Here is a 57,671-nt window from a genome sequence, read left to right as displayed (position 1 = left end):
GCGACCGCTTGCCGCTGGCCCCCGAGGCCCGCGCGATTTCGCTCGGCGAGGGCCGCACGCCGCTGATCAAGCTGGAGAATCTGACCAAGCAGGTCGGTTTCGACGGCGAGCTGTACGTCAAGTTTGAAGGTCTGAATCCGACCGGTTCGTTCAAGGACCGCGGCATGACGGTGGCGGTCACGCAGGCGGTGTATGAGGGCGCCAAGGCCATCATCTGCGCGTCGACCGGCAATACCTCGGCGGCCGCCGCGGCGTATGCGGTGCGTGCCGGCGTCACGGCTTTCGTGCTGATCCCGGACGGCAAGATCGCGCTCGGCAAGCTGGCGCAGGCGGTCGTGCACGGCGCGGTCGTCATCCAGATCCAGGGCAACTTCGACGACGGCATGCGCCTCGTCAAAGAGATCGGCGAAACCACGCCGGTGGCGATCGTCAATTCGATCAATCCGTACCGCCTGCAGGGTCAGAAGACCGCGTCGTTCGAGATCGTCGAAGAACTCGGCCGTGCGCCGGACTTTCACTGTCTGCCGGTCGGCAATGCCGGCAACATCAGCGCACACTGGATCGGTTATTCGGAAATGGCTGGCGTCGCCACCGCGATCAGCCCGCATCACGGCGACGGCCGCTTCCTCGACCGTCCGCTGACGACCACGCGGCCGCGCATGGTCGGCTATCAGGCTGCCGGCAGCGCGCCGTTCATGCGCGGTGGTCCGGTCAAGGATCCGGAAACGGTCGCCACCGCGATCCGCATCGGCGACCCGCAGTCGTGGAAGCTCGCCTGGGCGCTGCAGGAGGAGTCCAAGGGCTGGTTCGACGAGTGCACGGACGATGACATTCTCGCGACGCAGAAGCTGCTGGCCGCCAGCGAAGGTGTGTTCTGCGAGCCGGCATCGGCGGCGTCGCTGTGCGGTGCGTTGCGTGACATCAAGGCCGGCAAGATCGCCCCGGGTTCGACGGTGGTCTGCACGCTGACCGGCAACGGCCTCAAGGATCCGGACATCGTCATGAAGGACGGTCTGAAGTCGCTGATCCAGGTGCCAGCCGAGCGCGGTGCGGTCGAAAAGGCACTGCTCGCGCATTTGAAGTAACGCTCGCTGCAACCGCAGAAAAGCGGGAACCGCAGATTGCGCAGATTAACGCAGACGAAAAGCGGACATGCTCACGTTTTTAATCTGCGTCATCTGCGTCATCTGCGTCATCTGCGGTTGAAAAGCTTTTTGTTGAGGTCCGGTTTCGCTTCGACGCTGTGCCTGCGGCTTGTACCGTGGTCCGAATGATCGCCCCTCGTATCGAACGTCGCCCCGACGGGCAACTGGACGCACTGCCGGATTCGCTGCATCCGGTGCTGCGTCGCGTCTATGCGGCGCGCGGCCTGAGCACCGGCGAACTCGAACTCGAACTGACGCGGCTGTTGCCGCCGGCCGGCCTACGCGGCATCGATGCGGCCGCGGCGCGCGTCGCCGATGCGATCGCGGCCGGCGAGGGCATCGTCGTTGCCGGCGACTACGATGCCGACGGCGCGACCGGTGTCGCCGTGGCCGTCAGCGGCCTGCGCGCACTGGGCGCGACGCAGGTTGACTATGTGGTGCCCGACCGCTTCCGCATGGGCTATGGCCTGTCGCCGGCGCTGGCCGAATTGGCGGCGCAGAGTGACGCGCGGCTGCTGATCACCGTCGACAGCGGCATCGCCAGCAATGCCGGCGTCGCGCACGCCAAATCGCTGGGCTTGTCGGTCATCGTCACCGACCATCACCTGGCCGGTGACGAACTGCCCGACGCCGAAGCCATCGTCGATCCGAACCAGCCGGGCTGCACGTTCGTGTCCAAGCATCTGGCCGGCGTCGGCGTGATGTTCTATCTGCTGCTGGCGGTGCGCGCGCAGTTGCGCGCGCGCGGCGCCTTTGCGCCCGGTCCCGAGCCACGTCTGGTCGAACTGCTCGATCTGGTCGCGATCGGTACGGTCGCCGACGTCGTGCGCCTCGACTACAACAATCGCATCCTCGTCCAGCAGGGCCTGGCGCGGATTCGCGCCGGCCGCGCGCGGCCCGGCGTGCAGGCGCTGTTGCAGGTCGCCGGCCGCGACGCGTCGCGAATCGGTTCCACCGACCTGGGCTTCGTGGTCGGGCCGCGCATCAATGCCGCCGGCCGGCTCGACGACATCCGCACCGGCATCGAATGTCTGCTGGCGCCCGATATGGCGCAGGCGCTGCCGCTGGCGCAGCAGCTCGACCGCTTCAATCGCGAGCGGCGCGAGATCGAGGCGCAGATGCGCGAAACGGCGCTGCTGATGATCGAGGACAGCGACGCCACCGGCGTCTGCGTGTTCCAGGATGATTGGCACGAAGGCGTCGTCGGCCTGGTCGCCTCCAAGCTCAAGGAGCGCTTGCACCGGCCGACCATCGCGTTCGCGCGCGCGCAGGAGGGCGGTGTGCTCAAGGGCTCGGGGCGCTCGATTCCGGGCCTGCACCTGCGTGACGCGCTGGTCGCACTCGATACGCGTTTCCCGGGGCTGCTGCAGCGCTACGGCGGCCACGCGATGGCCGCCGGCATGACCATCGCCGAGGCCGATTACGAACGCTTCGAGCAGGCCTTCGATGTGGTCTGTCAGAGCCTGCTCGATGACGATGCGCTGGCGCGTGTCGTGCACACCGACGGCGAGCTGGCCGACGACGAGCTGGTGCTCGAAACCGCACATGCGCTTGAAAGCGCCGGCCCCTGGGGTCAGGGCTTTGCCGAGCCGTTGTTCGAAGGTTGCTTCGAGGTGCTCGGCCATCGCGTGCTCAAGGACGTGCACGTCAAATACCGGCTCGCGCATGGCGCGGATTCGTTGTCGGCGATCCATTTCAGCGGCATCGAGCAGTTGCGCAGCAGCGGCACCTTGCACGCGACCTATCGGCTGTCGATCAACCGCTGGCAAGACCGCGAGAACCTCGAGCTGTTCATCGTCGACGTCTGCGACTGAGTGGATGGCGGGCGCTGTCGCTCGCGATCCGGCGCGACGGCTGTTACGGTTCGGCCTTTGCTGGTTCGCTGCGGGGGCGTGGATGCGTGTTCGAATTTGCGTGGCAGTCGGGTTGTTGTCCTGGCTGGCGGCCTGTCACGGCCCGTCGGGCGCCGATGCCGATGTGCAGGTGCCCGCCAATGGCAGCACCTTGTCGATGGCCTTGCTGGAGACCACCGACCTGCATTCGAACGTCCTCAGTTACGACTACTACCGCGCCAAGCCGGACCCGACGCTGGGCTTCGAGCGTACCGCGACGCTGATCGACAGTGCACGACACCAGTATCCGAACAATGTGCTGCTCGACGCCGGCGACACCATTCAAGGCACGGTCTTGGCCGACTATGAGGCGCGCGTCGAGAACCTGCCGTGCAAGCGCGAGCTGGCGGTGTATCGGGCGATGGATGCGCTCGGTTACGACGGCGGCACCATCGGCAATCACGAGTTCAACTACGGCCTCGACTACCTGGGTCAGGTCACCGGCGCCGCGTTCAATGTCGAGAACGTGAAGACGCAGCATTGTGCCGGGCCGCACTATCCGCTGGTGCTGTCAAACGTCTATTCCGATCTCGACGGCAAGCCCCTGTATCCGCCGTACGCGATTGTGCAGAAGACCTTCGAGGCGAAGGCACCGGACGGCCACATGCAAAAGGTGACACTGCGCATTGGCCTGCTCGGCTTCACGCCGCCGCAGATCACCGACTGGGATCGCCTGAACCTGCAGCGCAAGATCAACGCGACCAGCGCCGTCGACGCGGCCAAGCGCTGGCTGCCGGAACTGCAGGGCAAGCATCCGGATCTCATCGTCGCCCTCGTCCACGGTGGTCCGGATGCCAGCGCCTACACGCCGAAGATGGAAAACCCGGCCTGGTATCTGGCCGGCGTGCCGGGCATCGATGCCATTCTCATGGGCCATATGCACAAGCCGTTTCCGGGCGCGTTCGCCGATCTGCCCGGCGTCGACGAGAAGCGCGGCCTGATTCGCGGCGTGCCGGCGGTGATGGCCGGCATGTGGGGCAAATACCTCGGTGTCATTCATCTCGACCTGAAGCGCGAGAACGGCAAGTGGAAGGTCGACACACAAACGTCGAACGCGGAGCTGCAGCCGATCTGTCCAGCGTCCGGCGACTGCGTGGCGCCTGATCCGCGGATACGGCCGCTGGTCCAGGAGGTGCACGAAGCGGCTGTCGAATACCTGCAAAAGCCGATCGGCAGCACCGGCTTCCGGCTCAGCTCGTACTTTTCCGACGTCGGCGACGAGTCGACGCTGGCACTGGTCAATGCCGTGCAGCTCAATTACGTACGCCGCTGGATTGCCGAGAACCGACCGTCGTGGCGCCAGGAGCCGCTGCTGTCGGCGTCGGCCTCGTTCAAGACCGGCTATGCTGGCCCCGACGACTACACCGACATCGCGCCCGGTGCGGTCAGTCGCCGCAGCGCCGCCGATCTCTACCAGTTCAGCAATACCATGGCCGCGGTGCGCATCGACGGCAATACGCTGCGCCGCTGGCTGGAGCTGAGCGCCGAACGCTACCAGCGACTCGACCCGGCCACACGCGAGCCTCAGGATCTGATCAACAACAAGGTGGCCGGGTTCAACGTCGATCACTTCGCCGGCGCCGGGCTGCACTACGTCATCGACCCGAGCCAGCCGGAAGGGCAACGCATCACCGAGCTGAGCATCGACGGCAAGCCGATCGCGCCGACGCAGATGGTGATCGTCGCGACGAACAACTACCGCGCCAGCAGCAGTCCGGTGCTCAAGGGGCGGCAGACCATCCTGTCGTCTCAGGACGACATTCGCGGGCAGATCGTCGAGTGGCTGAAACAGCATCCGCACCTGAAGCGCAGCCAGCTGCCGTCGCGCGCCTGGTCGTTCGCGCCGTTGCATCTGCACGGGCCATTGCGTTTCGACACGGCGGCCGGAAAGGCCGCGGTCGCCCGCGCTGCGGGGTTGCCCGGCATTCGCGAGCGTGAGGCGCTGAGCGATGGCCGCGCGCGCTACACGGTCGACCTGCGCGCTCTGCACTGAAGGTTTTGCGTTGCGGAACTCAGCCGGCAGCTCCGAGTCGAAAACCGTGGATGCGATCAGGGGTTGGCGATGGGTGCAGCGGATTGTGGCCGCCGCGTCGGCGGGCTGGCAGCCGGCCTGACGCTGCTGTGCGTGGGCGTGGCGGCCGCGCAGGGGCCAAAGGCCAAGGACGACGATGATGATCTGCCGACGGTGATCGTGCGGCCGAACGAGGATCCGTTCGCCAAGTCCGATCGCAAGCTGCACGACATCATCAAGGGCTTGCCGGGCGCCGACGACCAGGTGGCAGCGAAGAAAAGCGTGACGCAGCGCGTCGGCGAGTGGTATCGCGCCAACGAAGACCCCAACACGATGTCGGCCGATTCGAAACGGACGATCCTCGAGGCGCTGGGCCGCGAGCCTGCGCTGGCGCCTGATCCCGACCCGCCACAACCCGATTTCACACCGAGCCGCTGACGCGATGCGTCGGCGCGCGCGGCGATGTGATCGCGGCAGCTTGTGAGCCGGCTCTAATCTCGGCGCCGAAGTGATGGCGATCAGTGCGTTTCGAACGCCGGTGCTCGTCGGTAGCGCACGCACTCGCGCGGACGCCGTCGTACTACCGTGGTTGCGGATGACAAAAGATTAACCACATCGTGCTCATGGCCTGCGTCACTATGGAATGCGCGCGATGGTGAGTCGGTGTGGTGTTTGGGGCGCCGCGATGGCATCGACAGGAATCTCGCGTCCAAGTCCGGCGGCGATGGCCGGGCGTCGAACATTCGAGAGCACCACATGCAAATCAAGGGACGTATCGCCGGCGCCGCACTGGCCCTGGCATTTCTCAGCCTATTGTCGGCGCTGACGCCGGCTCAAGCCGCGACGTTGACCGCGAGCCAATGGGCCAAGGTTTCGACCGGCTACCAGCAAAAGCCCGGGCTGTTTCCGCTCTATATCGACCGCGCCGACAATCGGGTGCTGGCGCAGTTGCCGCCGCCGGACGCGTCCGGCGTGATGATGCGCGTGATTCACCACAGCATGATGTCGCAGGGTACCGGGGCGCCCTCGACGCACATGGAGCGCAGCAAATTCGGTCCGAGCCGCCTGCTGCGATTTCGCCGCGTCGGCCAGCGGGTCGTCGCAGAGTACGAAAACACCGCCTTCAAGGCGTCCGCTTCGCCGCTCGAACAGTTGGGCGCCGAGCAGTCGTTTCCGACATCGGCGGTCTGGGCGGGCGATGTCATCGCGACCCTGGCCGACGGGTCGACCATCGTCGACCTGTCGAGCTTTTTCACGCGGGATGCCTGGGGCATGCTCGACAACCTCAACCACGCCGGTCAGGGCCACTTTCGGCAAGACGCCGCGTTGTCGATGGTCGACGCGACGTCCGCGCGTGCGTATCCGGACAACCTCGAAGTGGACGCCACGTTCACATTTCGCACCGACGATCCAGGCAAGGAAATCCAAGACGTCACGCCGGATTCGAATGTAGTGACGGTCAAGCTGCACCACAGCCTCATTCGCCTGCCTGACGATGGCTATCAGCCTCGTGTCTACGACCCGCGCATCGGTGGTTTCGACAACGTCGTGACGGACTTTTCGGCGCCGCTCGACAAGCCATTGGTGACGCGCTTGGCGCACCGCTTCAGGCTGCAGAAGACCGATCCCTCGGCGGCGCGTTCGACCGTCAAGAAGCCTATCGTGTTCTACGTCGACAACACCGCGCCGCCGAGGATTCAGCAGGCCTTGATCGACGGCGCGAGTTGGTGGAAACAAGCCTTCGATGCGATGGGCTACATCGACGCTTTCCAGGTCAAGGTATTGCCGAAGGGCGCCGATCCCTACGATGCGCGCTACAACATGATTTTCTGGAGCCACCGCGTGACGCGCGGCTGGTCTTACGGTCATCTGGTCCTTGATCCGCGCACCGGTGAAATTGTGCATGGTGACGTGCTGCTCGGTTCGCAGCGCACGCGCCAGGACATCATCATGTTTGAGGGGCTGCTCGGCACGGCCAACAGCGGCAAGGGCGGGCCGAACGACCCGGTCGAGCTGGCCTTGGCGCGCCTGCGGCAATTGACTGCGCACGAGGCCGGGCACGTGCTCGGCTTCGAGCACAACTTTGCGTCCAATACCCAGGGCCGCAGTTCGGTCCTCGACTATCCTGCGCCGCTGATCAAGATCGTCGGCGATCACCTGGACTTCAGCGATGCCTATGGCGTGGGGATAGGCGAGTGGGACAAGATTTCCGCGTACGCCTTGTACTCGGAAGATCCGCCGGCCGTGCGGTCGCGCAAGGTCGATGAGGCGTTGCGGCATTACATCTACCGTGGTCAGCCCGAAGGCCGCTCTGACGAAATCCTCGCGCCACTGGCGGCGCCGTGGGTCAACGGCACCGATCCCGTCGAGGAAATGAAACATGTGATGCGCATTCGCCGAATTGCGCTCGATCACTTCGGGTTGAACAACCTGCCCAAGGGTTCGGCGGTGTTCGAGTTGCGGCGCCGGATCGTGCCGATCTATCTCTATCATCGCTATCAGGCCGAGGCCACCGCCAAGCTGATCGCTGGTGCGGACTATGGCTATCCGCTCAACGGACACGGCGACGAAGACTTGCTGGCGCCAGTGCCGCGCGCTACGCAGAAGGCGGCGGTCGAGGTGCTGCTCGATGCACTGGCGCCATCCGAGCTGACCTTCAGCCCCGAGCAGCTTAAGCTGCTGGCCGCGCAGACGTCGGGGGTCCCCGACCCGCAGAACGACATCGAGATTTTCACTAGCCGTATGTCGCGCTCGTTCGATTCCGGGATGGCCGCGGAGGTGGCGGCCGACATTGTGCTGGACGCGATGTTCAAGCCCGAGCGGATCAACGGACTCGTCGAGGCCATGGCACGCGATCCGCAGCCGTTGGGACTCGGCACGATGATCGACATGGTCATACAGCGCGTTTTTTCGGCGCAGCCGAAGAATGCGGCTGAAGCGGAGGTCGCGCGCCGCGTGCAACTGCGTACGGTCATCATGCTGGCGCGCCGGCTGTATGGCGTCTCCGCACCGGCGGTGCCGGGCGCGGTGCCGCTGAAACCGTCGGCCCCGTTGTCGTCCACGGCAGCGGCGATCGTCAGCGAGAAGCTGGCCGCGCTGGGCGTCAGGCTCAGTCACGCCAAGGCCAAGGATCCTGTGCAGCAGGCGCACGACCTGTGGCTCGCGAGCTTGCTCGAGCATCCCGCCGAGATGAAGGACGCGTTGCGCAGCGGTCGCTACGACATTCGCATTCCACCCGGCTCGCCGATCTGAGCGGTGTTTTGCGTGCCCGGACGTCGCGCGACGCGGCGTCCGGGCGGTCGCGGTGCATGCATCAGCGGCGGTTCAGACCGGCGCAGGTCCAATAGGCGCTCCACTCCGCAGCCAATGCCGCCATGGCCGTCGACGCCCCCGACGCGTTCTCTGCTTCGACGCCGTTGTTCATCGTCGCCAACGCCGGCTCTGGCCATGACGCCGCCGATGACACGCGTGCAGCGATGACGAAGGTTTTCACGGCCGCCGGGCGCTCGCACGAGTTCGTGCTGATCGAAAAAGGCGGCGACGTGGTGGCGGCAGCGCAGGATGCTGTCGAGCGGGCACGCGCGGTGCGCGGCGCCGTGATCGCCGCCGGTGGCGACGGCACGATCAGCGCCGTCGCCCAGCAAGCCGCCGACAGTGGCGTGTTGTTTGGCATCGTGCCACTCGGCACTTTCAACTACTTTGCGCGTGTGCACGGCGTGCCGCAGGATGCGGCGGCCGCGGCGCGCGCCTTATTGACGGCGACGCCGCAGCCCACGCAGGTCGGCTGCGTCAACAATCGCAGCTTTCTCGTCAATGCCAGTCTTGGTCTCTATCCGGAGCTGCTTGAAGATCGCGAAGCGTACAAGCAGCGTTATGGCCGCAGCCGGCTCGTTGCGCTGGTGTCGGGTTTGCGCAGCCTGTTGCGCGAACAGCGGCAATTGCATCTGGAATTCGGCATCGACGGCGAAATCCGGCGCATCAAAACGCCGACCTTGTTCGTCGGCAACAACCGTCTGCAGCTCGAGCGCGTCGGGCTGGACGACGCGGCCGCCCTCGACGACGGACATCTGGTCGCCGTGCACCCGCGGCCGATCGGCGCGCTGGCGATGCTGGGGCTGACCTTGCGTGGTGCGCTCGGCCGTCTGGGCGATGCCGATCAGGTGCAGAGCCTGGTGTTCCGCGAGCTGGAGGTCCGGCCGCGGCGCTGGGCGCGGCGCCGGATCAAGGTCGGCATCGACGGCGAGATCGTCTGGATGCGGCTGCCGTTGCGGTTTCGTGCCAAGCCTGGTGCGCTGCAATTCCTGATGCCGGCGCCAGCGGCGAGGGCGGCGGTCGAATGACGGTATTGCTGCAGGTCTCGGATCCCCACTTCGGCACCGAGCGGCGCCCGGTGGCGGCGGCGTTGCAGGTGCTGGTCCGACATCAGCGACCGGACCTGTTGGTGGTGTCGGGCGATATCACGCAGCGCGCCCGGCGCGCGCAGTTCGCCGCTGCGCGACGCTATTTCGACGCGCTCGGCATTGCGACGCGCTTCATGGTGCCCGGCAATCACGACATCCCGCTGCTTGGTCTGTGGACGCGCTGTGTCGATCCCTATCGGCACTATCGGCAAGCTTTGGGGCCGGCTGGCGATCGCACGATGGCGCGCGACGATCTGCTGTTGATCGGCCTCAATACGACGCGGCCGTGGCGGCATACCGATGGCGAGGTGTCGTCGCAGCAAGTCGAGTGGGCGGCCGCGCAGCTGCGGCAGGCGCGCCCCGGCCAGCTGCGTGTTCTGGTGACGCACCAGCCCGTGCATGTGGTCCGCGAACGCGACGCACACAATCGCCTGCACGGGCATGCTGCAGCCATTTCGGCATGGTCGGCAGCGGGTGCCGACCTGATCCTCGGTGGGCATATCCACCTGCCTTACGTGGCCGAGCTGCAGGCAGCTTTCCCGCAGTTGCCGCGGCGCCTGTGGGCCTTGCAGGCCGGTACCGCGCTGTCGTCGCGGATCCGCTTCGAGGCCAACAACTCCGTGAATCTGTTGCGCATCGCTGCCGGTCGCCGCTGCATCGCCGAGCGCTGGGACTATCACGACGCGCGCGCCGCGTTCGAGTGCACGCTGCAAACGGAGATCGACGCCGATCACACGGCCTGAGCGCGGCGGCGGTCCTCGGCGGCTTGTCGTGGGCGGAGTCTGCGGTCAGCATGCGCGCCGTCCCCCGTGCTCTGATCGCCGATGTTCAATCTCGTCTTCGCGGTTGTTTGCAGTGTCCTGGTTTCGGTGCTGCTGAAATTGGCGCCGCGCGCGCGGCTTGATGTGGCGCAGATGGTCGCGGTCAATTACCTGGTGGCGGCGGTCTGCAGTGCGATCCTGCTGCGTCCGGTGGCGACCGCGCCGCTGCCGCTGCCGTTGCCATGGCTGCCGCTGCTGGCACTCGGCGTGTTGTTGCCGACCATTTTCATCGTGCTCGGCGCTTCGGTGCGGCACGCCGGCATCGTGCGCTCCGACGTCGCGCAGCGACTGTCGCTGCTGGTGTCGCTGATCGCTGCGTTCACGGTGTTCGGGCAGACGCCGACACCGCGGCTATTGGCGGGCATCGCGATCGGCCTGCTCGCCCTGATCGCCCTGGTCTGGCGTCGCGATGCGAACACCACGATGTCACCGGCGGCCTGGGCCTTGCCGTTGCTGGTGTTTGTCGGCTTCGGCGCGATTGATGTGCTGCTCAAACAGCTCGCCGCCGGCGGTCTGCCGTTTGGTGATCTGCTGCTGTGCGTGTTCGCGACGTCGTGGCTCGTGGCGCTGCTGATCGTCGTCGTGCGCCGCGCGCGCGGAATCCCGCTGGCTGCGCGCAGCTTGGCGGCGGGTGTGCTGCTCGGTGTGCTGAATTTCGGCAACATCCTGTTCTATCTGCGCGCACATCGTGCGCTCGCCGACGATCCGGCGCGGGTGTTCACGGCGACCAATCTCGGCGTTGTCGCGCTCGGTGCGGTGGTCGGCATCGTCCTGTTCGGTGAACGGCTGCCGCGCTTCAACCTCGTCGGCCTGGCGCTGACGGTGCCGGCGATTTTGCTGCTGGCAAGCGCCTGAGGCGACGGCGGGCCGACGCCTCAGGCGCCCGATCAGAACGACTGCGTCAGCTGCAGGTAGACGTTGCGGCCGTAACCGGGCAGCCGTTCGCCGACCGCCAGATCGCTGTTCTGCACGCGGTTGTAGCCGTTCAATGCATCGGCATAATCGCGATCGAAGACGTTGCTGACACCGGCTTGTACGCGCGTGCCGCTGGCGACGAAGCGATAGTGCGCGGCGACGTTGACGATGGCCCAGCCGGCGGTTTCGGCGTCGGCGGTGGCGGGATCGTGGTTGGCGGCCGACACGTGGTGCTGGGCGGCGGCGAACACCGTTTCCAGGTCGGCACCCCAGTCGGCATGCGCGTAGCGCAACGCAGCATCGCCGTGCAGCGGCGCGACGCGGTAGAGGTTGTCGTGCGTGTCGGTGCGCTTGCCGCGCGTATAGCCGACGGCGCCGCCGAGCTGCCAGGCCGTCGCCAGTTGCAGTTGCCAGCCCAGGTCGGCGCCGTACATCTTCGCGCCGACGTTCTCGTAGCGCAGCGGCGTCGAGTCGCCGTTGAGCGTGCTGACCATCACCGTCGCCTGGTCGAGATCGCTGGCCGAGCCGTCGACCGCGACGCCCTGGATGTAGTCGTGAATGCGGCTGTAGAACACGCGCGGCGTCAGGCTCAGCGGACCTTGTTGCCAGGCCAGGCCGAGATCGGCCTCGTAGGCGACTTCCGGCTTCAGGCCGAGATTGCCGACGTAGTTGTTGCCGTCCGACGCGCCGCCGGTGGTTTCCAGCGGGATGTAGGCGTCGCGTTCGAGATATGACGGTGAGCGCGTCTTGCGTGCCAGCGTCAGTTCGACGCGGGTCGTCGGCTGCAACGCGTATTGCAGCTGCGTCATCACGTCGACGTTGTTGTCGCTGCTGCTGCGATCGGCGGCGGCGAAGTTCTGCGCCAGCATCTGCGCGGCGGCCGGCAGGCTGGCGGCGACGCCGCCGGCTCCGACGTTCTGGTGGGTGTGCGTGTAGCGCGTGCCGAACGCGAAGGTGGTGGCCGGCGCGATCGTGCCCTGCCACTGGCCGTAAGCGCTGTACAGATTGCGCACCGCATCGTCGAAGGCGTCGACGCGGAACATCGCCATCTGCGGATCGGTGACGACGGCGCTGTTGCGTGCCAGGTAGGCATTGACGCCGCCCTGGAGCTGGCCACCCCACAGGCGCAGGCTGCGTGCCAGATCGAAACCCCAGTCGTAGGCCTTGGCCGGCACGCGGCGCTGATCCGGTCCGTCCATCATCGAATTGAAATCCGGCGTTTCACGTAGCGAATAATTGTTCATCGCGTGATGAACATGGATGTAGTACAGCCGAGCGCTGACGTCGCCGTTGTCGAGATCGTGACGGTAGCCGAGCCGGGCGATGGCGGTGTGCAGGAACTCGGTGTCCATCGGGAAGGTCGGGTTGCCGGCATCGCGCGTGTCGTCGTAGACCAGGTGCGCGCTGTACTCGCTGGCGCCGTGACGCAGGCCGTAGTTGCCGGCGGCGTAGCGGCGCTCGTAACCGCTGTCGGCGATGCGGCCGTCGCCGTAACGCGCATCCTGTCCGTGCTCGTAAACGGCGCCGAGATCGGCGCGCTGCGTGTCGTTGGCGGCGCCGAGCTGTACGCCGGTCGACAGGCCGTCGTCGACGGACGCGCCGGTGATACTGCCGCTGCCGCCGTACTGCCACTGCCGGCTGTCGCCGTAGGCTTGCTGTCGCGAGCGCGCGACGACCACGCCGCCGAGCGTCTCGATGCCGGCCGCGACCGGCGCGATGCCGCGAATCATCGTCACACTGTCGGCATAGGGGCGCGGCAGGTAGTGCAGCGGCGGGTCCATCCAGTTGGGGCCGCCGGGATTGATGTGCATGCCGTCGATGCTGACGGTGTTGCGTGGGCCGAACAGCCCACGGTACTGGACCTGGCCGGCGAGCGGGCCGTTGAAGTTCAGTGCCGCGCCCGGCACGTCGCGGACCAGACTGGCGGTGTCGACGGTGGTCTGCGGCGTGATGTCATCGCCGGCCCGCGTGGCGGACGAAAAATCCGGGGTGAGGTGTTGTCCTTCGACGAGCACACTGGCCAGCGGGGTGGTCGGCTCGCTTTCGGCGGCCGAGGCGCCGAGCGGAACGAGGGCGAGCAGCAACAGCGCGCGACGCGCGCGAGGGTGCGAATTGGGGTACGACATCGACAATCTCCTGAAGCAGGCGGGACGCAACAGCGTCCGGCGCGGGCCATGCGTGCCCGCGGCGATAAGGCGTCTGGGTTCAGGCGAGCGTTGGTGGTCCGCGGTTGCGGGTCAGGCTGGCGCCGCCGCGCGCGGCCGTGATGGTGGCGCTGGCGACGGCGTAGGGCATCTGCCTCGGCGCAGGCGCGGCGTTGATGAGACCGGCAGGCAGCGCGGCCGCTGCGGCGGCTGCGAACGGGCAGGGCACATGATGGTCGCTAGCGTCGGGGCCGGATCCGTGTCCGTGGTCCAGTCCGGGGTCCTGCATCGACGGCATCGCGTCTGATGCCATGCCTGGACAGAACGCCATTTCCAGCTGGCCGTGCGAGACGACCGGCATGAAGTTCGGCGGGATCAGCGCGTGCAGCAACGCGGCACTGAGTGCCAGCAACAGCATCCGCTGCCAAACGCGGCCGCCGCGCTTCATGCGGGCGCCGACCCGCTCGCGTCCGCCGGCATCACGCCACCATGGGCGTACTGCCGGCGGGCCGGAAGCTCGCCGCGGGCAAGGCGGCGCCGTGATGTGAAGAGCGTGCGCATGGCAGATTTCGAGCGCTTTCGATTCTGTCAGATGCCCCGTGCGGTCACGATGAAAGATGCGTCATCGCGACGGTGTCCGCCCTCACTCGTCGGCGACGCGGACGATCAACTTGCCGAAGTTCTTGCCGCGCAGCAGGCCGATGAAGGCTTCCGGTGCATGGTCGAGGCCGTCGACGATGTCTTCGCGATAGCGGATGCGGCCGGCTTGCAGCCACACGCTCATCTCGCGCTCGAAGTCGCGCTGCAGGTGTGCGAAGTCGCTTTGAATGAAGCCGCGCAGGGTCAGGTGCCGCGACAGGATTTCGCGCATCAGGCCCGGCATGCGGTCTGGACCGGCCGGGACGTCGGTGGCGTTGTACTGCGCGACGAGGCCGCAAACCGGGATGCGGGCGAAGTCGTTGAGCAATGGCAGCACCGCGCTCCAGACCGCGCCGCCGACGTTCTCGAAGTAGACGTCGATGCCGCGCGGGCAGGCATCCTCGAGCTGTGCGGCGAAGTCCGCCGCGCGGTGATCGATTGCCTCGTCGAAGTTCAGTTCGTCGACCAGGTAGCGGCATTTCTCGGCGCCGCCGGCGATGCCGACGATGCGCGCGTGGCGAATCTTGGCGAGCTGGCCGACGGTGGCGCCGACCGGCCCACTGGCAGCGGCGACGACCAGCGTCTCGCCGGCCAGCGGCTTGCCGATTTCCTTGAGGCCGACGTAGGCGGTGAAACCGGGCATGCCGAGCACGCCGAGTGCCGTCGACAGCGGCGCGAGCCTGGGGTCGAGCTTGCGCAGCAGCCGTGCCGGCGCCACCGCATGCGTCTGCCAGCCGCTGTATGACAGCACGTAATCGCCGACGGCGAGGCTTCTGGCGCGCGACTCGACGACCTGCGCCACCGTGCCGCCGACCATGGTGTCGCCGATTTCCATCGGCTGCGCGTAAGAGCGCGCCGTGCTCATGCGTCCGCGCATGTATGGATCGAGCGACAAATAGACGATGCGCAGCAGTACATCGCCGTCGCGCAGGGCGGGCAGCTCGGTCTGCTCGGTGCGGAAGTCGCTGGCGCGGGGTTCGCCGACGGGACGCGCGGCGAGGGCGATGCGGCGGGTGGTGGTGGTGGCCATCGCGTTTCTCCTGTACTGACGGGGCGTGGCCGTAGCCGCGCCCGCTGTTGGCCCCAGCATACGCCGGCGCTCAGCGGGTGGGTCAATTCTACTGTCGCCCCCGGTCGGCAAGGCTTTTACGATTACATTGGGGAATTATTAAAAATACAGGGGGAATGCCGTGCAGATCGTCATTCGCGGCTTGCTGGCCGCCGTTGCATTGTTGGTGCTGGCGTCGTGCAGCAGCAGTTCGTCATCAAAGGCACCCGGCACATCGGCCGTGCCGAAGACTCGCTACGACATGGCCAACGGCTGCTATGCGATGCAGTCGGTTGCGACCGGCGCTTTCGTCACGCGCAGCGGCGACGGCTACAGCGCCAGCGCCGGCTCACTTGAAGAGGCCGAACCGTTTTCGATGAAGCCGACCGCGCTCGGCCGCTATCTGTTCAATTGCCCGGACTCGAATCTGCTGGTGGCCGGCAGCAGCAGCGCGGCGCGCGCGGCCAAGCCGTCCGATGCCGCCGACTGGGTGGTCGACGATGCTGACGGCGGTGGCTACACCGTCGTGCAGCAGGTCGATGGTCGTGGCCTCAGTGCCGACGCCGACGGCACGCTGCTGGTTGGCGAGGCCGCCGATGCGTTCCGCTTCGTGCCGACCACGGGCTGCACGTCGTATCCGGAAATCAGCGACGACGTCGACGGCGATACCTACCAGGGCAACGGCGTCGATCAACCGGTGGTCGGCTTTGCCGAAGTGCATACGCACATGGCAATGGGCAACGAGATGTCGGACGGCACGAATCCGGTCGGCCCGTCGGCCGGCGGCGTGCTCTACGGGCAGATGTTCAACCGCTTCGGCGCGCCGGTGGCGCTCGACAACTGCGCGGCGATGCACGGCCCGAACGGCACGCTCGATCCGGAAGCGCTGATTCTCGACATGACGCCGTTGAAGACCCACGACACGCAGGGCTGGCCGACGTTCGCTGACTGGCCGGCCTACGACTCGCAGCTGCACCAGGCGATGTACTACAAGTGGGTCGAACGCGCGTGGAAGGCGGGGCTGCGCATCATGGTCTCCGAAGGCACCAACATCGCCGCGCTGTGTCAGGTGGCGAAGACCTTCGAGACCGCGACCAATCCGCAGGCGCTGGGCTACGACTGCAACGACATGAACCTGGGCATCGCGCAGATCAAGTATCTGTACCAGCTACAGGACTATGTCGATGCGCAGGAAGGCGGACCGGGCAAGGGCTGGTTCCGCATCGTCAAGAGCCCGGCCGAGGCGCGCAAGGTCATCAACGACGGCAAGCTGGCCGTCGTGCCGGGTCTGGAGTTTTCCAATCTGTTCGATTGCACCACCAAGTCGGTGGCCGGCGTCACCGGTGAGATTTCCGGCTGCACCAAGGAAGACATCGACAAGCAGGTCGACGAGATCTGGGATCTCGGCGTGCGCGAGATCTTCCCGTACCACGACGTCAACAGTGCGCTCGGCGGTACCGGCATCTTCGATGGCCTGGCGCTGAATCTGGTCGGCTTCGTCGGCACCGGTTCGTTCTGGAAGACCTACGACTGCCCGGACGGCGGCGAGGGCGACAGCTATTTCTACTCGGCCGGCGCCTACATGACGACGGCGATTCCGGGCACCGGCAACGACCCGCTGACGCAGACCGTGCTGGCGCTGACCAACGGCGTGCTGCCGATCTATCCGGCCGACCGCCGCCAGTGCAATGCGCGCGGCATGACCGAGCTGGGCCACTACGTCGTACAGAAGCTGATGGAGAAGCACTTCATCATCGACATCGACCACGCCGAACTATCGATCAAGCAGAACATGCTCGACATGGCCAAGGCGCAGACGCCGAACTACCCGCTGATTTCCGCGCACGGCGGCCACGGCGGCATCACCAACGAGCAGGCCAGGGAAATCCTCGAAGTCGGCGGCCTGATCTACCCGTTCAAGCCGAACGGCAAGGGCGACGTCGAATTCCTCAACAAGCTCAAGCCGATCTGGGCAGCGGCCGGCCGCACCGATCCGATCGCCGTCGGCTACGGCATGGATGCCAACGGCATTGCCGACCGCGCCGGTCCGCGTGGCGCCGGCAGCGAGCCGGTGGTCTATCCGTTCACGCTGTTCAAGGGGCCGGACTGGGGGCCGCAGTTCAAGGGCATCAAGCCGGTCACGTTCGAACTGGAGACGATTCCGGAGAGCGGCAAGACCTGGAACATCGACGAGGTCGGCACCGCGCACTACGGGCTGGTCGCCGACTATGTCGAGGAAGTGCGACTCGAAGGCGGCAAGGAAGCGCTGGACGCGCTCTACCAGTCCGCCGAGGCCTATCTGCAGATGTGGGAGCGGACCGTCAACCGCTGACGTACGCCCGTCCGTCATGCGTTTCACGATCCTGATCGCGCTGGCCGGCGGGCTGTTGGCGGGCTTGTGGCTGGGCTTGCGTCCGCCGCCCGCCGCAGCGCCGGCCGCCTTGGCTGGTGCCGAGATGCCGCCGGCCACGGCCGACTCCGACCAAGCTGCGACGGCGCCGGCTGCCGAATCGGTGCGGCATTTCACGTTGCAGCCACGGCCGGTCGGCGCGACGCTGCCGGTGTTGTCGGTGCAGCTTGGCGACAGCGTCGAGTTGCAGGTCACCGCGCCACACGACGACGAGCTGCACGTACACGGCTACGACCTGTCGTTGACGCTGCGCGCCGGGGTGCCGGCGACGCTGCGCTTCGAGGCCGCGCACGCCGGCCGCTTCGACCTGGAACTGCATCACGCCGCGCATGGCGAGCTGGCCGTCCTCGAAGTCCATCCGCGCTGAGTGGCGCGGCGCGGCGGCGCTGGCGCTGCTGCTGACGCCGTTGCCGGCGGCGGCACACTCGTTCGGCCGCATCTACAACCTGCCGGTGCCGTTCTGGCTTTACGCCTACGGCGCCGCCGCGGCGCTGCTGCTGTCGTTTCTGATTGCCGGGTATTTCGCGACAGCGCCGCGTGCGGCGGCGATGGCCGCCGCGCCGTCGCATTCGTGCGACGGCTTGCGCGCCGCGCTGCGGCGCTGGCAGTTACCGATGGGGCTGCGCGGTCTGGCGCTGTTGTGTCTGCTGCTGTGCATGCTCAGCGGCTACATCGGCGTCCGCGATTCGTATCGCAACTTCAACATGACCTGCTTCTGGATCGTCTTCGTCCTGGGGTTTGCCTACCTCACGGCGCTGATCGGCGATCTCTACGCGTTGGTCAACCCGTGGCAGACGCTGGCGGCGCTGATCGGCCGCGTCTGGCCTCGCTATTGGCGCGGCCGCCATGCCTATCCGGCGCCCGCCGCGTACTGGCCGGCGGTCGTTCTCTACATGGGCTTCATCTGGGTCGAGCTGTTCGGCAATACACGGCCGTGGTCGCTGGCCGCGTGGCTGAGTCTCTACACCGCGATCAATCTGATCGCGGTGGGCCTGGTCGGTGCGCGCGACTGGTTTCGTTATGGCGAACTGTTCAGCGTGTTCATGCGCCTGATCGCGAAGATGGCACCGATCGACTATGTTCCCGGTCGCCACCTGCGCCTGCGCAAGCCGTTCTCGGGCTTGCTGGAGACACCGGCGTCGCACTGGAGCCTGCTGGTCTTCGTGCTGTTCATGCTGTCGTCGACGGCTTTCGACGGCCTGCGCGCGACGGTAGCCTGGTATCGCGTGTTCTGGGGCGATGCCAGCGGCTGGTTCACGCAGTGGTTCGGCCAGTCGCCGATTTATCTGTATGTGCAACTGCGACCCTGGTATCTCGCCTACGAGAGCCTGTGCATGCTGTTGTCGCCGTTCTTGTATCTGGCGGTTTATCTGCTGTTCATTGTGCTGACGCGCTGGCTGGGCGGGCGTCGCCACAGCGTCCGCGAGTTGGCGTTTTCATTCGCGTACTCGCTGCTGCCGATCGCGCTGGTCTATCACGTCACGCACTACTACACGCTGCTGCTGACGCAGGGCGTGAAGATCGTCAGCCTGCTGTCGGACCCGTTCGGCTACGGCTGGAATCTGTTCGGCACGGCCGGCCGCTTTCGCGCGCCGTTCCTGCCGGACCTCGGCACGGTCTGGCATACGCAGGTCGGCCTGATTCTGTTCGGCCATATCGTCAGCGTCTGGATCGCCCACACCGAAGCGCTACGCCTCTACCCATCGCGCGGCCGCGCGCTGCTCAGTCAACTGCCGATGCTGGTGCTGATGGTCTTGTTCACGACCGCCGGCCTGTGGATCCTCGCGCAGCCGATCCAGGGGCGCTGAACGGCGAGAAACGAAAAGCGGATAACCACAGATTTCACAGATTCCACAGAATGAAAAGGTTTTACCTTGGTCCCGTGTCATCTGTGTTTTCGCTTTTGCTCTGGTGGCACGTACAGCCGACTGGATCGCCCACGTCAAGGCACTTGCGCCTGAGCCGTCACCCGGCTCGGTCTGCTACCGATGCTGGTGCCGACGGTGCTGCTCACGGCGGTCGGTGTGTGAATCCTCGCGCAGCCGATCCAGGGGCGCTGAGCGGTGAAAAAGCGGAAGCCGGTGAACCGCGGATTACGCAGATTTCACAGAATGAAAAGCTTTGCCTTTAAATCTGTGTCATCTGCGTAATCTGCGGTTTCGCTTTTTGTTGTTACGCCGCGAACAACCGATGCACTTTCATCAGGCCGTTGACGAGCTGGTCGATGTCGTCCTGGCCGTTGTAGATCGCCAGCGATGCGCGCGCGGTGGCGGGCACGCCGAAGCGTTCCATCAGCGGCATCGTGCAGTGGTGGCCGGTGCGGATCGCGACACCTTCCATGTCGAGAATCGAGCCGATGTCCTGCGGGTGCGCATCGTCCATCACGAACGACAGAATGCCGGCCTTGCGCGGCGAGGTGCCGATGATGCGCAGGCCCGGCACTTCGGCGAGCCGCTGCGTGCCGTATTCGAGCAGGGCGTGTTCGTGCGCGGCGACGGCCTCGAGGCCGATGGCGTCGAGCCAGTCGATGGCCGCAGCGCAGCCGATCGCACCGGCCATGTCCGGGGTGCCGGCCTCGAACTTGTATGGCACTTCATTCCAGGTGCTGCCGGAAAACGCGACGGTGCGAATCATGTCGCCGCCGCCCTGCCACGGCTGCATCGCTTCGAGGTGTTCGCGCTTGGCGTACAGCGCGCCGAAGCCGGTCGGGCCGTAGAGCTTGTGCGCCGAGAACGCGTAGAAATCGACGTCGAGCGCCTGCATGTCGACCGGCATATGGGCGATGCCCTGTGCGCCGTCGACCAGGACCGGAATGCCACGCGCATGCGCCTCGCGGATGATGTCTTCGATCGGGTTGATCGTGCCCAGCGAATTCGACACTTGCGCGACAGCGACCAGCTTGGTGCGCGGACCAAGCAGTTTCAGCCACTCGTCGAAGATCAGTGTGCCGTCGTCGTCGAGCGGCGCGGCGACGGTCTTGGCGCCGGCCAACTGCCACGAGACGATGTCCGAGTGATGCTCCATCGTCGTCAGCAGCACTTCGTCGCCGGGCTCGATGCGCGGTTGCAGGAAGCTGCGCGCGACGAGGTTGATGCTTTCCGTGGTGCCGCGCGTGAACACGATCTGCTCGCGCGGCGCCTTGATGAAGGCGGCGATACGGTCGCGCGCGCCTTCGTAGGCGGTGGTTGCGCGCTCGGCGAGTTCGTGCACGGCGCGGTGCACGTTGGAATTCTGCTTGCGGTAGTAGTGGTCGAGCGCCTGCAGCATCGCCTCGGGTTTTTGCGTGGTCGCCGCATTGTCGAGATAGGCGAGCCGCTTGCCGCGCACGCGCTCCGAGAGTATCGGGAACTGCGCGCGGATCGCGGTGAGGTCGAGCGCCGGCGTGGTCGGGGTGGCGACGGTCACAGCGCGTCTCCGGTGGCGTCGACGGTTTCGTCTTCGAAGCTCAACGCGTCGAGGTCGAGTTCGGCGCCGAGCGCCGCGGTGATGCGGCGCGCGATGCGCTCGCGCAGGCCGGCATGCGCGATGCGCGCGATCACGTCGTTGGCGAAGCTGTAGGTCAGCAGCGCGCGGGCCGTCGCTTCCGGTACGCCGCGCGTGCGCAGATAAAACACTGCCGTGTCGTCGAGCTGGCCGCAGGTCGCGCCGTGCGCGCACTTGACGTCATCGGCGTAGATCTCGAGTTCCGGCTTGGCGTCGATCTCGGCGCCCTTGGCCAGCATCAGATTGGCGATGCTCTGCTCGGAATCGGTCTTCTGTGCGCCGCGCTGTACGACCACGCGGCCGTTGAGCACGGTCTTGCTGTTGCCGAAGCCGAGGCCGCGGAAGAACTGGCGGCTGGTACCGTGCGCGGCGACATGGTCGATCTCGTACTGGTTGTCGAGATGCGCGCGCGCATCGGAACCGAACAGGCCAGCCAGCTCGGTCTGTGCGCCCGGTGCGAGCAGCTTCACGCGCCAGTCGTTGCGGATCAGCTTGCCGCCGAAGTCGACGTTGATCAGCTCGAAGCGCGCATCGCGGCCGACGTTGACGTCGGTCTGCAGCCATTGCGTCGTCGCGCGGCTTTCGTCCTGCAGGCGAATCAGCGTCAACTGCGCGCCGTCGGCGAGGTCGGCCGCCAGACTCTGGGTGATGAAGCGCGCGGCGCCGTCGGTGCCGACGTTCTGCAGGATCACGGTCACTTTGGCGCCGCGGGCGAGGCTGATGCGATGCGCCAGATGCGTCATCTCGCCGGCTTCGGCGGCGGTCGAGATGGTCAGCGCATGCACCGGCCGCTCACGCTGTTCGCCGGCGCCGAGCGCGAGCTGCAGACCAGGCCGCGCGAACGCGCGATGCAGACCGGCGAGGCCGGCGTGTGCATCCGGTGCCGGCAGGCCGGCGGCGTCGGTCGCCGCGCCCTGCGGCTCACCGTTGATCCAGATGAACTCGTCGCAGTCGCCGAGCTGCCACGGCGCGGTGTCGAGCGCCGCAGCGGCGGCCAGGCGCACGGCCTGCTTCGGTAGCGTGCTCAGATTCGTGTAGTGCCAGCGCTCGATCGCGTCGTCCGGAAAGCCGTGCTGGATGAATTCGTCGAACGCCGCGGCGCGTGCCGCGTGTTCGGCCGCCGGCAGCGAGCCGGCGAACGCGGCGAAGGCTTCCCCGTAGGACGCGTGGATGCCGTCGCCCGCATGCATGATCTTCTGCGTCATCACGCCGCCTGCTGCAGCCAGCCGTAACCCTTTTCTTCAAGCTCGCGCGCGAGCTCCGGGCCGCCGCTCTTGACGATGCGGCCGCCGGCCAGCACATGCACGAAGTCCGGCTGCACGTAGTCGAGCAGGCGCTGGTAGTGGGTGACGAGGATCGTCGCGCGCTCCGGCGAGCGCATGGTGTTGATGCCGTCGGAGACGATCTTCAGCGCGTCGATGTCGAGGCCGGAGTCGGTTTCGTCGAGCACCATCAGCTTCGGTTCGAGCACCAGCATCTGCAGGATCTCGTTGCGCTTCTTTTCGCCGCCGGAGAAGCCCTGGTTGACGCCGCGCGACAGCATCGCCGGGTCCATCTTCATCTGCTTGACGCGATGACGGACCCAGGCGAGGAAGTCGGCCGCTTCGAGTTCCTTTTCGCCGCGCTCCTTGCGCTGCGCGTTGACCGCGGCCTTGAGGAACATCATGTTGCTGACGCCCGGAATTTCGACCGGATACTGAAAGCCCATGAAGATGCCGTGCGCGGCGCGTTGCTCGGCCGACAGCTCGGCAATGTCGTTGCCCTGGTAGCGGATCGTACCGCCAGTGACGACATAGTCCTCGGCACCGGCCAGCACTTTCGACAGCGTCGACTTGCCGGCACCGTTCGGCCCCATGATCGCGTGCACCTCGCCAGCCCCGACCGACAGGTCCAGACCCTTGAGGATTTCATTGCCGCCGACTTCGGCGTGCAGGTTTTCGATTTCGAGGATTTTCATAAAAGCGCTTTAACCACAGATTTCACAGATTGCACAGATTCAGAAGACGACGCGACGGAACTCGAAGCTTCGTGGCTTGAAGTTCATCAGCAGACCTTTTCTTAAGCCTGTGGCCTTCAGATAATTGATGAGTTGTGCCGATTCCGTGCTGCCGAGCTGGTCGATGGTCTTGAGCTCGACGATGATGGAGTCGAAACAAACGAGATCGGCGCGGTAACTCGATTTCAGCGAATGATGCTTGTACTGGATCGGGAGCGGAACCTGGCTGCTGAAGGGAATGTTACGTAGCCCCAATTCGTGTTCCAGGGCTTCCTGATAGACCGCTTCCAGAAAACCTGAGCCGAGCTCGCGATGCACTTCCATTCCCGCGCCGATGAGGGCGAAGGTTTCCGCATCGCGTCCGCTTTCTCTTCTTTCTTCCATAACCGTTGCAGCGCTTTCCACAAATTGATTTCTTAGCATCGATTTTGAATCTGAGAAATCTGTGTAATCTGTGGTTAAAACGCCTTTTCTATCCGACGGCCCCTTCCAGCGATACCTGCAGGAGTTTCTGGGCCTCGACGGCGAATTCCATCGGCAGCTCCTTGAAGACGTCCTTGCAGAAGCCGTTGACGATCATCGACACGGCGTCTTCTTCGCCGATGCCGCGCGAGCGGCAGTAGAACAACTGGTCTTCGCTGATCTTCGAGGTCGTCGCTTCGTGCTCGACGATGGCGCTAGGATTGCGGATTTCGGTGTACGGGAAGGTGTGCGCGCCGCACTGGCTGCCGATCAGCAGGCTGTCGCACTGCGTGTGGTTGCGCGCGCCCTCGGCTTTCTCGCCGACGCGGACCAGGCCGCGATAGGCCTGCTGGCCCTTGCCCGCGGAAATGCCCTTGGAGACGATCGTCGACTTGGTGTTGCGGCCGAGGTGGATCATCTTGGTGCCGGTGTCGGCCTGCTGGTGGTGATGCGTCAGCGCCACCGAGTAGAACTCGCCGACCGAATCGTCGCCGCGCAGGATGCAGCTCGGGTACTTCCAGGTCACGGCCGAGCCGGTTTCGACCTGCGTCCACGAAATCTTGCTGGCACGGCCGCGGCAGTCGCCGCGCTTGGTGACGAAGTTGTAGATGCCGCCGCGGCCTTGCTCGTCGCCCGGATACCAGTTCTGTACCGTCGAATACTTGATTTCGGCGCGATCCAGCGCGACCAGCTCGACGACCGCCGCGTGCAGCTGGTTTTCGTCACGCTGCGGCGCGGTGCAGCCTTCGAGATACGAGACATAGGCGTCGTCTTCGCAGATGATCAGCGTGCGTTCGAACTGGCCGGTATTGCGCTCGTTGATGCGGAAGTACGTCGACAGTTCCATCGGGCAGCGCGTGCCCTTGGGCACGAACACGAACGAGCCGTCGGTGAACACCGCCGAATTCAGCGTCGCGTAGAAGTTGTCGGCGAACGGCACGACGGTGCCCAGATACTTGCGCACCAGCTCCGGATATTCGCGGACCGCTTCGGAGATCGAGCAGAAGATCACGCCGGCTTCGGCGAGCTTCTTCTTGAAAGTGGTGCCGACCGAAACCGAGTCGAACACCACGTCGACCGCGACCTGCGGCTTGTCCGGTACCACGCCGGCCAGCATTTCCTGCTCCTTGAGCGGAATGCCGAGCTTGTTGTAGGTCTCGAGCAGCTTGGGGTCGACCTCATCGAGCGATTTCGGCGCATTGGCCATCGACTTCGGCACCGAGTAGTACGAAATCGCCTGGTAGTCGAGCTTGGGGTACTGCACGTGCGCCCAACGCGGCTCGTCCATCGTCAGCCAGCGGCGATAGGCCTTGAGGCGGAATTCCAGCAGCCACTCGGGCTCCTGCTTCTTCGCCGAGATCAGGCGGATCACGTCTTCCGACAGGCCCGGCGGAACGCTTTCGGACTCGATGTCGGTGATGAAGCCGGCCTCGTACTTGCGGTTCTGGACGAGGGCTTCGATTTCGGAGGGATTGGCTGCCATGGGGTCGCTATCCTGTGAGGTCGGCGCGTTCGCTTACGCGCGGACGAGCGGAAATTCCCGGTCGGGTCGTGGCGGCCGGCTGCCGCCGGCTACGGTGCCCTGAACCATTTGCGCCAGCGTCACCGCTTCCAGCGCTTCGCGAATCGCGGTGTTGATCAGCCGCCAGTTGGCGCGCGTCGCGCAGTCGGTTTCGATGGTGCAGGCGTCGGTGCTGTGCGCCGAGCAGGCCGTCACCGCGATCGGGCCTTCGAGCGCCTTGATGATGTCGGCGACCGAGATGCGCTCGGCGCTGCGGCCCAGGCGGTAGCCGCCGTGGGCGCCGCGCAGTGATTCGAGCAGGCCGTCCTTTGCCAGTACTTTCAGCAGTTTGGCGACGGTTGGCGACGGAATGCGGGTGCGTTCCGCCAGCTCCAGACCGCTGTGCGTGCGCGCCGGTTCGCGCGCCACGACCGTCATCAGGACGGTGGCGTAGTCGGCGAGTTTGGAGAGCTTCAGCACAATCAGGACCGGTTCAGTACAGATTGAAAGTGTAGCGCATCGACGTCGGTGATTGAAGGCCAAGTCCTGACAGTACGCGGCGTTTACGCGTCAAGCTCCTGCGGAGCGACGTCAAAAAGCGTCGCAGGAAATTTTTTCGCAAATTTTTTGTCAGTTCAGCTTCGACCCGTTATACAGACCGCGCACTCGATCAAGGAAGCCTGATGCGACTGAATTCGTTGCTGCCGTCACCACGTGCGGTGGCCCCCCTGCTGGCGACGCTGGCTCTGCTGCTGTCGCTGGCGGCGGCGCTGCTGTTGAGCCCGGATTGGTGGATCGCCGTGGCCATGTCCGGCGCGCTGTGTGCGCTCGGCATTTACGATGCCATGCAGACCACGCACGCGATCCGCCGTAATTATCCGATCGTCGGCAACATCCGCTGGCTGGTCGAGGCCGCGCGCCCGGAGCTGCGTCAGTACCTGTTCGAATCGGACACCGAGGCGACGCCGTTCTCGCGCTCGCAGCGTTCGCTGGTCTATCAGCGGGCCAAATCGGTGGAGGACGCCCGGCCGTTCGGCACCGAACAAGATGTCTACAGCGCCGGCTACGAGTGGATCAACCATTCGATACAGCCGCGCAAGCTCACCGATACCGATTTTCGCGTGACCATCGGCGGTGAGCGCTGCACCCAGCCGTACGAGGCCTCGCTGCTGAACATTTCGGCGATGAGCTTCGGCGCGCTGTCGGCCAATGCCATTCGCGCACTCAATCGCGGTGCGCAGAAGGGGCGGTTTGCGCATGACACGGGCGAGGGCTCGATCAGTCGTTACCATCGGCCGGAAGAACAGGGCCAGCCCGGCGGCGATCTGATCTGGGAAATCGGCAGCGGCTACTTTGGTTGCCGTGACGCGCAGGGCCGTTTCGATGCCGACAAGTTCACCAAGCAGGCCCAGGGCACGCAGATCAAGATGATCGAGATCAAGCTGTCGCAGGGCGCCAAGCCCGGCCACGGCGGCATGCTGCCGGCACCGAAGGTGACCGCGGAAATCGCCGAGGCGCGCGACGTGCCGCAGGGCCAGGACTGTATCTCGCCGGCCGGGCACTCGGCGTTCTCGACGCCTGCGGAACTGCTGCAGTTCATTGATCGCCTGCGCACGCTGTCCGGTGGCAAGCCGACCGGCTTCAAGCTCGCGCTTGGCCATGCCTGGGAATTCTTCGGCATCTGCAAGGCGATGCTGGAGACCGGGATCCTGCCGGACTTCATCGTCGTCGACGGCGGCGAGGGGGGCACCGGTGCGGCGCCGGTCGAATTCACCGATCACATCGGTACGCCGCTGCAGGAGGCCTTGCAGTTGGTGCACAACACGCTGGTCGGTCTCAATCTGCGTGACAAGATCCGCATCGGCGCCAGCGGCAAGATCATTTCGGCGTTCGACATGGCGCGGGCGCTGGCTTTCGGCGCCGACTGGTGCAATGCGGCGCGCGGCTTCATGTTTGCTCTCGGCTGCGTGCAGTCGCAGAGCTGCCATACCGACAAGTGTCCGACCGGCGTCGCCACCCAAGACCCGCGTCGTCAGCGCGCGCTGGTGGTGCCGGACAAGGCCGAGCGCGTCTACAGTTTCCACCGTCACACGCTGCATGCGCTTGGCGAGCTGGTCGGCGCTGCCGGTCTCAAGCATCCTAATGACCTGCGACCGCATCACATCGTGCGGCGCGTATCCCACAACGAGATTCGACTGGTGTCCACGCTCTACAAATTCCTCGAACCTGGCCAGTTGCTGCGCAATCCGACCGCGCACTCGGTCTACGAGATGTACTGGCCGATGGCCTCGGCACACAGCTTCGATCCGCAGGGGCTGGCCAGCCCATGAGCGATTTGCCTGGGGTGTCGGCCGGTGATGTGTCCATCGATCCGGCCGGCGAGCCGATCTGGGATGTGCAACGGCCATTCGTTGAAGCGGCGACGATTCGCGACGAGGACACCGATCGCTTCAAGCACACCAACAACGTGGTCTATCTGTCGCTGCTGGAGCGCGTTGCCTGGTCGCATTCGGTGCATTTGGGTATGGACTTCGAGGCCTATGAGCGGCTTGGTGCGGGCTGCGTTGCGCGCCGTCATGAGCTCGATTATCTGGCGCCGACCTTCGCCGGCGACACGCTGTGGCTGGCGACCTGGATTCACGAGAACGATTTCCGGCTGACGATGTGGCGCCACTACCAGATCATTCGCGCATCGGACCGCAAGACGGTGCTGCGCGGTCGCACACAGTGGGTCTGTGTCGACATGGCCAGTGGTCGGCCGCGGCGCATGCCGCCGGAGTTCAAGGTCTATCAGCCGTGGCCGAGGGCTGCGGAGGCGGCGTCGTGAATGGCGAGCCCTTTCATCGCGTCGAGATCGAGTACTGCACGCAGTGTCGGTGGCTGCTCCGCGCGGCCTGGATCGCGCAGGAACTGCTGACGACCTTCCAGGATCAGCTCGGCGAGGTGGCGCTGCGGCCGGGTCAGGGCGGCGCGTTCCGCGTCCGTCTCAACGGCGAACGGCTCAGCGATCGTGCCACCGACGGTGGCTTTCCGGACCTGCCGCTGCTCAAGCAGAAGATTCGTGATCGCGTGGCGCCGGAGCGCGATCTGGGCCACAGCGACCGCAAGCCGACGGCCGGCGCGTAAGCCAGCGCGCTAGCGCCAGGGGCGCGGCGCCAGTCCTTCGTGGACGCGCATCGCCAGGCCGGCAAGATGGCCGTACAGGCGCAGGCTTTCGGCCTTCCAGCGCGCGCTGTCGCGGCGCCGATAGGCGACATTGTCGGCAATGAATTTCGGCCAATTGCTGGCGGTGAGGGCAACACCGCCGTAGGCGATGCACGGGCCGCGAACCACGGTGTAATGCCACCAGCCGGCCGGGAAGAAGATCGTTTCGCCCTCGCGCAACACGGTGCGGTACGGGCGCGCGGCGGCGAACAGCGGGAAGCGGCACCAGTCCGGATCGGCGGGGTCGTCGATGCGCGACAGCTTGGGGTTGTCGCGTGACGGATACATCAATGAGGTCTGCTCGGGCGGGTAGAGGAAGAATTCCTTGTCGCCGCGAATCTGCGTGATGTGGCCGTGCAGGAACAGGGCGTCGTAGTGCAGTCGGCGGAACACCGAGCCGCTGCCGCCGAAGAACAACTCGTGCTGCCGAGTGCCGGCCAATAGCGCGCCGTGCATGAGCGGGTGTCCAAGGCGGTCGATGCGGCCGAAACGCGGTTGCGGCTGAACATCGGCAATGCGCTCGGCAAAGCCGTCGCGCATGTCGAAGCTGAACGGGCAGGGCAGCGGATGGTCGGCGGTTGCCGTTTCCATGCCATCGAGATACTCGGCGAGCGTCCAGCGCCGGCCGTCAATCTCGGTGGTGACATCACCGTGGTGGCGACGAAAGAAATCCGGGGTCCAGCGTTGCCGGGCCGGCCAGTGCGCGGCGGCGTCCGGAATGACGACCGGCAGATCGGCGAGGATGTAGTCCTCGATCAGATGCTGCGTCTCGGTGATCGAGCAGCGGTCTATCGCTTGTGAGCGGCGCGCCGGTGGCTCATAGATTTCTCGGGGCGCATCGTCGTGCAGTGCGGCGCCGGCGTCCGTCTGGATATCCATTTGCTGTTCCCGGTGAAGACCGGGTCACGCTAAGCGCCGCCGCCGGATTCAACGATCTGTCTTTGGTCCGGGCGTCCAGATCAGTTGCGGCGCGTCGCCGAGCTGGCCGTGGACCAGCGCGCTTTGTCCGAAGGCCTGCGCCAGTGCGGCGATATCGTGCAGGTCGGCGTCGAACACGCAGTAGCCGCGTTCGGGCCAGCTGCCATCGTCGGCGTCGGCCAGGCTGTCGGCGTACGCCCACGCGCGCGCGTCCAGTTCGCGTTGCAGTGCGGCGTGGCGGGCGTCGTTGTCGGCTGCCGGTAGCGCGACCGAGCCGGGGTTGCAGGCGCTGATCAGCGTCCAGTGTCTTCGGCAGCCGGCGGCACGCAGCGCATCGTCGTGCGCCGGGTCGACGGCGCCGATGCGGCGCTCGAACGCGCCGCTTGGCAGTTCGATGCGGTAGCGCGCCAGCCGATAGGCCGTTTCCAGGGTGTCGCCGTTCGTCACGACGCGAGGACGTCACGCAGCAGGCGATCGAGCAGCAGGTCGAGCATCTCGAGCTGGTCGTTGAGCGCGTGGTCCGAGTCGAGGATGTGCAGGTTGGCGCTGTGCGTCTGCGCAAAGCGCTGCGCCTGTGCCAGCGGCACGATGCTGTCGTGCCAGCCGTGTACGACGCAAGACGGCTTGGGAATGCCGCGCGGCTCGCCGTCCCAGCCCGGAAACGGGAAGTACACGGCCGGCGCCATGAGGAACAGGCCCTGCGGCCGCAAGGCCTCGCAAGCCATCGCCGAGACGTAGCCGCCCATGCTCGAGCCGACCAGTACCAGGCGCCGCGCCTGCGGCTGCAGCGCGACCAGCTGGGCGATGCGCTCTTGCGGGTCCTGCGTGTGTCTATAATCCGGACTGATCACGGCGAAGCCGCGGCGTTCGGCGGTTTTCGCGAGGTGCGTGATCTTGATGCCCCAGGGGCCGCTTTCCTTGCCGTGCGCGAAAACCACCAGATTTTCGTTCATCGCAGCCATGCACCGAAAATTAGAGAGTCGCCGGATGATACGCAAAGCCAAAGAGGGGACTGAGGCGAAGCCGGAAGCGACACCGCGCCGCAAGCGCCGTCGGCGCCGCAACGAGCCGCTCGACGTGCAGCTGACCGTACGCTTCAATTTCGGGGCCGAGCCGGACGATCACGTGACGGTCATCGACAATCGCAGCGTGCCGATGGTCGGTGGCCTGCTCGCCAACCGCGACCGCATCATGCGCGGTTTCGTGACGCTGCTGATGCGCACGGCGATGATGCAGCCGCGCGTGGCGCGCGAGCTGTTTCCGCTGTTGATGCTGCCGGCGCGCCGCCGGGCCGCCGCCAAGCGTTCATGAGTGCACTGAATCTGCTCAACGCCGTGCTGCTGGCGCTGTCGGCGACGTTTGCGTTGACGCTGGGTGTCGTCGTGCTGTTGTACGGGTTTCACCTGGATGCGGCGCCCCGCTTGCGCGCCGAGTGGCACGTCGTTTCGCAGCTGGCGAGCGTGTTCGTGCTGTTGACGGCCGTGGCCGCCGCCGCGTTCTGGGGGCAGTGGCGGCAGCGGCAATGGCGCTGGCCGGCGCAGTCGGCGCTGTGGCTGGCGCTCGGCGGCAGCGGCTGGTGGATGCAGCGCCTGCTGGCCTGAGCCGCGGCGGACCGCCCGAATTCATCTTCAAACCTTAGGATCAACACCTCTTATGGAATATCCCAAGCCTCGCCAATGGGACCCGCTGAGCTGGGTGCCGATCATCGCCGGCCTGTACTGGCTGCTCGCGCACGATGGCGCCGGCTGGCTGATCTTTGCGGTCGTGCCGGGCGCGATGTTGCTGGCTTCCGGTGTGTCGTTGCTGCTGACACCGGGCGATTCGCGCACGGTCAGTCTGATGTCGGCCGGTGCGGTGATCGGTCTGTTGTTCACGTTGCCGGCCTGGGCGGTCAGCGACTTCGGTTCGGCATTCTTCTGCGGGCTGCTGTCGTTCGGCAGCTTCCTCGCGGCGGGCCGTGCTGCCGTCCGCCGGGCGCCGCTGTACCTGGGTGCGACCGCGCCGGACATCTCGACGCGCATGGACATCAAGGTGGCGACCGACGAGGCCGTGCTGGGCTATTTCGTCGGTACCGCCAAGCTGCCGAGTGGCGATGCCGCGCTGCGCACCTGCGAAGACTCGCTGCGCATGGAAGAGGTGATCAAGCAGCATGGCTGGCACGACGCGCCTGCCGAGATGCATCCGGCGCCGCCGGCGCCCGATGAGACCTACGTCGATCGCGGCCGCATCTACGGTGCCGAGTTCGAGATCCTGCGCTTCGACAGCGCTTACGTGCCGCCGGATGATCTGCCCAATGCCACGACGTGGAAAAGCCACGTCAACAATGCCGAATGCCATGTGCGCATGCTGCGCCATCCCGGCAAGCCGCGGCCCTGGCTGTTGTGCATCCATGGCTACCGCATGGGCACGCCGTGGATGGATATGGGCCTGTTTTCGCCACGCTGGCTGCATCAGCGTCTGGGTCTGAACATCATCCAGCCGGTGTTGCCGCTGCACGGTCCGCGCAAGATTTCGCTACGTACCGGTGATCACTATCTGGACGGCGACCTGACCGATCTGGTCTACGCCGAGTCGCAGGCGCTGTGGGATCTGCGCCGGACGCTGGCCTGGCTGCGCCAGAATGATCCGGGTGCGCGGGTCGGCGTCTACGGAATCTCGCTCGGCGGCTACAACGCGGCGCTGCTGTCCGGCTACGACGCCGATCTGGACTTCGTCATCGCCGGTATTCCGGTGGTCGATCTGGCGCAGGCGCTGTGGTCCGTGGCGCCGCCGGCGCATCGCGCCTATTTCGCCGAGCATGGTCTCGACGAGGCCCGCTACCGCAGCATCCTCAAGCCGGTGTCGCCGCTGTCGCAGGCGCCACTGATCGATCGCGAGCGCTTGTTCGTGGTGGCCGCGACGGCCGACCGCATCGTCGTGCCGGCGCATCCGCTCGCACTGTCGCAACACTGGAACGTGCCGGTACAGTGGTATCAGGGTTCGCATCTGTCGGTCCGGGGCGAACACGAGGTCCGCGATACCCTGAAAATGGCGATGTCCAGAGCCAATTGGGCGGTGGAGTAGAATCGCCGCCTCTTTGCAGAATAGTCCGTCATTATGAAAACAGCCGCGATCACCGGCAGCGGTCTCTTCACGCCGACCCAGTCGATCTCCAACGACGAACTGGTGGCCTGCTTCAATGCCTATGTCGAGCGGTTCAACGCCGACCATGCGGCGGCCATTGCTGCCGGCACGGTGGCAGCGATGGCGCCGTCGAGCAGCGAGTTCATCGTCAAGGCTTCCGGCATCAAGTCGCGCCATGTGATCGACAAGATCGGCGTGCTCGACATCGAGATCATGCGGCCGCGCATTCCGATGAGAGGCAACGAGGAGCTGTCGGTGCTGGCGGAAATGGGCGTGGCGGCGGCCCGGCAGGCGCTGGACCGTGCCGGCCGCACGTCGGACGACGTCGACTTCGTGATTGCCGCCTGCTCGAACATGCCGCGCGGCTATCCGGCGTTGTCGGTGGAAATCCAGAACGCGCTAGGCATCAAGGGCTATGCCTACGACATGAACGTGGCCTGCGCGTCGGCGGCGTTCGGTATTCAGGCCGCTGTCGATGCGGTGCGGCTCGGGACGGCGCGATCGGTGCTGGTCGTCAACCCGGAGATGTGCAGCGGCCATCTGAACTGGCGTAATCGCGATTGCCACTTCATCTTCGGCGACGCGGCGACGGCTGTGCTGGTCGAGCCACTCGACACCGCGGTGTCGAACGACAAGTTCGAGGTGCTTGGCACCAAGCTGGCGACGCAGTTCTCGAACAATATCCGCAACAACTTCGGTTTCCTCAACGAGTGCGAAGTCCCGCAGCGCAGCTGGGACGACGTCCTGTTCCGCCAGGAAGGCCGCAAGGTCTTCAAGGAAGTGGTGCCGATGGTCGCCGAGCTGCTGACCGAGCACCTCGGCTCGCTGGACATCGCGCCGACTGCGGTGCGGCGCTTCTTTCTGCATCAGGCCAACCTGAGCATGAACGAGCTGATCGCGCGCAAGGTACTCGGACGTGATCCCGGCCTCGACGAGGCGCCGGTGATTCTCGATGAATATGCCAACACCAGCTCCGCAGGCTCGGTGATTGCATTCCACAAATATCACGACGATCTGGCCACCGGCGATGTCGCCGTGCTCTGCGCCTTCGGTGCCGGCTATTCGGCCGGCTCGGTCGTGATGAAGCGTATCTGACGCCAAGGACCTGACGATTTATGAGTGACAAGCCGCGTTCCATCCTGGGTCGCCTGTTTCATCTGCTGTGGGCGCTGGTCAGCGGGTTTCTGAAGCTGATCGTGATCGTCGTCGTCATCGCCGGACTGGCGCTGACCTGGCTGGCCCTGCGTGGTGGCCATGGCGTCAGCGTCGAGAACAATGAGCCGCTGGTGGTGGCACCAAGTGGTCAGCTGGTCGACCAGGTCGACGAAGACCCGGGTACGCGCTTCCTGCAGAACGTCAACGGTCAGCCGCCGTCGCAGTCGTCGGTGCATGACATCGTCGAAGCCTTCGAGCTGGCCAAGAATGACCCGCGTATTCCGTTCGCGGTGCTCAAGCTCGACGGCCTGACCGGGGCCGGTTTGCCGCAGCTCGAGGAAATCGTCGCGGCGATGAAGGATTTCCAGAAGTCCGGCAAGAAGATCATTGCCTGGAGCCCGTCCTACGATCAGTCGTTCTATTACGCCGCGGCGCAGGCCGACGAGGTCGTGATGGACCCGATGGGCAGCGTCTCGATCGAGGGCTTCAGTCTCTACACCAACTACTTCAAGGACGCGCTCGACAAGCTTGGCGTCGACGTTCACGTCTTCCGCGTCGGCGAGTACAAGTCGGCGGTTGAGCCGTACACGCGCAACGACATGTCGCCGGATGCGCGCGCCGCCAATGTCGCCTGGTTGGGTGATCTGTGGACCGAATACGGCAAGGGTATTGGCGAAGGCCGCAAGCTGGCGCCGACGGCAACCAACGACTACGTCAACGGCTTCGTGCAGGGCATGAAGAATTACCAGGGCGACGCCGCGGCCTATGCCAAGGCCAGCGGACTGGTGACCAGTGTCGAAACCCTGGATCAGTTCCGCCAGCGTATCGGCGCCAAGGTCGGTATGGACGACGATATCGGCAGCTTCCGCCAGATCCACTACCTCGACTACCTGACTGCGGTCGGTGGTGAAGCTGAGAAGCAGCGCAAGGCCGCGGCCAAGGGCACCGTCGCGGTAGTCTTCGTCCAGGGCGAGATCGTCGACGGGCCGGGCGATGTCGGCCAGGCGGGCGGCGACACCATCACCGATCTGCTTGATCAGGCGCGCCGTGACGACGATGTGTCGGCAGTCGTGCTGCGCGTCAATTCGCCGGGCGGCAGTGTCTGGGCATCCGAGCAGATTCGACGTGCCGTCGATCGCCTGAAGACCGACGGCAAGCCGGTCGTGGTGTCGATGTCGACGCTGGCTGCCAGCGGCGGCTACTGGGTGTCGATGGACGCCGATCAGATCTTTGCGCACGACACGACGATCACCGGCTCGATCGGCATCTTCGGCATGATTCCGACCATCGACCGAGGCCTGGCCAAGCTGGGCATTCACACCGATGGCGTCGGCACGACGGCGCTGGCCGGGGCGTTCGCGATGGACCGCCCGTTGTCACCGGAGGTTGGCGAGATTCTGCAGGCGCAGATCGACAAGGGCTATCGCGACTTCATCGGCGGCGTGTCGAAGGCGCGCGACATTCCGGTCGAAAAGGTCAACGAGATCGCACGTGGCCGCGTCTGGAGCGGTGAGCGGGCCAAGCAGCTCGGTCTGATCGACCAGATCGGCGGTCTGCCGCAGGCCGAGGACGCGGCGGCCAAGCTCGCCGGTCTGGGCCCCAAGGACTACGACGTCGAGCCGATGTCGCCGAAGCGTGACTTCGCTACCGAAGTGCTGTCGCGCTTCTCCAGCGAGATCAGTCTGGCGTGGGTGCCGTCCGGCGTGCGTGCCTGGCTGCAGGCCAGCAGCGCGCAGAGCGAGCTGACGCACATGCTGTCGTCGTTCAACGACCCGCAGGGCATGTATGCGCGCTGCTTCTGCACGCCGGAGCAGGACAGCCGGCGTCACTGAGTCTGCCGCATGCCGTCCGTCCGGATTGATGACGTCGAGCTGCACTACACCGAGGTCGGTGCCGGCACGCCCTTGCTGCTGGTTCACGGTCTCGGTGGCAGCTATCTCGACTGGGAGCACCAGATCCCGTACTTCGCGCGCCATTACCGTGTGATCGCCCCCGATCTGCGCGGATTTGGCGACAGCGACACCGGGCGCCGCCTGTTCAGCATCGAGCGCTTCGCGCGCGACGTGATCGGCCTGGCCGACGCACTCGGCCTGCGGCGTTTCCTGCTCGTCGGTCACTCGATGGGCGGCGCCGTGGCACAACAGCTGACGCTCGATAATCCGGGCCGGGTGCGCAAGCTGGTGGTGGCCAACAGCATGCCGCTGTTCCAGCCGCAGACTCGTCGGCACTACATCGAGTTCGCGTACCGCTGGGTGGTCATGGGGCTGCTCGGGCCGGCGCGGCTGGCGCGAATCGGCGCGAACCGCATGTATCCCGGCGATGAGCAGGCTGCGGCGCGCGAGGCCAGCGCCGCGCGGGGTATGCGGACTTCGCGCTACAGCTATCTGGCGGCGCTGGCGGCATTGGGCCGCTGGTCGGTGCTCGAGCGGCTCGGTGAGCTGCGCATGCCGGTCCTCGTCGTCGCGTCCGAGAACGACTACTACACGCACGAGGAAAGCGTGCAGTTCGCCCATGCGCTCCCGCGCGGCCGCTTGCACACCGTCAAGGCTGCCCATCATGGTCTGCCGGCCGAGAAGCCGGCCATCTTCAATGATGTCGTCGCGCGCTTTTTGCGCGCGCCCCATAAGCCGCTGGGTGCCGCGCATGGCGCTGGCGAACGTCGCGAGGCGGCGGCCGAGCTCGCGCATTGCTCGCCGGATCCGGCGCCGATGCCGGACGCGCTGCTCGGCGAATGAGCAAGGCGGCACCGATCGGCATCTTCGACTCCGGTGTCGGCGGCTTGTCGGTGCTGGGCGAGATCCGCCGCCTGCTGCCGCACGAGCCGCTGCTGTATTACGCCGACAGCGCGTATTGCCCGTATGGCGCACGGACGACCGACGAGCTCGTGACGCGCGCGACGGCGATCACCGATGAACTGCTGGCGGCCGGCTGCAAGCTGATCGTCGTCGCCTGCAATACGGCGACGATCGCCGCGATCGAGCGCCTGCGCGCGACCTATCCGCTCAGCTTCGTCGGCATCGAGCCCGCCATCAAGCCGGCGGTCGCGCACACGCGCAGCGGCGTCGTCGGGGTGTTGGCGACCGGCGCGGCGCTGGCCGGCGAAAAATTTCTGCGGCTGCACGCCCAGCATCGGGGCGACGTGCGTGTCGTGACGCAGCCATGCCCGGGCTTGGTCGAATTCGTCGAGCGTGGCGAGCTGGACAGCCCGCAATTGCGCCGCCTGCTCGCGCAATACCTGGAACCGTTGCTCCAGAGTGGTGCGGATACGCTCGTTTTGGGATGTACCCACTATCCATTTCTGCGGCCGGTGATCGCACAGCTGGTCGGTCCCGGGGTCTGTCTACTCGACACCGGCGCGGCGGTTGCACGGCAGACGCAACGGGTGCTCGAGCGCGAAGCATTGCTGGCGCCGCCTACGCAAAGCGGTCAGTTCGAGTGGCGGACCAGCGGTGAGCGCGGCGCGGTCACGCCGGTCGTTGAGCGACTGTTCCGGATGTCAGAGGGGCGTTAGCGCAAGCGGCTGGCACGCTTAATGCGGGAGTTTCAGCGGCTTCGACTGGGGGTTATTCCTCTTGTCGTGGCAGGGGATGTAAAAAATCCAGTTTCGCAGGAGAAGGGCAACCGCCACGGCGGGTGTCTACCGAAGGCGCAATCTCCCATAAACGCTCAGGTACCTGTACTGCGAGGCTGATGTTGCCGTCTGAAGAGTGACGCACGCGCAAAGCGTGGGTCCGCCGAAGAAGCAACGTGGCGCCGGATGCGCTGCGGAATCTTTCAGGCTCCAGGACAGCGGGAGCGGCAAACGACCCGAGGCCGGGTTCTTTGTCGCTTTTCGTAACGCTGATCTGGGGATGGCGATGCACGGATTCCACCGAAATGCATGCAGTCCGAGCTTGCCGCCGGCGCGCGGCGGTCGGCTGCGTCCGTCGGTGTCGACCCGACAGATTGCGTCTCGCGAGAGCTTCATTGCGACGCGCGCAAACTTCGTTTTTCCCAGGTTCGCGGCTTCCTTACTTTTTGTGCAATCCGTTTTAGTCTTGAAGCGTCGTACGACGGGAGAGGTCGCGCGGTGCCGCACCTGGGGATTCATCGAATGTTGAACAAGACCATCACTGCCGCGCTCAGCGGCGTCTGCATGCTGGCGATGCCGTTGCTTGCGCGTGCGCAGGCGAGCGAACTCAGCGACGCTGATCGCGCTGAACTGAAGCAGGAGATCATCGCCGCCATCGACAAGAAGGCGAAACTCGCGCAGGTGATGAACGACGAGATCTTCAGCTACGCCGAACTCGGCTTTCAGGAATTCAAGACGTCGGCGTATCTGACCGGCCTGCTGAAGAAGAACGGCTTCTCGATCGAGCCAGGTATCGCCGGGATCCCGACTGCATGGATGGCGACCTGGAGCAACGGCGAGGGTGGTCCGGTCATTGCGCTGGGTTCCGATCTCGATTGCATCCCGAAGGCATCGCAGAAGCCCGGTGTTGCCTATCACGACCCGATCGTTCCTGGCGCGCCAGGGCATGGCGAAGGACACAACTCCGGCCAGGTCGTCAACATCGTTGCCGCACTGACCGTGAAGGACTTCATGGTCAAGCACCACATCAACGGCACGATCAAGATCTGGCCGGGTGTTGCGGAAGAGTTGCTTGGCGCCAAGGCCTACTACGTTCGTGCGGGGTATTTCAAGAACGTCGATGCCGTGCTTTATTCGCACGTCGGCACCGGCTTCGGGACCAGCTACGGCAGTCCCGGCATGAGCGGCATGGTGTCGGTCAAATACAACTTCCACGGCGAGGCTGCGCATAGTGCCATGGCGCCATGGCGTGGGCGCAGTGCCCTCGATGCGGTTGAACTGATGGACGTCGGCATGAACTTCCGGCGCGAACATCTGCGCTTGTCGCAGCGCACGCATTACGTGATCAGCAACGGCGGCGACCAGCCGAATGTCGTGCCGCCGGAGGCCAGCGTCTGGTACTACTTCCGCGAAACCGATTACGCGCACATCAAAGGTCTGTGGGACATCGGCAACAAAACGGCGCAGGGCGCCTCGTTGATGACCGATACGAGCTGGGATGAAACCGTACTGGGTAGCGCCTGGCCCGGGTATTTCAACAAGCCGATGGCGGAGGATGCCTACGAGAACATCAAGCTCGTCGGCATGCCGAAATGGTCGGCAGACGATGAGACGCTGGCCAAGGGTTTGCAGAAAGAACTGAACCTGCCGCAGACCGGTCTCGGCACCAGCGTCATGCCGTTGCGTCAGCCGCTGCCGCCCGAGCAGAACTATGGTGGTCCGTCGGACGACATCGGCGATATTTCCTGGAATGTGCCGACCATCGTCCTCAGCTATCCCGCGAACATCCCGAACGTGACCTTCCATCACTGGTCGGCCGCGGTTGCGATGGCGACGCCCATTGCACACAAAGGCATCGTTGCGGGGGCCAAGGTGCAGGCGATGAACCTGCTCGATCTGATGACCGAGCCGAAGTTGTTGGCCAGCGCGCATGACTACTTTGACAACGTGCAGACCAAGGACATCAAGTACACACCTTTGCTGCGTCCTCAGGATACGCCTGCCATTCACTCCAATGAGGCGACGATGGCAGAGTTTCGTCCGGCCATGGAGAAGTATTACTACGACCCGAAGAAGTACGACACGTATCTGGAGCAGCTCGGCATTCACTATCCGACGCTTCGCAAGGTCGGTACGGATACGGTTGGCGGCAGCGATAGCTGATTGCGGCAAAACCGAAGAAGGCGGCCGCAACGCGGCCGCCTTTTTTGTGCGCCGATCATGAATTTCAAAAAAGTAGACGAATATCTTCGCTTTTTCTGGATGTTTAAAATTTCGGACAAATTGTCATTTTTATCTACAGACAAGAAACTGACATTCAGTTTACGTAGAGACGAAATTTAACGAGATAAGGGCGATATCAGGACTGCCAAGCCTTGCCCGGCATGCGATTTTTCCCTGCTATTTATTGGGGATTGGTGCACGTCTTCGTGCAATGTGACCAAAATGGAACATGAAACTGTTGTCAGTTTATGGGGCCGCAGCCTCAGCGCGATCTGATCTCGATGAGTGCTGTCGCGGCGATGGCTGAAAGCACCGAAATTCCTCCTGCGCAACGCAGGAAAAGATCATGATCATGTGATCTTTCGCATTGGCTGGCACGCTTCGTGCTCCTCGGTCATACCGATCGAATTTGCTTGTTCATGTCTGGGGAGTCACGACCAAAGCGTAAGAGATCACTTAAATACTGTTTCGCAGGAGAGAGAAATACCGGTGAAGTTCCGGTTTTCCGCCGAAGGCGCAATCTCCCATAAACGCTCAGGCACCCGTACTGCGAAATTGGTTGATGCCGTCTGAAGAGAGACTCACGTGCAAGGTGTGAGTCCACCGAAGGAGCAACGCACTTGGTGGTCGTGCGGAAACTCTCAGGTACCAAGACAGCGGGAGCGGCGAACAACGATCCAAAATTTGGGTCGCGCCGTTCTTGTTCTTGTTCTTGCGACTTCATGGGGAAGGCAATGAAAGCTTTTGCAAACGCGGTAGCAGATGTCTCCTTGAATCGACGTGCCGCGTCGATCGAGGGTCCCGGTAACCTCGCGCTGATCCCGAAGATGATTCGTGGTGCCCGTCATGCTGCATGGCTGGGTGCGACGTCGATCATGTGGGTAGGCGCCGCTCACGCTCAGGCTGCTGCTGAAAAGCCTGCTGCGCCTGTGGAAGTCGCGCAGGCTGCGACTCCGACGGAAGTGGCGCAGGCTGGCGCGCCAACCGAAGTTGCGCAGGCGGACAGCAGTGGTGATGACTCAGGCGTGGCCGAGGTCGTTGTCACCGGCTCGCGCGTTCAGCGCGCCGGATACGAAGCGCCGACACCGCTGACGGTGCTGGGCACGGAGGACATTCAGGCCGCTGCGCCGGCCAATGTCGCTGACTTCGTCAACACGCTGCCGTCGATTACCGGCAGCCAGACAGCCTCGACCTCGTCAGGCTCGCTGAGCTACGGCCTGGCCGGCATCTCGGCGATGAACCTGCGCGCGCTCGGTGCCGGCCGCACGCTGGTGCTGCTCGACGGTCAGCGCTCGGTGGCGTCGTCGGCGACCGGCCTGGTCGATACCAACACATTCCCGGAAAGCCTGGTCAAGCGTGTTGAGGTGGTGACCGGCGGTGCATCGTCGCAGTACGGTTCCGATGCGGTCGGCGGTGTCGTCAACTTCATCCTCGACAAGGAATATTCGGGCGTCAAAGGCTCGGTCGAGTACGGTCAGTCGTCGACCTACGGTGGCCCGAACCGCAAGCTGACGCTGACGGCCGGCACGCCGTTCGCCGAAGGCAAAGGCCATGTGCTGTTCAGTGGTGAAGTCTTCAGCCAGAACATCCTGACCAACGTCAATCCGACGTGGAATCAGAATGGCCGCCACATCATGAACAACCCGGATACGTCCGATGGTGCCCCGTATTATTACGTCGGCAACCATATCGGTGTGCGTACCTATACGCCGGGTGGTCTGATCACCTCGGGCAATCTGGCGGGCACCTATTTCGGAAACGGCGGCACGATCAACCAGCTCGATTACGGCGCCTCCACCGGTTCAGGCCTGTGGATGCAGGGCGGTGATTGGGAGTACACCGGTTCGTCCATTGCCGGCACTAACAGCCTGCAGCCGTCCGAGCATCGCCAGAACGTTTTCGGCCGCGTCAGCTATTACGTGCTGCCGGAGACCGAAGTGTTCGCGCAAGCGTCGTACGCACGCTACAAGGGCGAGAGCTACTACATCCGCGGGCCAATGACCGCGACGATTCAGTCCGACAACGCGTACCTCCCGTCGGATATCGCAAGCGCGATGAGCAGCTCGTCCTTCAGCATGGGGCTGGGCATGGCCGACTTTGATGCGTCCGGTACGCACAACGGCCGTTCGGTGCAGCGCTATGTGGTTGGCGGTGACGGCAAGTTCGACATCTTCAAAAAGTCGTTCACCTGGAATGCCTACTATCAAAAGGGCGTTGCCAACACCGACGAGCATGAGACGCCGACGTACAACAAGACCAACTTGGCGTACGCGATCGATTCGATCGTTGACGACAACGGCGACATCGTCTGTCGTGACGAAACCGCCCGCGCCGCAGGTTGTGTGCCCTTCAATCCGTTCGGCGTTGGCGTGTCGAGCCAAGAGTCACGCGACTACATCATCGGTGATCCGCGGCGCACACAGCAGTTCAATCAGGATGTCGCGTCGGTCAGCTTCAATACCAATGACATCGAAGGTTGGGCGGGCCCGATTTCGGTCGCGTTCGGTGGCGAATGGCGTGTCGAATCGATGGACGGCGATGTCTCGAAGTATTTCCTCGACACCGTCGGCCAGTGGAAGTACGGCAACTACGTCGTCTCCAAGGGCAGCTACAACGTCAAGGAAGCCTTCGTCGAAACGGTCGTGCCGATCATGAAGGGCATGGATTTCGACGGTGCGTACCGTCGCACCAACTACAGTGTTTCGGGTGGCGTCAACACCTGGAAGCTGGGTCTGACCTATGCGCCGATCGACGACATCAAATTCCGCGCGTCGCGTTCGCGTGATATCCGTGCGCCGAACCTCAGCGAGCTCTATTCGGCCGGTACGGCACTGACGAACTCGGTCAACTTCTACAACTCGGCAACGGATACGACCGACAACTACACCTACTACCAGAAGCTGACCGGCAGCAAGGACATCAGCCCTGAAGTCGCGAATGCCTCCGGTTTCGGTGTGGTGTTGCAGCCGCGCTGGGTGCCGGATCTGGCGTTCTCGATCGACTACTACCAGGTCAAGCTCAAGGGCGTCATTGACTACCTGACGGCGAGCCAGATTGCGCAGTACTGCGGCTACAACAATCAGTATTGCGACCAGATGCACTGGGCGAACGATGTGGTCGGCAGCACGCTCGACGAAATCGACCTGTACTATCAGAACCTGAACAAGATGATCTCGCGCGGGGTCGACTTCGAAGGTTCGTACCGAGTGCACATGGGTGATTGGATCAGTGGGGCGGGCAACCTCGACCTGCGTGCGATGGCGACCCACTACATCACCAACACCACCGACGACGGTACGACGGCGATTAATGAAGCGGGTGCAAACGGTGGTTCGACGCCGGACTGGCTGTATCGCCTGACCGCGACGTACAAGCAGGCCGGGTGGATCTACAACGTTACGGCGCGTGGTGTCAGCAAGGGACATATCGACAACTCGTATATCCAGTGCTCGAGCGGTTGCTCGTCGGACACGGCGTCGGGTTACTACACCATCAACGACAATCATGTTCCGAGCTGGTGGATCTTCAACGCCTCGCTGACGCGTAGCTTCGCGCTGGCCAGCGGTGAAGGTCAGGTGTTCGTTGCCGTCAACAACCTGCTGGGCCGTGATCCGCCGGTGATCGGCAATCTCGGCTACGAGAACTCGCCGGGCTACCTGCAGACCAATCGCACGCTGTACGACGTGATGGGTCGCACGTGGCGCATGGGTGTGCGCTTCTCGTTCTAAAGGGTGAGTTGCTGAAGTAGAGCGAGGGCCCGTCCGCGATGGTTTCGCGGGCGGGCTTTTGCTTTGCGTTCGCAGCACAAACAATCAAGGGAACCATGATGAAATCAAAGACGTGGAAATTCTTGGGGCTGACGTCCGTGCTGTTCGTCGGCCTGGGGCTTGCGGCCTGCGGCAAGACGCCATCGGACTCGGAGCAGAAGGGCGAAGAGCCGGCGGCGCAGGCTGCTGCGCCGGCCAAGCCGAAACTCGGAATTCGTCCGTACGGCGACGAAACCGTCAAGATCGATATGAGCCAGATCCACAATCCGGATCTGAAGAAGATCTATCAGTACATCGACGATCACATCGACGATCACGTGGTGAACCTGCAGAAGTGGATCCAGCAGCCGAGCATCTCGAATACCGGCGAAGGCATCCAGGAATCGGCGGAGATGGTCAAGGGTTTCTGGGACCAGCTCGGCTGCCAACAGACGCAGGTTTATGACGTTGGCAAGACGGAGTGGGGCGCGCAGGGTAATCCCGTGGTCTACGCCAAGTGCGACGAGGGTGCGAAGAAGACGCTGGTGGTGTACTGGATGTACGACACCATGCCGATCTCGCAGCCGGACCTGTGGAAGTCGCCGCCGTTCGAGGCGCGCCTGGTCGAGCAGCCGCCGTACAAGAAGGTGCTGATCGGTCGTGGTGCAGTGAACTCGAAAGGCCCTGAAATGACGCAGTGGAATGCGCTGATGTCGATCAAGGCCGTCACCGGCAAGCTGCCGGTGAACTTGATCATCGTTGCCGAAGGCGACGAAGAGCGCATGGATATCGGCTATCGCCAGTTCGTCAAAACGCATCCGGACCTGTTCAAGGGCGCGGACGCGATGTATCCGTTCAGCTTCCAGGGTTATGTGCTGTCCGGCTCCGAGGGTTGCGTGTATGTGGAGCTGACGACCAGCGGCAAGAAATGGGGCCGTGGCCCGACGTACAGCAACATCCACGGTGCGCATAAGCGTGAAGTGGATTCGCCGGCCTGGCGTCATATCCAGATGCTGTCGACGCTGGTTTCCAAGGATGGCAACACCGTCAAGATTCCGGGCTTCTACGACAATATCGTGCCGCTCAACGATATGCAGAAAGCCAAGATCAAGGCGATCTCGTCGAAGGCCGATCTGAAGAAGATGGCGGAGAACCTCGGGGTGGCGCGCTTCATCAAGGATGACCCCGAGGATGTGCTGAAGATGATGTTCTACGGCACGTCGTTCAACCTCGATGGCATCTGGGGTGGCAACATGTTCCCGGGCGGTTCGGGCGCGATCCTGCCGAACGAAATCACGTCGAAGCACAATATCCGCTATGTGCCGAATCAGAACGGAATCGACATCGTCGACAAGCTGCGCAAGTACCTCGACAGTGAAGGCTATTCCGACGTCGGCATCCATATCGTCGGTGACGTGCCCTGGGCCAAGCAGAGCACCGACAACGATATTGCGAAGGCGGGCTTCAAGATGATGGATTCGTTCGGCATTCCGCACGCGGCGCCGAGCAGTGCGGCCGACATCATCGGCGGCTACTGGCCGGCCTATCTGTTCTCCGGTGATCCGGTCAACCTGCCGATCGCCGGTACGATGGCGGGTACTGGTGGCGGGGCGCACGCAGCGAACGAGTACTTCGTGATTGAAGGTGCCGGCAAGACCTACGGCATGGCGGGTGCGGAGAAGTCGGTGGCGACGGTGCTGTACGACTATGCTGGGCTGAATGATCCGGCCGCTGGCGAGGCGTCGAAGTAAGCCGAGTGTGAGCCGCTGTGAAGCGGCCTGTGGAACAAGAGCCGCCCGCAAGGGCGGCTTTTTTGTTGCTTGCAATTTGTATGTCGGGCCGCGGCACGCTTTCTGCACCAGAAAACGGGATGGTCATCGATGCGCGACAGGGAATCTTGATCGATGATCTGAACTGAAAAAACGAAATCGCAGGAGAGTGATTTCAGGCTTCGAGTCTGCAATCCGCCGAAGGCGCAATCTCCCATAAACGCTCAGGCCCAGTACTGCGATTTTGTCTGCCGTCTGAAGAGTGATATGCGCGCAATGCGTATATCCACCGAAGGAGCAAGCGTAGCTCGCTACGCGGAAACTCTCAGGTCCCAGGACAGAGGGAGCGGCGCAAGGCACTCGTGTGCAGGTGCGTCGCTTGTTGTGGGCCGTTGTTCCTGGGGATTCGACGCGCGGCATGCGAAGAGTGGTCGCGGTGCAGGTGTCGTCGATCGTGGTGCTTGTCGGGCAGAAGCACATGCAAACCCAGGTTTTCATGCACCGTCGCCGATCGATCGGGTGTTACGGCACTGCATGCCTCGCTCTGCTGCGTAATGCGGAAGAGCTTTCGGTTTGAAACTGGGGATAGAGATGAACCGTGTTACGAGAAATGCGTGTCTTCCGTTCGTCATGAGTGCCGTGGTGGCCATGGCGGCATGCGGCAAGGAGTCCAAGGCGCCTGAGGCGGCAACACCGGCGCCTGCGGCCGCGCCGGCCAAGGCGTCCCTCGGCATTCGTCCGAATGGCGATACCGAGCTGCAGATCGATATGAGTCAGATTCATAACGACGATCTGAAGAAGGTGTATCAGTACATCGATAGCCACATCGACGATCACGTGGTGAACCTGCAGAAGTGGATCCAGCAGCCGAGCATCTCGAATACCGGCGAAGGCATCCAGGAATCGGCGGAGATGGTCAAGGGCTTCTGGGACCAGCTCGGCTGCCAGCAGACGCAGGTCTATGACGTCGGTACGACGGAGTGGGGCGCGCAGGGAAACCCGGTGGTCTACGCCAAGTGCGATGAGGGCGCGAAGAAGACGCTCGTCATCTACTGGATGTACGACACCATGCCGATCTCGCAGCCGGACCTGTGGAAGGCGCCGCCGTTCGAGGGCCGTATCGTCGAGCAGCCGCCGTACAAGAAGGTGCTGATCGGTCGCGGTGCAATCAATTCCAAAGGGCCGGAGATGGCGTTCTGGAATACGGTGATGTCGATCAAGGCGGTGACCGGCAAGCTGCCGGTGAACCTGATCATCGTTGCCGAAGGCGACGAAGAGCGCATGGATATCGGCTATCGCAAGTTCGTCAAAACGCATCCCGATCTGTTCAAGGATGCTGACGCGATGTATCTGTCCGGCGGTGCCGGCATCGGCGGCGGCTCGGAAGGTTGCGTGTATTTCGAGCTGACGACCAGCGGCAAGCTATGGGGCCGCGGTCCGACGTACAGCAACATCCATGGCGTGCACAAGCGTGAAGTCGACTCACCGGCGTGGCGGCATATCCAGATGCTGTCGACGCTGGTGTCCAAGGACGGCAATCACGTCGAAGTGCCGGGCTTCTACGACAACATCGAGCCGCTGAAGAAAGTCGAAGAGGACAAGCTCAAGGAGATGGGGTCGAAGTTCAATCTGAAGGTGGCGGCCGAGAATATCGGTGTGGCGCGCTTCATCTCCGACGACCCGAATACGGTGGTGCACATGGCGCGCTACGGCACGTCGTTCAACCTCGACGGCATCTGGGGCGGCAACATGTTCCCGGGTGGTTCGGGCGCCATCCTGCCGAACGAAATCACGTCGAAGCACAACATCCGCTATGTGCCGAATCAGAATGGCATGGATATCGTTGCCAAGACGCGCAAGTATCTCGACAGCGAGGGCTATTCGGACGTCAAGATCCACGTCGTTGGCGATGTGCCGTGGGCGAAGATGCGCTACGACACCGATATCGCGCATTCGGTCGAAAAGGCCTTTGACGCGTTCGGCATCAAGTACCAGCAGCCAATCGAGAGCGATGCGTCGATTCTCGGCGGTTACTGGCCGGCCTATTTGTTTGCCGGCGATCCGATCAATATTCCGATCGCCAGCGGTGCGGCAAATGCCGGTGGTGGTGCGCATGCCGCGAACGAGTACTACGTGATCGAAGGTGCTGGCAAGACGTACGGCATGGCGGGTTCGGAAAAATCGATCGCGACCGTGCTGTACAACTTTGCAGGACTCAACGGTCAGGCGAATGTTGCGGATGCGAAGTCTGATATGTAAGTGAAGCTGCCGTCTGTGATGAAAAAGGCCGCCGTTTCTGGCGGCCTTTTTCATGGTGTCGCGGTTATTGATGAGGCATGGCACTCAATCGTGCGTCACCGATGGTGCGCCGTGCTCGCTATGGGAGCGTCGCCGATGGCGCCCTGGCGCAAAAAAGGCGGGCTTGCTGGTGGAATGAGCAAGTTCTGATCGTTTTGATCAAATTTTTTGCGTTTTGCATGCAGTGCCATGAAACACCTGTCATTTTCGAATCAGCGAATGCACAAATGCCATGACCTTGGTGTGGCACGCTTCATGCTCCATTAATCCTGCAAATCATCGACAAGTCGCAGGATCCATTTATCGTTGAGTTGAACTGAAAAACACGGAATCGCAGGAGAGTGATTTCAGGCCTTGCGCCTGCAATCCGCCGAAGGAGCAATCTCCCATAAACTCTCAGGTCCCAGTACTGCGATTTTGTCTGCCGTCTGAAGAGTGATATGCGCGCAATGCGTATATCCACCGAAGGAGCAAGCGTAGTTCGCTACGCGGAAACTCTCAGGTCCCAGGACAGAGGGAGCGGCGCAAAACACCTGCTAGCAGGTGCGCCGTTTCTGTATGTGAACGTTCTGGGGGCATGGTGAAAAGTCAGTCGCATCGTCGTTGCAGTCCGTCTTTCATCGGCGGTATGGCGGTCCTTCGTGCGGTACCTGGAAGGACTCGGCTTCCCAGTTCCACTCGTGCATCGGCTTCAATCGACCGGTTGATCGCGGCGATGCATGTCTCGCGGTGTCTGCAGACGCAGGCAGCCTGTCCGGTATCTGAAATTGGGGATTGAAATGAACCGTGCTACGAGAAACGCGTGTCTTCCGTTCGTCATGAGCGCAGTGGTGGCCATGGCGGCATGCGGCAAGGAGTCCAAGGCGCCTGAGGCGGCATCGCCAGCACCCGCCGCAGCTCCGGCCAAGCCGTCACTTGGGATTCGCCCTCACGGCGATACCGAGCTGCAGATCGATATGAGCCAGATCCATAACGAGGATCTGAAGAAGGTTTACAAGTACATCGACGATCACATCGACGATCACGTGGTGAACCTGCAGAAGTGGATCCAGCAGCCGAGCATCTCGAATACTGGCGAAGGCATCCAGGAATCGGCGGAGATGGTCAAGGGCTTCTGGGACCAGCTCGGCTGCCAGCAGACGCAGGTCTATGACGTCGGTACGACGGAGTGGGGCGCGCAGGGCAACCCGGTGGTCTACGCCAAGTGCGATGAGGGCGCGAAGAAGACGCTCGTCATCTACTGGATGTACGACACCATGCCGATCTCGCAGCCGGACCTGTGGAAGGCGCCGCCGTTCGAGGGCCGTATCGTCGAGCAGCCGCCGTACAAGAAGGTGATGATCGGCCGCGGTGCCGTGAACTCCAAGGGACCGGAAATGGCGCAGTGGAATGCGTTCATGGCGATCAAGGCGGTGACCGGCAAGCTGCCGGTGAACCTGATCGTCGTCGCCGAAGGCGACGAAGAGCGCATGGATATCGGCTATCGCCAGTTCGTCAAAACGCATCCGGATCTGTTCAAGGGCGCGGACGCCATGTATCGCTTCGGCGGCCAGGGCATCAGCGGTGGCTCGGAAGGTTGCGTGTACTTCGAGCTGACGACCAGCGGCAAGCTGTGGGGTCGCGGTCCGACGTACAGCAATATCCACGGCGCGCACAAGCGCGAAGTGGATTCGCCGGCATGGCGTCATATCCAGATGCTGTCGACGCTGGTGTCCAAGGACGGCAATCACGTCGAGGTGCCGGGCTTCTACGACAACATCGTGCCGCCGACCAAGGAAGAAGAAGCCAAGCTCAAGGCGATGGGCGCCAAGTTCAATCTCGAACAAGCCGCCAAGAATCTGGGGGTTGCGCGCTTCATCTCGGACGATCCGGACAAGGTCATTCACATGGCACGCTACGGCACGTCGTTCAATCTCGACGGCATCTGGGGCGGCAACATGTTCCCGGGCGGTTCGGGCGCCATCCTGCCGAACGAAATCACGTCGAAGCACAACCTGCGCTACGTGCCGAACATGAACGGCATGGACCTGGTCGCCAAGACACGCAAGTTCCTCGACAGCGAGGGCTACTCGGACGTCAAGCTGCACGTCGTTGGTGACGTGCCGTGGGCGAAGATGCGCTACGACACCGACATCGCACATGCGGTGGAGCACACCTTCGATGCGTTCGGCATCAAGTATCAGCAGCCGATCGAAGACCAGGCGTCAATTCTCGGCGGCTACTGGCCGGCCTACCTGTTCGCCGGTGACCCGATCAACATTCCGATCGCGGCCGGCGCGGCGGGCTCGGGTGGTGGTGCGCATGCCGCGAACGAGTACTACGTGATCGAAGGTGCCGGCAAGACGTACGGCATGGCGGGTTCCGAAAAGTCGATTGCCACCGTGCTCTACGACTTCGCCGGTCTCAATGGTCCGCAGACGTCCGGCACGACGCCGGACGCCCAGTAAGCAAGCCTGATGGCGGCCGGCATTCCGGTCGGCCGCCAGAATTGGAGGAACGGAAAATGCCCGTTATTTCACTTCAGAACCTGAAGAAGAGCTACAAGCTCGGTGACAACACCGTCCACGCGCTGCGCGGCGCGTCGCTCGACATCGAAGCCGGCGAATTCGTGACGATCACCGGTCCGTCGGGATCGGGTAAGTCGACGTTGATGCACATCCTGGGCTGCCTCGATCGTCCGACGGACGGCAAGTACCTGCTCAACGACCGTGACGTCTCGAACCTGTCGCGCGACGAGTTGGCGGCGATTCGCAACAAGCAGATCGGTTTCGTGTTCCAGGGCTTCAACCTGCTGCCACGCACCACGGCGGTTGAGAACGTCGAAGTACCGCTGCTGTACTCGCGTCCGGCGATGCCGGCGATCGAGCGTCGCAAGCTGGCGCTTGCCGCGCTCAAGTCGATGGGGCTCGAAGAGCGCGCCCATCATCATCCGAGCCAGCTTTCCGGCGGTCAGCAGCAGCGCGTTGCCATTGCCCGCGCCCTGGTCAACCAGCCTTCGCTGATCCTGGCCGACGAGCCGACCGGCAACCTCGATACCAAGACCAGCATCGAGGTCATGCGCATCCTGCAGGAGCTGCGTGAGCGCCGTGCGATCACCATCGTGCTGATCACGCACGAGCCGGACATCGCGGCTTACGGCACGCGCATCATCTCGGTTCGCGACGGCGCGATCGTCAGCGACAAGCCGAATGATCCGACGCCTGCGCTCGAGCACGTTGCGGAGGTCGAGGCGCCCCGTATGGCGGCCAACGGAATCTGACGATGATCCCGCTGCGACAATTTTTGCAGCTCGCTCTGCAGGCACTGCTGCGTAACCGCATGCAGACCGGGCTCGCCGTGCTGGGCATGGCGGTCGGCGTCGGTGCGCTGGTGACGAGCGTTGCGCTCGGCCGCGGTGCGCAGGACGCGATCGCCGACCAGCTACGCGCAGCGGGAGCCAACGTCATCGTCGTCACCGCCGGCAACTACATGGCTGCCCACAAGGTGATCAAGGACGACATCGTCGAAGGGCGTGCCGATCCGAATCCGCTGGATCTGCTGTTCCCGAATTCGGGTTTGCGCAAGGTGTCGTGGCATCCGGCATCGCTCTCCGGCGGGCTGTTGCAAGCCGTGGGTGGTGCGCAGGGACGTCTGCAGAAAGTGCATTTCGAGGACGATCCTTTCGCCAAGCACGATCATCCGACTGCTGCGCAGCGCCTGGGTGACGCGATGGCGGGCCTGGGCTCTGCAGCGACGCTGACTCGTGAGGATGCGGCGGCCATTCGCAAGATTCCCGGCGTGCAGTACGTGGTTTCCGGGGTCCATAACAATTCGCGCGTCTTCATTGCGGGGCATCGCGACGAGAAGTGGTTCACGCGCATGCATGGCACGGAGGCCGATCTTCCGGAGATTCGCACTGGATGGGTTTTCCCGCATGGTCGCTTCCTCAACCCGAATGAAGTCGAGGGCAAGGAACAGGTCATGGCGCTTGGGCAGATCGTGTCTGATCACCTGTTCGGGCCGAAGGTCAACCCGGTCGGCAAGATCGTGTTTTTGTGGAACCAGCCGTTCAAGGTTGTGGGCTTGATTGGAAGCCGCAGTTGGGCGCAGCAGCCGGCGGTCGGCGATGATGAGTTTGACGCGGTCTATGTGCCGGTCACGACCGTCAACCACCTTCTGGATCTCAGCAAGCTCAACAACATCACGATCACCACCAAGTCGGTCGGGCAGACGACGCAAGTTGCCAAGGAGATTGGGGACTTGCTGCGAAAGCGGCACAAGATCGCCGATGGCATGCCAGCTGACTTCACCGTCAAAACGCAGGCGGAACAGGTCATCGGCAAGGGCTTGTCGCCCGAGCTTGCCTACGCGGTCGGCGGCAACGCCAAGTCCATGGACCAGTTGACGATCGCCAAGCTTTCCGGATCGCTGGAGCGTGCCAATCGGACGATGTTGGGTCTGTTGGCCGGCGTCGCCACCGTGTCGCTCCTGGTCGGCGGTATCGGGGTCATGAATCTGTTGCTGCTTTCCGTGACGCAGCGCACGCGTGAGGTCGGACTGCGAATGGCGGTGGGCGCTCGGCGCAGCGACGTTGCGGTGCAGTTCGTACTCGAGGCCATGCTGCTCAGCGTCGCGGGTGGTCTGGTCGGTGTCCTGGCCGGTGTGCTGGCCTCCGGAAGCCTGGAGCGTTTCTTTAAATGGTCCGCGGATATTTCGTCGATGTCCGCCGTGATGGCCGTCGTCGTCGCTGCAGTGATTGGAATGGTTTTCGGTGTCTATCCGGCGCGCCGCGCCGCTCAGCTCGACCCCATTGAGGCGCTTCGGCATGAATAAGTCTGACTTTATGGTTCGCCTGTCTACCGTGCTGCTCATGCTGGGCGGGCTGGGTGCATCGTCTGTGGCTTGCGCGCACGGCGCGCACACGCCACATCACAGCGGCGCGGTCGTGCAGTACAAGAGCATTCACTACGAAGTTGCGGCGCTGCCGCAAGGTGGTGTGCAGCTCTACATCACCAGCGAAAAAGGCAGGGATATGCCGGCTTCGTCGGTGTCCGACGTTGCCGTACAGATTGAGCGGCCGGATGGATCGAGTGAAAACGTCGACATGGCGCGAGATCCGTCAAACGATCTGTGGCAGGGGACAAGTCGCCCGGTCAAGGATTTGAAGTCGATTTTCCACGTCGCTTTTATCTATCTGGATGAGCCCGTGATTGGTGCCTTGCCGGCCTCGTTGATGCCGGCGATTGGGGGCACTGCGCCGGCTGACGATGATGACGATCATGGTCACCATCACGACGAACACGGTCATGCGGAAGAGGCCGAGGCGCATGAGCACTAATCTGCAAGCAGCGCTCAGGGCACTGCTGCAGAACAAGCTGCAAGCCCTTCTAACGTTATGCGGCATGAGCGTCGGTGTGGCGATGGTGGTCATCGTCTCCGGTCTGGGCCGCGGCGCGCAGCTGACGATCGAGGATCAGATCCAGCGCGCCGGCCCGACGCTGATCGTCGTGCGCTCGGGCAATTTCCAGCCGATCGCACAGTTCACTCGCGGTCAGCAGGATACGAGCGGCGGCGGTTCGGCTGAATCGTCGGCATCGTCAAACGGCATGGATGAAGGCGCGTTCGATGTCGAGGCAGCCAATCGCGCCGGTCCCAAGCGCGAAGTCGGCAAGCGTTGGACCCAGTCGAAAGTTCCGGCGACGCCGTTGTCGGACGCCGAGCTGCACATGATGCAGCACGACGTGCCGAACGTTCTGGCGGTGGCCGGCAGCATCGACGGCAACCTCAGCGTCGATCCGTCGTCGCGTGCGGCTGTGCGCGTCGTTCACGTCGAAGGTTTTGCACCGGCGTGGCCGGACATGCACAACTGGCATCTGGTGGCCGGCCGCATGGTCAGTGACCCGGAACATGCCAGCGCGGCGCCGGTGGCGATGGTCACGGCGGCCGCCGGCAAGCGCCTGTGGCCGGATGCGACGTCGCCGCTCGGGCAGACCCTGCAGCTGGGCGGCAAGACCATCACGGTGGTTGGCGTCATCGCCCGCAGTGGTGACGACTCCGGCAACGCGCTGGTGGTGCCCCATGTCGAAGTGCCGCTGACCTTGAGCAAAGTCTTGCTCAAGCGCGACGACTACGATTCGATCACGGTGCGCACGGCATCGGTGGCCGTGACGTCGAAGGTCGCCAACGAAATCATTGCGCAGCTGCGCGATCTGCATCAGCTGTCCGACGAGACCATCGACGATTTTCGTGTCGAAAGTCAGAGCACCTCGGCGCTGCCGGGCATGGGCGTCAATCCGCTGATGTCACGTGCCATCCATTCCAACGTCTTCGAACTGGAGAAGGCATCGTGGGAGGAAATGGCCAAGAGCATGCGCCAGGCTGGCCGTACGTTTGCGCTGTTGCTGGCGGCGGCGGCGGCGGTTTCGCTGGTGGTCGGGGGCATCGGTGTGATGAACATCATGTTGGTCTCGGTCACGGCGCGCACGCGTGAAATCGGCTTGCGCATGGCGGTCGGCGCCCGCACGCGCGACGTTTTGACGCAGTTCATGGTCGAGGCCGTGGCACTCGCTGCGATCGGCGGCGTGGTCGGCCTGGGTCTCGGTGCTGCCGGTCTTTATCTGGCACATCACGGTTTCCACTGGGCGACCTCGATTTCGCCCGGAATGCTGTTCGTCGCCATTCTCATGGCGATGCTGACCGGTGTGGTCTTCGGCTACGGCCCGGCGCGCCGCGCGGCTGTGCTGGATCCGGTCGTCGCGCTGCGCAAGGAATAAGCCCATGTCCCATTCAAGCGACACCATTACCGTCGTCGGAACTCTCGTTCGGAGTCATTCATGATCGCGTTGCTGCCCGTCAATATTCGCCTGGCGCTTCGTTCGCTGAGCCGCAACCGCATGCGGACGCTGCTGACGATGCTGGGCATCATCATCGGCGTGTCGGCGGTGCTGACGATGGTGGCGATCGGTACCGGTGCGCGTGCGTCAGTCGAGAGCACGGTCGGCTCGGCCGGTACCAACCTGATCTTCATCGACGCCGGCAACTACACGCGTGGCGGTGATCAGATCGGCATCGTCTCCGGTCGTGGCCGTGCGAACACCTTGATCGGCGCCGACGCGGACGCCATTGCGAGCGATGTTTCGGGTGTTTTGGCGATCAGCCCGGTCGTCGAACTGCGGACCTTCATTTCAGCGGGCAGCGCGCGCGCGTTCGCCAAGATTCGCGGCGTTTCGGGCAGTTTCGATCAGATCTGGGGCTGGGATCTGCGCCCGGGCCGTATGTTCTCGGAAAAGGCGACGCAGCCGGAGGCGGTGATTGGTCGTGGACTCGCCAATCAGATGTTCGGTGCGGGCAGCGATCCCGTGGGCCAAGTCGTGCAGCTGCGCGATGTCTCGTACAAGATCGTTGGCGTCACTGCTGGCGTGTCTGATGGCCAGACGGACATGTTGTTCGTGCCGTGGCAGCCGTTGCAGAAAAGCCTCAACGTCAACTATCTGAACTCGATCACGGTCGCGGCCAAGAAAGCGGGCGAGACCTCGCACATGTCTGACGAGATCAAGAAGCTGTTGCGCAAGCGCCACGGCATCACGGGCAGCGCGCCGACCGATGCACACGGCTATCTGGCGCAGCAGGGCGGCGTTGGCGGTACGCCGGACGATTTCACCGTGCAAACCCAGGCTGGCAAGGCCTTGACCAAGGGCCTGTACACGCCGGCCGCGGCGTTCGCGCTGGCCAACCTGCCGAAGCTCGACGAAGTCACGCTCGAAGAGATGGCCGACACGCTCGATCGCTCCAGTGACACGATGACGGCACTGCTGGCCAGCATCGCCGGCGTGTCGTTGATCGTCGGTGGCATCGGCATCATGAACATCATGCTGGTCTCGGTGACCGAACGGACGCGCGAGATCGGCCTGCGTATGGCGACCGGCGCACGCTCCAGCGACGTCGCGCTGCAGTTCCTGATCGAAGCCGTCACGCTCAGCGTGCTCGGCGGCATCATCGGTCTGGTGCTCGGTTTGCTGGCGTCACGCATCGTCGGCTGGTCGCTTGGCTGGCCGACCAGCGTTCCGTACGGCGCGATGGCGCTGTCGATCGGCATTGCCGCGGCGGTTGGTCTGCTGTTCGGCAGCTATCCGGCGCGCCGCGCCTCGCTGCTCGATCCGATCGATGCCCTGCGGACGGAATAAGCACGCGCATGCGACACAGTCCGGTCAAATCCGGCTCGGCCTGCTGTTCGGTCTGGCGCTGCTGTTCGGGATCGGCTTCGCTGGCGGCGCCGCGTTCCTGCATTGGCGCGACCGTAGCAGCCTGCCTGCAGAAGGGGAGCGTTTCGTGACGCTGGCCTTGTCACTCGCGCATCCGCCGCACGAGGCCGAGGTCGACGCGTACTTCGGTCCGTCGTCGCTCGACCATCGGGCTGACGCAGAAGCGCCGTCGCTCGACGTGCTGTTGAGTCGTGCACGGGCGCTGCAGGCCGACGTCGAAGCGCCGTCCGCGACCCCGTCACCGCGCCGCCAGGCGCTGGCGAACCAGCTCGACAGCTTTGTCGCGCTGCTGGACGGTCTGGCGCACCCGGGCAAGCAGAGCTTCGCCGACGAAGCGCGCGAGGTCTATGGCGTACAGCTGCCGGCGACGGACGCGGCTGCCATGCAAAAGGCCGCCGCGGCGCTGGACGCATTGCTGCCGGGGCCCGGTAGCCTCGTGCAGCGTGTCGAGGATTATCAGAATCGCTTCGTGGTCCCGACTGCGCGGCGCAAGGCGGTCTTCGAGCGTGCGCTGGCCGAATGTCGGACGCGCACGCTGGCGCACTGGCGTCTGCCGGCTCAGGAGCGCTTGACGGTCGAGTGGACCGACAAGGTCGACGCCGCCTGGCATCGTTACGACGGCAATTATCACAGCACCCTGCAGATCAATCCGCAGGCCGTGGCGTTTATCGGTTCGGCGCTCGACGTTGCGTGCCATGAAGCCTATCCCGGCCATCACGCGCAGTTCAGCGTGATGCAGGCCGACGCAGGTGCTCAAGGTCTGCCCGTCGAGGATCAGGTCGTCCTGCTGCGTTCGCCGGCATCGGTGCTTCGTGAAGGCGCGGCGAACTACGGCGTTGATCTGGCATTTCCGCTGGACGACCGCCGCGCGTTCCAGAGGGACGTTCTGTTTCCGCTCGCCGGTTTCAATCCGGCGGAAGCGGCGAAATATGCCGAGGTCCACCGTTTGGTCAACGAGTTGTCACTGTCGGTCGTGCCGATCCTGCGCGATTACCGCGACGGAAAGCTCTCGGCCGGCATGGCGGCCTACCAGTTGCGGACGCAGGCACTGATCCCCAGCCCGCAGGCATTGCTGGGATTCGTCGATCAGTACGGCGCCTACGCCGTTGGTTACACAGTGGCACGAGATGTCGTGCGTGATGCTGTGCAGGCGCGCGCCGCGCAGTTCGGTGGCGATCGCTGGCAGGCATTGCGGGCAGTGCTGGACGCTCCGCAGGGCGGAGTGGCCGGTGTGGAAGCGGCGCAGACGGCGGGCATCGTGTATGCCGGTCGTGTGGCTTGGTGCCGCAGCGAGTCGCCGGCGCGTTCGGTTTCGCTGAACTGAGCGTGTGGGTGTCGTCAATCTTCAAGTGATGAGGACAGGTAAGGACATGATGTCAGTGAGTCAGGCAGGTCATCGACAGCGGCTGCACGAAGCACAACGGTGTGCGTTCGATGTGGCGCGGCTTGCCGCCTTCGGGCACCGCGAGTAACGGGACGCCACCATGCAATTGGGTCAAGCAAAACCAGATGGCGGTCGTCGAGCCTTCGGTATCGGCGCGGTCATCGTCTTTCATGCGGTGCTGATCTGGGCGCTGGTCAACGGCCTGGCGCGCAAGGCGATCGAGCTTTTGCCGCCGCCGATCGAAACCAAGATCATCAAGGAACAGAAGCCGGACGAGCCGCCGCCACCGCCGCCGCCGCCGCCGAAGCTCGATACGCCGCCGCCGCCGTTCGTGCCGCCGCCGGAAATCAACATCGCGACGCCGCCGCCGACCAACACGATCACCGTGCAGGACAAGGCGCCGGCCCCTCCGCCGCCGAAGCCGGTGGCGCCGAAGCCGCCACCGTCGTTCCCGCTGAAGGTGACGGGCCGCGGCTGCCGTGCGCCGGAATACCCGCCGATCTCGCAGCGTCTGGGCGAAGAAGGCTCGGTCGTACTGCAGCTGCTGGTCGGCACTGACGGCAAGGTCACCGACAGCAAGGTGCAGACCTCGTCGGGCTACAAGCGCCTCGACGAGGCGGCCCGCAAGGCGCTGAGCCTGTGCCAGTTCCAGCCGGCCATCGTCGATGGTCAAAAGGTTCCGGCCTGGGGCGCGATCAAGTACACGTTCCGTCCGGAATAAGCCGAGATGAAAATTCTAGGCCGTGGTGCGGGACGCACCGAAATTGATTCAAACCACCGTTCACTCAACAACACGCATTCGATCTGGAGATGTCAGATGTCGTTCATGGAATCTTGCAAGGCGCTCACCGCCGTCAGCCTGTTGACCCTGGCCGTCGCGCTGCCGGCGCACGCGCAGGACACCGCCGCCCCGGCCGATCCGGCCGCTGCTGATACGGCCGCCGCACCGGCGACCGATGCCGCCGCCGACCCGCAGGCTGCCGCCGATGCCGCGGCGGCTCCGGCCGACGCCGCGCCGGCACCGGTCGAAGACGCCGGCACGGCGCCGGACGGCAACAAGATGGCGGAAGTCGACAACCCGTACGGCCTGTCGGCCCTGTGGGCGCAGGGCGACTTCGTCGCACGCGGCGTGCTGATCATCATGCTGATCATGTCGGCGTCGACCTGGTACAT

45 protein-coding genes, 2 pseudogenes and 4 riboswitches (1 of these 51 running past the window's edge) are annotated in these 57,671 nt (G+C 64.1%); of the genes and pseudogenes, 35 read left to right on the top strand and 12 right to left on the bottom strand.

Annotated elements, in window-relative coordinates:
- The 8 genes and pseudogenes from thrC to G7Y82_RS19250 form a co-directional block, all read left to right on the top strand.
- Positions 1-1,008 (top strand): annotated as a pseudogene (gene thrC / locus G7Y82_RS19285) (threonine synthase); its annotated part reaches 34 nt to the left of the window's first position; the annotation flags it as partial.
- 262 nt (positions 1,009-1,270) lie between these two features.
- Positions 1,271-2,959, top strand: a complete 1,689-nt coding sequence (recJ, locus tag G7Y82_RS19280; RefSeq protein ID WP_168149765.1) for a single-stranded-DNA-specific exonuclease RecJ — start codon at positions 1,271-1,273, stop codon at positions 2,957-2,959.
- A 100-nt stretch (positions 2,960-3,059) separates the two neighbouring features.
- The gene (locus G7Y82_RS19275) at positions 3,060-5,030 is read left to right on the top strand and encodes a bifunctional 2',3'-cyclic-nucleotide 2'-phosphodiesterase/3'-nucleotidase (protein ID WP_366515701.1); all 1,971 of its coding nucleotides are present in this window, start codon (positions 3,060-3,062) and stop codon (positions 5,028-5,030) included.
- A gap of 69 nt (positions 5,031-5,099) precedes the next feature.
- A complete protein-coding gene (locus G7Y82_RS19270; protein WP_168149763.1) occupies positions 5,100-5,486 on the top strand; it encodes a hypothetical protein in 387 nt (128 codons plus the stop codon).
- Between the two features lie 318 nt (positions 5,487-5,804).
- Entirely contained in the window at positions 5,805-8,300 is a 2,496-nt protein-coding gene (locus G7Y82_RS19265; RefSeq protein ID WP_168149762.1) for a zinc-dependent metalloprotease, read from the top strand.
- Between the two features lie 122 nt (positions 8,301-8,422).
- A complete protein-coding gene (locus tag G7Y82_RS19260) occupies positions 8,423-9,388 on the top strand; it encodes a diacylglycerol/lipid kinase family protein (protein WP_168149761.1) in 966 nt (321 codons plus the stop codon).
- Positions 9,385-10,191 (top strand): metallophosphoesterase family protein, encoded by an 807-nt coding sequence (locus tag G7Y82_RS19255; RefSeq protein WP_168149760.1) that lies wholly within the window; start codon positions 9,385-9,387, stop codon positions 10,189-10,191. Before G7Y82_RS19260 ends, G7Y82_RS19255 begins: the two co-directional genes overlap by 4 nt.
- Positions 10,192-10,272: 81 nt before the next feature.
- Positions 10,273-11,124 (top strand): EamA family transporter, encoded by an 852-nt coding sequence (locus tag G7Y82_RS19250; RefSeq protein ID WP_168149759.1) that lies wholly within the window; start codon positions 10,273-10,275, stop codon positions 11,122-11,124.
- A 32-nt stretch (positions 11,125-11,156) separates the two neighbouring features.
- On the opposite strand, the gene G7Y82_RS19245 is transcribed toward G7Y82_RS19250, so the two are convergent.
- From G7Y82_RS19245 to curA, 3 genes are all read right to left on the bottom strand, one after another.
- Positions 11,157-13,310, bottom strand: a complete 2,154-nt coding sequence (locus tag G7Y82_RS19245; RefSeq protein ID WP_168149758.1) for a TonB-dependent receptor plug domain-containing protein — start codon at positions 13,308-13,310, stop codon at positions 11,157-11,159.
- A gap of 79 nt (positions 13,311-13,389) precedes the next feature.
- A complete protein-coding gene (locus tag G7Y82_RS19240) occupies positions 13,390-13,776 on the bottom strand; it encodes a DUF2946 family protein (protein WP_168149757.1) in 387 nt (128 codons plus the stop codon).
- Between the two features lie 195 nt (positions 13,777-13,971).
- A complete protein-coding gene (curA, locus tag G7Y82_RS19235) occupies positions 13,972-14,997 on the bottom strand; it encodes an NADPH-dependent curcumin/dihydrocurcumin reductase (protein WP_168149756.1) in 1,026 nt (341 codons plus the stop codon).
- A 160-nt stretch (positions 14,998-15,157) separates the two neighbouring features.
- Between curA and G7Y82_RS19230 the strand changes: the two genes are divergently transcribed.
- From G7Y82_RS19230 to G7Y82_RS19220, 3 genes are read left to right on the top strand one after another with little or no spacing between them, the layout of a single operon-like run.
- Positions 15,158-17,347 carry a hypothetical protein gene (locus tag G7Y82_RS19230; protein WP_206370888.1) on the top strand — a complete coding sequence of 730 codons (2,190 nt, stop codon included), beginning with the start codon at positions 15,158-15,160 and terminating at the stop codon, positions 17,345-17,347.
- Between the two features lie 16 nt (positions 17,348-17,363).
- On the top strand, positions 17,364-17,792 hold the full coding sequence (locus tag G7Y82_RS19225) for a hypothetical protein (RefSeq protein WP_168149755.1): 429 nt from the start codon (positions 17,364-17,366) through the stop codon (positions 17,790-17,792).
- Complete coding sequence (locus G7Y82_RS19220) at positions 17,755-19,233, top strand: hypothetical protein (RefSeq protein ID WP_168149754.1); 1,479 nt, start codon at positions 17,755-17,757, stop codon at positions 19,231-19,233. The genes G7Y82_RS19225 and G7Y82_RS19220 overlap by 38 nt, the downstream gene beginning before the upstream one ends.
- A gap of 364 nt (positions 19,234-19,597) precedes the next feature.
- On the opposite strand, the gene G7Y82_RS19215 is transcribed toward G7Y82_RS19220, so the two are convergent.
- From G7Y82_RS19215 to G7Y82_RS19190, 6 genes are all read right to left on the bottom strand, one after another.
- Positions 19,598-20,830, bottom strand: coding sequence for a cysteine desulfurase (locus G7Y82_RS19215; protein ID WP_168149753.1), 1,233 nt, complete (start codon positions 20,828-20,830; stop codon positions 19,598-19,600).
- Entirely contained in the window at positions 20,827-22,113 is a 1,287-nt protein-coding gene (gene sufD, locus G7Y82_RS19210; protein ID WP_168149752.1) for a Fe-S cluster assembly protein SufD, read from the bottom strand. Before sufD ends, G7Y82_RS19215 begins: the two co-directional genes overlap by 4 nt.
- Positions 22,113-22,859 (bottom strand): Fe-S cluster assembly ATPase SufC, encoded by a 747-nt coding sequence (gene sufC / locus G7Y82_RS19205; RefSeq protein WP_168149804.1) that lies wholly within the window; start codon positions 22,857-22,859, stop codon positions 22,113-22,115. The genes sufD and sufC overlap by 1 nt, the downstream gene beginning before the upstream one ends.
- A gap of 45 nt (positions 22,860-22,904) precedes the next feature.
- On the bottom strand, positions 22,905-23,309 hold the full coding sequence (locus G7Y82_RS19200) for a GxxExxY protein (protein ID WP_206370886.1): 405 nt from the start codon (positions 23,307-23,309) through the stop codon (positions 22,905-22,907).
- Positions 23,310-23,376: 67 nt separating this feature from the next.
- Positions 23,377-24,849, bottom strand: a complete 1,473-nt coding sequence (gene sufB, locus G7Y82_RS19195) for a Fe-S cluster assembly protein SufB (RefSeq protein WP_168149751.1) — start codon at positions 24,847-24,849, stop codon at positions 23,377-23,379.
- 33 nt (positions 24,850-24,882) lie between these two features.
- Positions 24,883-25,347, bottom strand: coding sequence for an SUF system Fe-S cluster assembly regulator (locus G7Y82_RS19190; protein WP_168149750.1), 465 nt, complete (start codon positions 25,345-25,347; stop codon positions 24,883-24,885).
- A gap of 203 nt (positions 25,348-25,550) precedes the next feature.
- On the opposite strand from G7Y82_RS19190, the gene G7Y82_RS19185 reads away from it, so the two are divergent.
- The 3 genes from G7Y82_RS19185 to G7Y82_RS21790 are packed head-to-tail and all read left to right on the top strand — an operon-like array spanning position 25,551 to position 27,993.
- Complete coding sequence (locus tag G7Y82_RS19185; RefSeq protein WP_168149749.1) at positions 25,551-27,197, top strand: FMN-binding glutamate synthase family protein; 1,647 nt, start codon at positions 25,551-25,553, stop codon at positions 27,195-27,197.
- Complete coding sequence (locus tag G7Y82_RS19180; RefSeq protein ID WP_168149748.1) at positions 27,194-27,694, top strand: acyl-CoA thioesterase; 501 nt, start codon at positions 27,194-27,196, stop codon at positions 27,692-27,694. The genes G7Y82_RS19185 and G7Y82_RS19180 overlap by 4 nt, the downstream gene beginning before the upstream one ends.
- Positions 27,691-27,993 (top strand): Rdx family protein, encoded by a 303-nt coding sequence (locus G7Y82_RS21790; protein WP_366515700.1) that lies wholly within the window; start codon positions 27,691-27,693, stop codon positions 27,991-27,993. Before G7Y82_RS19180 ends, G7Y82_RS21790 begins: the two co-directional genes overlap by 4 nt.
- A 9-nt stretch (positions 27,994-28,002) precedes the next feature.
- On the opposite strand, the gene G7Y82_RS19170 is transcribed toward G7Y82_RS21790, so the two are convergent.
- From G7Y82_RS19170 to G7Y82_RS19160, 3 genes are read right to left on the bottom strand one after another with little or no spacing between them, the layout of a single operon-like run.
- Positions 28,003-28,950 (bottom strand): cupin-like domain-containing protein, encoded by a 948-nt coding sequence (locus tag G7Y82_RS19170; protein WP_168149746.1) that lies wholly within the window; start codon positions 28,948-28,950, stop codon positions 28,003-28,005.
- Between the two features lie 48 nt (positions 28,951-28,998).
- Positions 28,999-29,436 (bottom strand): DUF3293 domain-containing protein, encoded by a 438-nt coding sequence (locus G7Y82_RS19165; RefSeq protein ID WP_168149745.1) that lies wholly within the window; start codon positions 29,434-29,436, stop codon positions 28,999-29,001.
- The gene (locus tag G7Y82_RS19160; RefSeq protein WP_168149744.1) at positions 29,433-29,942 is read right to left on the bottom strand and encodes an alpha/beta fold hydrolase; all 510 of its coding nucleotides are present in this window, start codon (positions 29,940-29,942) and stop codon (positions 29,433-29,435) included. The genes G7Y82_RS19165 and G7Y82_RS19160 overlap by 4 nt, the downstream gene beginning before the upstream one ends.
- Positions 29,943-29,976: 34 nt before the next feature.
- On the opposite strand from G7Y82_RS19160, the gene G7Y82_RS19155 reads away from it, so the two are divergent.
- The 21 genes and pseudogenes from G7Y82_RS19155 to G7Y82_RS19055 form a co-directional block, all read left to right on the top strand.
- Entirely contained in the window at positions 29,977-30,300 is a 324-nt protein-coding gene (locus tag G7Y82_RS19155) for a hypothetical protein (RefSeq protein WP_168149743.1), read from the top strand.
- On the top strand, positions 30,297-30,590 hold the full coding sequence (locus G7Y82_RS19150) for a hypothetical protein (RefSeq protein ID WP_168149742.1): 294 nt from the start codon (positions 30,297-30,299) through the stop codon (positions 30,588-30,590). Before G7Y82_RS19155 ends, G7Y82_RS19150 begins: the two co-directional genes overlap by 4 nt.
- Before the next feature lie 52 nt (positions 30,591-30,642).
- The gene (locus G7Y82_RS19145) at positions 30,643-32,052 is read left to right on the top strand and encodes an alpha/beta hydrolase family protein (protein WP_168149741.1); all 1,410 of its coding nucleotides are present in this window, start codon (positions 30,643-30,645) and stop codon (positions 32,050-32,052) included.
- 33 nt (positions 32,053-32,085) lie between these two features.
- Positions 32,086-33,207 carry a beta-ketoacyl-ACP synthase III gene (locus G7Y82_RS19140; RefSeq protein ID WP_168149740.1) on the top strand — a complete coding sequence of 374 codons (1,122 nt, stop codon included), beginning with the start codon at positions 32,086-32,088 and terminating at the stop codon, positions 33,205-33,207.
- Positions 33,208-33,227: 20 nt separating this feature from the next.
- Complete coding sequence (sppA, locus tag G7Y82_RS19135; RefSeq protein WP_168149739.1) at positions 33,228-35,099, top strand: signal peptide peptidase SppA; 1,872 nt, start codon at positions 33,228-33,230, stop codon at positions 35,097-35,099.
- Positions 35,100-35,108: 9 nt separating this feature from the next.
- Positions 35,109-36,002, top strand: a complete 894-nt coding sequence (locus tag G7Y82_RS19130) for an alpha/beta fold hydrolase (protein ID WP_168149738.1) — start codon at positions 35,109-35,111, stop codon at positions 36,000-36,002.
- Positions 35,999-36,778 (top strand): glutamate racemase, encoded by a 780-nt coding sequence (gene murI / locus G7Y82_RS19125; RefSeq protein WP_168149737.1) that lies wholly within the window; start codon positions 35,999-36,001, stop codon positions 36,776-36,778. The genes G7Y82_RS19130 and murI overlap by 4 nt, the downstream gene beginning before the upstream one ends.
- Before the next feature lie 86 nt (positions 36,779-36,864).
- Positions 36,865-36,959, top strand: a riboswitch (glycine riboswitch).
- Between the two features lie 401 nt (positions 36,960-37,360).
- Positions 37,361-39,001: a peptidase dimerization domain-containing protein gene (locus G7Y82_RS19120; RefSeq protein ID WP_206370885.1), complete on the top strand. Its 1,641-nt coding sequence runs from the start codon at positions 37,361-37,363 to the stop codon at positions 38,999-39,001.
- A 521-nt stretch (positions 39,002-39,522) separates the two neighbouring features.
- Positions 39,523-39,621, top strand: a riboswitch (glycine riboswitch).
- A 465-nt stretch (positions 39,622-40,086) separates the two neighbouring features.
- Entirely contained in the window at positions 40,087-42,789 is a 2,703-nt protein-coding gene (locus tag G7Y82_RS19115; RefSeq protein ID WP_168149736.1) for a TonB-dependent receptor plug domain-containing protein, read from the top strand.
- A gap of 98 nt (positions 42,790-42,887) precedes the next feature.
- Complete coding sequence (locus G7Y82_RS19110; RefSeq protein ID WP_168149735.1) at positions 42,888-44,558, top strand: M20/M25/M40 family metallo-hydrolase; 1,671 nt, start codon at positions 42,888-42,890, stop codon at positions 44,556-44,558.
- Between the two features lie 170 nt (positions 44,559-44,728).
- Positions 44,729-44,825, top strand: a riboswitch (glycine riboswitch).
- 399 nt (positions 44,826-45,224) lie between these two features.
- Positions 45,225-46,835, top strand: a complete 1,611-nt coding sequence (locus G7Y82_RS19105; RefSeq protein ID WP_240954433.1) for a M20/M25/M40 family metallo-hydrolase — start codon at positions 45,225-45,227, stop codon at positions 46,833-46,835.
- Between the two features lie 77 nt (positions 46,836-46,912).
- On the top strand, positions 46,913-47,110 hold the full coding sequence (locus tag G7Y82_RS19100) for a hypothetical protein (RefSeq protein ID WP_168149733.1): 198 nt from the start codon (positions 46,913-46,915) through the stop codon (positions 47,108-47,110).
- Between the two features lie 88 nt (positions 47,111-47,198).
- Positions 47,199-47,296, top strand: a riboswitch (glycine riboswitch).
- A gap of 534 nt (positions 47,297-47,830) precedes the next feature.
- Complete coding sequence (locus tag G7Y82_RS19095; RefSeq protein WP_168149732.1) at positions 47,831-49,321, top strand: M20/M25/M40 family metallo-hydrolase; 1,491 nt, start codon at positions 47,831-47,833, stop codon at positions 49,319-49,321.
- 56 nt (positions 49,322-49,377) lie between these two features.
- Positions 49,378-50,133, top strand: a complete 756-nt coding sequence (locus tag G7Y82_RS19090) for an ABC transporter ATP-binding protein (protein ID WP_168149731.1) — start codon at positions 49,378-49,380, stop codon at positions 50,131-50,133.
- 2 nt (positions 50,134-50,135) lie between these two features.
- Entirely contained in the window at positions 50,136-51,686 is a 1,551-nt protein-coding gene (locus G7Y82_RS19085) for an ABC transporter permease (RefSeq protein WP_168149730.1), read from the top strand.
- Positions 51,679-52,191, top strand: a complete 513-nt coding sequence (locus G7Y82_RS19080; RefSeq protein ID WP_168149729.1) for a hypothetical protein — start codon at positions 51,679-51,681, stop codon at positions 52,189-52,191. Before G7Y82_RS19085 ends, G7Y82_RS19080 begins: the two co-directional genes overlap by 8 nt.
- Positions 52,181-53,626 (top strand): ABC transporter permease, encoded by a 1,446-nt coding sequence (locus G7Y82_RS19075; protein ID WP_168149728.1) that lies wholly within the window; start codon positions 52,181-52,183, stop codon positions 53,624-53,626. The genes G7Y82_RS19080 and G7Y82_RS19075 overlap by 11 nt, the downstream gene beginning before the upstream one ends.
- Positions 53,627-53,686: 60 nt before the next feature.
- The gene (locus G7Y82_RS21240; RefSeq protein WP_206370884.1) at positions 53,687-55,036 is read left to right on the top strand and encodes an ABC transporter permease; all 1,350 of its coding nucleotides are present in this window, start codon (positions 53,687-53,689) and stop codon (positions 55,034-55,036) included.
- Positions 55,017-56,438, top strand: a complete 1,422-nt coding sequence (locus tag G7Y82_RS19065; protein WP_168149727.1) for a hypothetical protein — start codon at positions 55,017-55,019, stop codon at positions 56,436-56,438. Before G7Y82_RS21240 ends, G7Y82_RS19065 begins: the two co-directional genes overlap by 20 nt.
- A gap of 160 nt (positions 56,439-56,598) precedes the next feature.
- Entirely contained in the window at positions 56,599-57,219 is a 621-nt protein-coding gene (locus tag G7Y82_RS21785; RefSeq protein ID WP_168149726.1) for an energy transducer TonB, read from the top strand.
- A gap of 96 nt (positions 57,220-57,315) precedes the next feature.
- Positions 57,316-57,671, top strand: a pseudogene (locus G7Y82_RS19055) (MotA/TolQ/ExbB proton channel family protein); the annotation flags it as partial.

Source organism: Solimonas marina (assembly GCF_012241385.1).
In the GTDB taxonomy this organism is placed as follows: domain Bacteria; phylum Pseudomonadota; class Gammaproteobacteria; order Nevskiales; family Nevskiaceae; genus Solimonas; species Solimonas marina.
This window is presented reverse-complemented; position numbering and strand designations above follow the sequence as displayed.

Bases quoted from the DNA above. Each gene is read 5' to 3' on its own strand.
- recJ (WP_168149765.1), top strand. From the start codon at position 1,271: ATGATCGCCCCTCGTATCGAACGTCGCCCCGACGGGCAACTGGACGCA.
- G7Y82_RS19270 (WP_168149763.1), top strand. From the start codon at position 5,100: ATGGGTGCAGCGGATTGTGGCCGCCGCGTCGGCGGGCTGGCAGCCGGC.
- G7Y82_RS19265 (WP_168149762.1), top strand. From the start codon at position 5,805: ATGCAAATCAAGGGACGTATCGCCGGCGCCGCACTGGCCCTGGCATTT.
- G7Y82_RS19260 (WP_168149761.1), top strand. From the start codon at position 8,423: ATGGCCGTCGACGCCCCCGACGCGTTCTCTGCTTCGACGCCGTTGTTC.
- G7Y82_RS19255 (WP_168149760.1), top strand. From the start codon at position 9,385: ATGACGGTATTGCTGCAGGTCTCGGATCCCCACTTCGGCACCGAGCGG.
- G7Y82_RS19250 (WP_168149759.1), top strand. From the start codon at position 10,273: ATGTTCAATCTCGTCTTCGCGGTTGTTTGCAGTGTCCTGGTTTCGGTG.
- G7Y82_RS19245 (WP_168149758.1), bottom strand. From the start codon at position 13,310: ATGTCGTACCCCAATTCGCACCCTCGCGCGCGTCGCGCGCTGTTGCTG.
- G7Y82_RS19240 (WP_168149757.1), bottom strand. From the start codon at position 13,776: ATGAAGCGCGGCGGCCGCGTTTGGCAGCGGATGCTGTTGCTGGCACTC.
- curA (WP_168149756.1), bottom strand. From the start codon at position 14,997: ATGGCCACCACCACCACCCGCCGCATCGCCCTCGCCGCGCGTCCCGTC.
- G7Y82_RS19225 (WP_168149755.1), top strand. From the start codon at position 17,364: ATGCGTTTCACGATCCTGATCGCGCTGGCCGGCGGGCTGTTGGCGGGC.
- G7Y82_RS19220 (WP_168149754.1), top strand. From the start codon at position 17,755: ATGGCGAGCTGGCCGTCCTCGAAGTCCATCCGCGCTGAGTGGCGCGGC.
- sufD (WP_168149752.1), bottom strand. From the start codon at position 22,113: ATGACGCAGAAGATCATGCATGCGGGCGACGGCATCCACGCGTCCTAC.
- sufB (WP_168149751.1), bottom strand. From the start codon at position 24,849: ATGGCAGCCAATCCCTCCGAAATCGAAGCCCTCGTCCAGAACCGCAAG.
- G7Y82_RS19185 (WP_168149749.1), top strand. From the start codon at position 25,551: ATGCGACTGAATTCGTTGCTGCCGTCACCACGTGCGGTGGCCCCCCTG.
- G7Y82_RS19180 (WP_168149748.1), top strand. From the start codon at position 27,194: ATGAGCGATTTGCCTGGGGTGTCGGCCGGTGATGTGTCCATCGATCCG.
- G7Y82_RS19170 (WP_168149746.1), bottom strand. From the start codon at position 28,950: ATGGATATCCAGACGGACGCCGGCGCCGCACTGCACGACGATGCGCCC.
- G7Y82_RS19160 (WP_168149744.1), bottom strand. From the start codon at position 29,942: ATGAACGAAAATCTGGTGGTTTTCGCGCACGGCAAGGAAAGCGGCCCC.
- G7Y82_RS19155 (WP_168149743.1), top strand. From the start codon at position 29,977: ATGATACGCAAAGCCAAAGAGGGGACTGAGGCGAAGCCGGAAGCGACA.
- G7Y82_RS19150 (WP_168149742.1), top strand. From the start codon at position 30,297: ATGAGTGCACTGAATCTGCTCAACGCCGTGCTGCTGGCGCTGTCGGCG.
- G7Y82_RS19145 (WP_168149741.1), top strand. From the start codon at position 30,643: ATGGAATATCCCAAGCCTCGCCAATGGGACCCGCTGAGCTGGGTGCCG.
- G7Y82_RS19140 (WP_168149740.1), top strand. From the start codon at position 32,086: ATGAAAACAGCCGCGATCACCGGCAGCGGTCTCTTCACGCCGACCCAG.
- sppA (WP_168149739.1), top strand. From the start codon at position 33,228: ATGAGTGACAAGCCGCGTTCCATCCTGGGTCGCCTGTTTCATCTGCTG.
- G7Y82_RS19130 (WP_168149738.1), top strand. From the start codon at position 35,109: ATGCCGTCCGTCCGGATTGATGACGTCGAGCTGCACTACACCGAGGTC.
- murI (WP_168149737.1), top strand. From the start codon at position 35,999: ATGAGCAAGGCGGCACCGATCGGCATCTTCGACTCCGGTGTCGGCGGC.
- G7Y82_RS19120 (WP_206370885.1), top strand. From the start codon at position 37,361: ATGTTGAACAAGACCATCACTGCCGCGCTCAGCGGCGTCTGCATGCTG.
- G7Y82_RS19110 (WP_168149735.1), top strand. From the start codon at position 42,888: ATGAAATCAAAGACGTGGAAATTCTTGGGGCTGACGTCCGTGCTGTTC.
- G7Y82_RS19105 (WP_240954433.1), top strand. From the start codon at position 45,225: ATGGCGGCATGCGGCAAGGAGTCCAAGGCGCCTGAGGCGGCAACACCG.
- G7Y82_RS19100 (WP_168149733.1), top strand. From the start codon at position 46,913: ATGGCACTCAATCGTGCGTCACCGATGGTGCGCCGTGCTCGCTATGGG.
- G7Y82_RS19095 (WP_168149732.1), top strand. From the start codon at position 47,831: ATGAGCCAGATCCATAACGAGGATCTGAAGAAGGTTTACAAGTACATC.
- G7Y82_RS19090 (WP_168149731.1), top strand. From the start codon at position 49,378: ATGCCCGTTATTTCACTTCAGAACCTGAAGAAGAGCTACAAGCTCGGT.
- G7Y82_RS19085 (WP_168149730.1), top strand. From the start codon at position 50,136: ATGATCCCGCTGCGACAATTTTTGCAGCTCGCTCTGCAGGCACTGCTG.
- G7Y82_RS19080 (WP_168149729.1), top strand. From the start codon at position 51,679: ATGAATAAGTCTGACTTTATGGTTCGCCTGTCTACCGTGCTGCTCATG.
- G7Y82_RS19075 (WP_168149728.1), top strand. From the start codon at position 52,181: ATGAGCACTAATCTGCAAGCAGCGCTCAGGGCACTGCTGCAGAACAAG.
- G7Y82_RS21240 (WP_206370884.1), top strand. From the start codon at position 53,687: ATGATCGCGTTGCTGCCCGTCAATATTCGCCTGGCGCTTCGTTCGCTG.
- G7Y82_RS19065 (WP_168149727.1), top strand. From the start codon at position 55,017: ATGCCCTGCGGACGGAATAAGCACGCGCATGCGACACAGTCCGGTCAA.
- G7Y82_RS21785 (WP_168149726.1), top strand. From the start codon at position 56,599: ATGCAATTGGGTCAAGCAAAACCAGATGGCGGTCGTCGAGCCTTCGGT.